Source organism: Mycolicibacterium mageritense, assembly GCF_010727475.1.
Taxonomy (GTDB): Bacteria; Actinomycetota; Actinomycetes; order Mycobacteriales; family Mycobacteriaceae; genus Mycobacterium; species Mycobacterium mageritense.
In genome coordinates, this window is record NZ_AP022567.1 from 572,491 (window position 1) to 628,495 (window position 56,005).

Below are 56,005 nucleotides of genomic sequence, written 5' to 3' on the forward strand. Positions count from 1 at the left end.
CGCACGACCAAGCGCGGCGCCCCGACGCGGACGCGTCCGGCCCGGCCCCGCGTCGACGAATTCGGCGAGCCGCTGCCGGAACGGCCCGAACGTCCACGCCGGCCCCGTCCGCCACGAGCCGCAGGCGAGCCGCCGGTGGTGCCCCCGGCCGAGCCACGCCGTCGCGTCCGCACGCAGCCGCGCGAGCCCCGCAAGCAACCACCCCCGGAACGGCGCTCAGCGGCGAGCAGCGACCGCCCGCAGCGTCGCCGACGCTTCGATGGCTACCAGCCGTTCGAGGAGCCCTTCGAGCCACGGTCGGGCAACGGCCATGGAGCGCCGACGGGCCGCTCGACTCATCATCCGGTGTCGCGCGTGCGTTACCGCGGTGTCGACGACGAGGACGACCGCACCGAGTACCGGACGCGGCCGCGCTCCTCGACGTGGAAGTACGACAGCTAGCAGGTCAGGCCCGCGGCGGGCGAATCTCCCGCGGCAGCGCGAACACCAGGGTTTCGTTGGCGGTGGTCACGGGCTGCACGGTGTCGAAACCGCATTCGGACAGCCGTTCCAGCACACCGCGCACCAGGATCTCGGGCACGGACGCACCCGACGTGACGCCGACGGTGGTCACGCCGTCCAGCCACCCCGGATCGATGTCGTCGGCGTAGTCGACCAGGTGGGCGGCCTTGGATCCGGCGCCGAGCGCCACTTCGACCAACCGCACCGAGTTCGACGAGTTCCGCGAGCCGACCACGATCACCAGCTCGCACTCCGGAGCCATGGCCTTGACGGCAACCTGACGGTTCTGGGTGGCGTAGCAGATGTCGTCGCTCGGCGGATCCTGCAGTTTGGGGAACTTCTCGCGCAGCCGCTGCACGGTCTCCATGGTCTCGTCGACGGACAGCGTGGTCTGCGAGAGCCAGATCACCTTGTCCTCGTCGCGGACCGTCACGTTGTCAACCGAGTCCGGCCCGTCGACGAGCTGCACATGATCGGGCGCCTCGCCTGCCGTGCCGATCACCTCTTCATGGCCTTCGTGGCCGATGAGCAGGATGTCGTAGTCGTCGCGGGCGAACCGTTTGGCCTCGTTGTGCACCTTGGTCACCAGCGGGCACGTGGCGTCGATGACCTTGAGGTCGCGTTCGGCGGCGCTCTCGTGCACTGTCGGGGCCACCCCGTGCGCCGAGAACACGACGATGGAGCCTTCCGGCACCTGGTCGGTCTCGTCGACGAAGATGGCGCCCGCCTTGGCGAGCGTCTGCACGACGTGCACGTTGTGCACGATCTCGTGCCGGACATAGACCGGCGCGCCGTGCTTCTCCAGCGCACGTTCGACGGTCTCGACGGCACGGTCGACCCCTGCGCAGTAACCCCGCGGCTCGGCCAGCAAGACGCGCTTGCCGCCGGTTGCGGTGGCCACCGAGCTGGACGCACCCGGGATACCCATATTCACTGTCGGCGGCATGTCACCAGGGTACGGGGACACCGCACACGGGAGCCAGCCGTAGTCTGTTGGCCATGGGAACTGCACCGTATGGGGTCCGGCTGCTCGTAGGCGCGGCGGTGACCGCGATCGAGGAGACCCGCAGGCTGCCCCACACCATTCTCACGTACCCGATGACCGTGGCCAGCCAGGCCGCCAACATCGTCATGCACGTGCAGCAGAATCTCGCCGAGCTGGTCATCAAGGGTGACGAAGCGCTCGAACAGCTGTTTCCGCCCAAGGACGAACAGCCCGAGTGGGCCACGTTCGACGAGGATCTCGAATCCGACGCAGACGACGACGCACCTGCCGCGCCCCGCAGCACCGAGGGCCGCTTCGCGCTGTACAGCTCGGGCGAACCGGAAAGCTCCAACGGCCAGCCCAAGCCCGCGACCACGTCCGGCGCAGCGCCCGCGATCGCCGATGAGCTGGGTTACGACGCGCTGACCCTCGCGCAGCTGCGGGCCCGGCTGACGTCGCTGCGGGTTGCCGATCTCGAAGCGCTGCTGGCGTACGAGGAGGCCGGCCGGGCCCGCGCCCCGTTCGTGACGCTGATCGCCAACAGGATCACCCGCGCGACCGCCAAGTGACCGAACCGGGTCAGTCGCCGGAGAACCCCTGGCCGGTCCGGGCCGTCGCGACCCGCGTCGCGAAGTGGATCGACCGCCTCGGCACCGTCTGGGTCGAAGGCCAGCTCACCGAGCTCAAGGTGCGCCCGGATTCCAAGACCGTCTTCATGGTGCTGCGCGATCCGGCTGCCGACATGTCGCTCACCCTGACCTGTCCTCGTGATCTCGTGCGCAACGCGCCGGTGCGACTGTCCGAGGGCACGCAGGTGGTCATCTGCGGCAAGCCCAACTTCTACACCGGCCGCGGCACATTCTCGTTGCGGGTCAGCGAGATTCGCGCGGTGGGCATCGGCGAACTGCTCGCACGCATCGAGCGGCTGCGCCGCCTGCTCGACGCCGAAGGACTGTTCGATCCCCGGCTCAAGCGCCCAATCCCGTTTCTGCCCAACACCGTCGGCCTGATCACGGGCCGGGCCTCCGCCGCCGAACGCGACGTCACCACGGTCGCGTCCACGCGATGGCCCGCGGTGCGCTTCGCGATCCGCAACACCATCGTGCAGGGCCCCAACGCGGTGCCCCAGATCGTGGAGGCGCTGGCAGCACTCGATGCCGATCCGGCGGTCGACGTCATCGTGCTCGCGCGCGGCGGCGGCAGCGTCGAGGATCTGCTGCCGTTCTCCGACGAGACGCTGTGCCGGGCCATCGTGGCGTGCCGGACCCCGGTGGTCAGTGCGATCGGCCACGAACCCGACACTCCCCTGTCCGACCTGGTCGCCGACGTACGCGCGGCCACCCCGACCGACGCGGCCAAACGCATCGTGCCCGACGCCGCGGCCGAGCAGGCACTGGTCGACGACCTGCACCGGCGCAGCGCCCGGGCCCTACGCAACTGGGTGCACCGCGAACAGCACCACCTCGACCAGCTGCGCAGCCGGCCAGTCATGGCGCAACCCCTGGCCGTGCTGGCCACCCGCGCCGACGAGATCCACCGGGCTCGCACCACGGCACAGCGCGACATCACGCGGCTGATCAGCGCCGAGGACGAGACGATCCGCCATCTGTCGGCCCGGTTGAGCACACTGGGTCCGGCCGCGACACTGGCCCGCGGATACGCCGTGGTACAGACCGTGCCGACAGCCGGTACACCGGCCGTTCTGCGTTCGGTCGCCGACGCGCCGAGTGGCACCCAGCTGCGGGTGCGGGTGTCCGACGGTGTGGTCGTCGCGGTGAGCGAAGGCCCCGAGAACAGCACGGCAGAAGGATCGGAATGAAGCCCATTAGTGAGCTGGGGTACGAAGAGGCGCGCGATGAACTGATCGCTGTCGTGCAGCAGCTCGAGCAGGGCGGGCTCGACCTTGATGCTTCGCTGAATCTCTGGGAAAGAGGCGAAGCGCTGGCAAAACGGTGCGAAGAACATTTAGCCGGCGCCCGTCAACGCGTCGAGCAGGCACTGGCCGCACGGGAAGGTGACGACGATTGACTCGGCAACCGATTCCACCAGACGTAGTCGAAACTGGAACGTGTTTCAGTTATGCTGCTCCTCATGCGTGACGCATCCCTGACGACTGAACTCGGCCGTGTCCTGGTAACCGGCGGCTCCGGCTTCGTCGGCGCCAACCTGGTGACCGAACTGCTCGACCGCGGATATGCGGTGCGCTCGTTCGACCGCGCACCGTCTCCCCTGCCGGACCACGCGGGCCTGGAGGTACTCGAGGGCGACATCTGCGATCCGGAAACCGTCGCCACGGCGGTCAAAGACGTCGACACCATCTTCCACACCGCGGCCATCATCGACCTCATGGGCGGCGCCTCGGTGACCGAGGAGTACCGGCAGCGCAGCTTCGCCGTCAACGTCGAGGGCACCAAGAACCTGGTACGCGCGGCGCAGACGGCCGGCGTCAAGCGGTTCGTCTACACCGCGTCCAACAGCGTCGTGATGGGCGGGCAGAACATCGTCAGCGGCGACGAGACCATGCCGTACACCCAGCGGTTCAACGACCTTTACACAGAGACCAAGGTGATCGCCGAGAAGTTCGTGCTCGGCCAGAACGGCGAGCATGACATGCTCACGTGCTCCATCCGCCCCAGCGGCATCTGGGGCCGCGGCGATCAGACCATGTTCCGCAAGGTTTTCGAGAACGTGCTGGCCGGACACGTCAAGGTGCTTGTCGGCAACAAGAACATCAAGCTGGACAATTCCTACGTCCACAACCTGATTCACGGGTTCATCCTGGCCGCCGAACACCTGGTTCCCGGTGGGACCGCGCCAGGTCAGGCGTATTTCATCAACGACGGCGAGCCCGTCAACATGTTCGAGTTCGCACGCCCGGTGATCGCGGCGTGTGGCCGCAAGCTGCCCAACGTCCGGGTACCCGGCCGGCTGGTCCACAAGGCCATGACGCTGTGGCAGCGGCTGCACTTCAAGTTCGGCATCCCCGAGCCGTTGATCGAACCCCTTGCCGTGGAACGGCTTTACCTCAACAACTACTTCTCGATCGCCAAGGCCAAGCGCGACCTGGGCTACGTGCCGCTGTTCACCACGCAGCAGGCCTTGGTCGAATGCCTGCCGTACTACGTCGACCTGTTCCACCAGATGGCAGGCAAGTCGGCCACACAGCCGGTTCCCGCGTAGCTCACGGCACCACCGGCAACGGGGTGATCTGCGCTGTCGCGCTGTTGATTAGCGCCGCATGGTCCAGCGTGGCGTGAAGTGGCAACACATCCATCACCGTGGCAACCACCGCGGGCAACTGCGCCAACGTGGCTCGCGGCGCCAGCGAGCAGTGCGGCAACCACGTTCCGGGTCGGTAGTGCTTGTGCAGTTCAGCACCGGTGGCGGTGACGAGATCGACGACATGTTCTTGGCGGGCAACCAGATCCGCGCTCACCCCGGCCACCAGCCAGACCCGGCCGCGCCGAAAGAAGCCCACGCCGTCGAACGTCAGCTGGACCGGCTCTCCGCGCCCGGCGGCTGCGAGTGCATTCGTCACCGCGGCCTGGTCCCAGCGGCGCAGCACCGCATAGGACAGATGCGGCACATGCCTGCCATGGGTGTGCGAACGCAGACTCGCCACCCCCTGCTGTTCGATGCGATCCCACAATGCACGGATCGCCCGATCTGAACGTCGGTCGAACAGCACGCATACCGCCAGCGCCACCTGTCAGCGGTACAGGTGCACCGGATGGTGCGTGGCCTGCTCGATCCGCGCAGACGCCTCGTGCAGGAGCTCGGTGCCCAGCGTGATGAGCGCACGTGCCGCGGCGATCTCCTCACCGATCATGGGCGCACTCGGGTCTCTCGGATTGCGATAGGCGTCGCCCGTCGCGGCCATGGTGTCGTCGCGCAGCTGCGCGCGGGCCGATGCGTGGGTATGGACGTCGTCCTCGGAGAACTCGATCTCGACGATCCATTTGTTGGACAAATCTTTGTCGTACATGTCGATCACCCTCCGCTCTCCAGGGTGCGCCGCGACCGCCCGCAACGCCAGAGTGGACATTCGCATAAATTTCCGCGCCGGACCGCTCAACCCGCACCGCAGCCGACGCAGACCGCATAAAGTCCAACGGACGCAGGTTGATCCGATACGAGGGGGCACTCATGCCTGACGGCAAACCGAACATTCTGGTGATCTGGGGCGACGACATCGGCATCAGCAACCTGAGTTGTTACAGCGACGGCCTGATGGGATACCGCACCCCCAACATCGACCGCATCGCCAACGAGGGCATGCGCTTCACCGACTCCTACGGTGAGCAAAGCTGCACCGCCGGGCGCGCCGCGTTCATCAGTGGGCAGAGCGTGTACCGCACCGGGATGAGCAAAGTGGGCGTGCCCGGCGTCGACATCGGCTGGGCCGCCGAGGATCCCACGATCGCCGAGCTGCTCAAACCACTCGGTTACGCCACCGGTCAGTTCGGCAAAAACCACTTCGGCGACCTCAACAAGTATCTGCCGACCGTGCACGGCTTCGACGAGTTCTACGGCAACCTCTACCACCTCAACGCCGAGGAAGAGCCGGAGAACTTCGACTATCCGCACGAGGACCGGTACCCGAGGCTCTATCAACTGGCCAAACCACGTGGTGTGCTGGACTGCAAGGCCACCGACGAGGTGTCGACCGAGCCCGACGACCCGAAGTTCGGCCCGGTCGGCAAGCAGACCATCACCGACACGGGCCCGCTCAACACCAAGCGCATGGAGACGATCGACGAGGACATCGCCGATCGGACCTTCGACTACATCAAGCGGCAACACGAGGCGGGCAATCCGTTCTTCGTATGGTGCAACTTCACCCATATGCACCTGTACACCCACACCAAGCCGGAAAGCCGCGGCCAGGCCGGGCTGTGGCAATCGCCCTACCACGACACGATGATCGACCACGACCGCAACGTGGGCACGGTGCTCGACGTGCTGGACGAGCTCGGCATCGCCGAGGACACCATCGTCATCTACTCCACCGACAACGGCCCGCACCGCAACACCTGGCCCGACGGCGGCACCACGCCGTTCCGCAGCGAGAAGAACACCAACTGGGAGGGCGCCTTCCGCGTGCCCGAGATGATCCGCTGGCCCGGAAAGATCAAGGCGGGCAGCGTCTCCAACGAGATCATCCAGCACCACGACTGGCTGCCGACCCTGCTGGCCGCCGCGGGTGAACCGGACATCGCCGAGAAGCTCAAGAACGGACACCGGGCCGGCGCCGACGGGCAAACCGAATACAAGGTGCACATCGACGGCTACAACCTGTTGCCGTACCTCACCGGCGAGGTGGATGCCAGCCCCCGGCGCGGCTTCTTCTACTTCTCGGACGACGGCGACCTGGTCGCGCTGCGCTTCGAGAACTGGAAGATCGTGTTCGCCGAACAACGGTGCCAGGGCACCCTGCGGGTCTGGGCGGAACCGTTCACGCCGCTGCGGGTGCCAAAACTGTTCAACCTGCGCACCGACCCGTACGAGTACGCCGACATCACGTCGAACACCTACTACGAGTGGCTGCTGCGGCACGACTTCTTCGTGTTCTATGCGACGGCCATGGCCACGAAGTTCCTGGAGACGTTCAAGGAGTTCCCGCCGCGCCACGCCCCGGCGAGCTTCAGCGTCGACCAGGCCGTCGAGAAGCTGCACGAATTCCTCGCGAAGGACTGAACGATGCCCAATTCACAACCCAACATCCTCGTCATCTGGGGCGACGACATCGGGATCTGGAACCTGAGCTGCTACAGCCGCGGGATGATGGGTTACTCGACGCCCAACATCGACCGGATCGCCGATGAGGGAATGCTTTTCACCGACTCCTACGGTGAGCAGAGCTGCACCGCCGGCCGGGCCTCGTTCATCACGGGTCAGAGCGTGTACCGCACCGGGATGAGCAAGGTGGGCATGCCCGGTGTCGACGTGGGGCTGCAGAAGGAGGATCCGACCATCGCCGAGCTGCTGAAGCCCTTGGGTTACACATGCGGGCAATTCGGCAAGAACCATCTCGGCGATCTGAACAAGTACCTGCCCACGGCGCACGGGTTCGACGAGTTCTTCGGCAACCTCTACCACCTCAATGCCGAGGAGGAGCCCGAACATGACGACTACCCCACCGCGGAGGAAGCGCCCCTGCTGCGGAAGGCCCTGTTGCCGCGTGGAGTGATCCACTCCTGGGCCACCGAGGAGGATTCCGGCGAAGTCGACCCGCGGTACGGCCCGGTTGGCAAGCAACGCATCGAGGACACCGGGCCGCTGACGAAGAAGCGGATGGAGACCATCGACGACGAGACCACGGCGGCCTGCGCGGATTTCATCAGGCGTCAGCACGAGTCCGGAACGCCGTTCTTCGTGTGGATGAACATGACCCACATGCATTTTCGGACCCACACCAAGCCCGAGAGCAAGGGGCAAGCAGGGCGCTGGCAGTCGCCGTATCACGACACGATGATCGACCACGACCGCAATGTCGGCACGCTGCTGGACCTCGTCGACGAGCTCGGCATCTCCGAGGACACCATCGTCATCTACTCCACCGACAACGGCCCGCACGCCAACAGCTGGCCCGACGGTGCGACGACCCCGTTCCGCAGTGAGAAGAACACCAACTGGGAAGGCGCGTTCCGGATTCCCGAGCTGATCCGCTGGCCCGGGAAGATCAAGGCCGGAACGGTCTCGAACGAGATTGTGCAGCATCATGATTGGCTGCCGACCTTCCTCGCGGCCGCGGGGGATCCGGATATCGTCGAGAAGCTCAAGGTCGGGCACGAGGCCGGCGACATGACCTATCGCGTGCACATCGACGGCTACAACCTGCTGCCGTACCTCACCGGCGAGGTCGACAAATCCCCCAGGCGCGGCATGATCTACTTCTCCGACGACGGCGACGTCCTCGGGATCCGGGCGGACAACTGGAAGATCGTGTTCATGGAGCAGCGCTGCCAGGGCACGCTGGAAGTGTGGTTCGAGCCGTTCACCAAACTGCGGGCACCCAAGTTGTTCAACCTCCGCACCGACCCGTTCGAACACGCCGACGTCACGTCGAACACATACTGGGACTGGCTGATCGACCGGCTGTACCTCATGTTCTACGCCAGCGCGATCGTCAATCAGTTCCTGGAGACGTTCAAGGAGTTCCCGCCCCGCCAGAAGCCGGCGTCGTTCACCATCTACAACGCCGTGGAGGAACTGGAGAAGTTCCTGGCCACGCGGGGCGGTTGAGCGTGGCCGGACTGGACTCGTGGAACGACGGGCCCACGAAGGCGGCAATCGTCGACTTCGTGGGCCGCGCGGTCGATCAGGTTCCCGTCGAGGAGCGCGTCGCGGTGTTCGACAACGACGGCACGCTGTGGGTCGAGAAGCCGGCCTACATCCAACTCGACTTCCTGGTGCGGCGATTGGCCGAGCAGGCTGCGGCCGATCCCGACCTGGCTGCCGAGCAGCCCTACCGGGCCGCTGCCCAGGGCGATCTCCAGTGGTTCGGAGACGCCGTCACCAGGCACTACAACGGTGACGACTCTGCACTCAAAATCCTTGCCGGCGGCATACTCTCGGCGTACGCGGGGCTTGCCGTCGAGGACCACGCCGAGCACGTCAAGGCGTTCTTCGCCGGGGCGCGACACCCCCAGCTGAACCGGCCGTACACGGCATGCGGATACGCCCCCATGATCGAACTGCTGCGTTACCTGGAGAGCAACGGCTTCACCAACTACATCGCGTCGGGCGGTGGCCGTGACTTCATGCGGCCCGTGACCACCCAGATGTACGGCATCCCGCCGGAGCGGGTCATCGGCAGCTCGGTCGGTCTCGACTTCGCCGACGGTCATCTCAAGACCACGGCGGTCCCAGAGTTCCTCGACGACGGCCCGGTCAAGCCCGTGCGCATCTGGGGCCGCGTGGGGCGCAGGCCGATCTTCGCCGCGGGCAACTCCAACGGCGACATCGAAATGCTCGAATACACCACGGCAGGCGCCGGGCCGTCGATGAGCATGCTGCTGCGCCATGACGACGCAGAACGCGAATTCGACTACACCGCAGGTGCGGAGAAGGCTTTGGAGCTGGCAGCCAACCGTGGGTGGACGGTCACGAGCATGCGCGGTGACTGGTCGACGGTCTTCTCTGCTGACGCATGAACCTGGTGTGGATCCCGCCCCAGACCACCGTCCTGGGCTCCGATGCGCACTACCCCGAAGAGGCCCCCGCACGTGAGGTCACCGTCGATGGGTTCTGGATCCAGCCGTACCAGGTGACCAACGCGCAGTTCACCGAATTCGTCGATGCGACAGGCTATGTCACGGTCGCCGAGCGACCGGTCGATCCCGACGACTTTCCGGGCGCGCCGCCCGAGAACCTGGTGCCGGGGTCGATGGTGTTCCAGCGCACCGCGGGCCCGGTGGATCTGCGCCACCTGAATCTGTGGTGGACCTGGACTCCGGGTGCGTGCTGGAACCATCCCCGTGGCCCCCGATCGTCACTCAAGGGCCGCGAGCGGCATCCGGTGGTGCACATCGCCTTCGCCGACGCCGAGAACTACGCCGACTGGGCCGGACTGGCTCTGCCCACCGAGGCGCAATGGGAAACCGCCGCGCGCGGCGGCCTCGCCGGTGCGGCCTACACGTGGGGTGACGAACCTGAGCAGGCCGGCGAGCGGTTGGCCAACTATTGGCACGGTGAGTTCCCGTACTTGCCCGAAACCGGCTACGGCACAACCAAACCGGTCGGCAGCTTCGCGCCCAACGGCTACGGCCTTTTCGACATGGCGGGCAACGTCTGGGAGTGGACCACCGACTGGTACGGCGAAGACCGGGCCACCACACCGTGCTGCGCGGCCGACAGCCTGGACCCGAACCAGCCGCAGTTCACGATCCCCCGCAAGGTCATCAAGGGCGGATCGTTCTTGTGCGCGGACAGTTACTGCATGCGCTACCGGCCCGCCGCGCGGCGGCCACAGATGGTGGATACCGGCATGAGCCACATCGGTTTTCGCTGCATCAAGCCGGCCTAGGCGAACGCCGGGACGACGAATCGGCGCAGCAGCTCGAGCTCGGCGGCTTCATCGGCGCCAGGCCAGACCAGAAGCGACAGCACGAGCCGCACGATCCAGCCCGCCGCGGCCGGGTCGTCCGCCGCGAGGCCGCTGAGTTCGGTCGCGAAGGCGGCAGGAACGCGCGATTCGGTCAATCCCGCTCCACCACCGCTCCGCAGCGAGGTCAGCAGCAGATCAGCCATGGGGTCGGAGCGGATGAGCCGCAGCGCCACCGTGACCGCCGTCAGCACGCGGTCCGGGCCGGCCAGGCCGTGCACCTGCCTGCGGACCTCGTCGACGATCCGAGTGGCCAACCGGGACAGCACGGCGTCGCGGATCTCGGCCTTGCCACCCGCGTGCCGGTAGATGGTCGCCCGCGAACAGTGCACGCGCGCGGCGATCGCGTCGATGTCGACATCGAGCCCGTCGCGGGCCGCGAGCTCGGTGGCCGCGGCGTAGATGCGTTCGGCGGCGTGGGCGCGCCGGTCGCCGCCCACCAGCCAGTCTTCGCGACGTGGAGACATCGATGCCAATTTATCGCATATTGAGACAGAATCAGAGGAGATTCTCAATAGCACCGCAGGTCACCGCGTCCGGCTGAGACCACGGTGCGAAACGTGCGCACACACCGCCGTATCAACTTTCGCCCGCGGCGTTGACCAGGCCGAAAGAGCTCGCCAACCTGGGAAAATGCTTCAGGCTCAGGAACTGTTCGCACCGGGGTGTCTTCAGGATCCGTATCCGCTCTACGACCGCCTGCGCGCCGGCGCACCGGTGCAGCAGGTCGATGACGCGCCGTTCTTCGTGGTGTCGACCTTCCAATCCGTCGTCGAGGCGACGGCCCGGCCGGAGGACTTCTCGTCCAATCTCACGGCCACCATGACCTATCAGCCGGGCGGCACCGTGAACACTTTCGCGATGGAGGGCCCCGGGGGATCGACCCACGTGCTCGCCACGGCCGACGACCCGGCCCACGCGGCGCACCGTAAGCTCGTGCTGCCCCGGATGGCGGCCAGGCGGATCTCCGAGCTGGAACCGTTCATCGCCGCCACGGCGCGCGACCTGCTCAACGAGGCGGGCGAGCGGTTCGACTGGATGGATGCGGTCGCCGACCGGTTGCCGATGCTCGTGGTGGCCCGGTTGCTCGGGCTGCCCGCGACAGACGTCGACAAGCTCGTGCGGTGGGCCTATGCCAGCACTCAACTGCTCGACGGGCTCATCGCCGACGACGAGCTCACGGCGGCCGCCATCGCCGCGACCGAGCTCGCGGGATACCTGATCGACCGATTCGAGGAAGCCGCGGAGCACCCTGGCGAAGACCTGCTCGGTGACCTCGCATCGCACTGCGCGGCCCGGCGGCTGCCACGCGACACCGCGGTCTTCATGCTGACCCAGCTGGTCGGTGCGGGTGCCGAATCTACGGCGTCGTTGCTGGGCAGCGCGGCGGGGATTCTGGCCCAGCGGCCGGACATGGTCACGCGGTTACGTGAAGAGCCGGAGCTGATCCCGGCGTTCATCGAGGAGGTGCTGCGCTACGAGTCGCCGTTCCGCGGGCACTACCGGCACGTGCTCGCCGACACCACGCTGGCCGACGTCGCGCTGCCTGCGGGGTCACATCTGCTGTTGCTGTGGGGCGCGGCCAACCGCGACCCGGCGGCTTTCGACGAACCTGACACGTTCCGGCTTGACCGCGTGAACACCAAGAGCCACTTGGCCTTCGGGAAAGGAGCGCACTTCTGCGTCGGCGCGGTACTGGCCCGGCTCGAAGCCCGCATCGTGCTGTCTCAGCTGCTGACGCGCGCGAACGTCATTCAGCCGGCCGGGAGGGCCGAATGGCTTCCCAGCCTGTTGGTGCGCCGGCTACGCCGGCTCCCGCTGACGCTGAAGTAGGTCAGGCGTGCTGCGGGTCGACGGCGATGCTGTCGTCGTCGACGAACACCAGACCACCTTCATCGAGGTTGACCGCCCACCGGCGAGCAGGCCCGACGATCCGTTCACCGGCGATCTCGACGGCGGTTCCGGCCAGGTCTGCGAAGTCCTCGACAACGATGCCGCGCAGTTCGCCTTCTGTGCCCGGATACACCAGCACGTGTGTATCGACAGCTATCTCTCCGGCAATTGCTTCCGCACCGCTGCCGTTAACCCCCGCCACGACATCTTCTGACATTACGCACCTCCCCAATTGTTGACGCGTGCAACCGAGTACATCACAAACGCCCGCAATCGGCTCGTTTTCGTTCGTTCTCCACAATCACAATGCAGCCACACCAAGCAAACCAACAAATCGTGAAATGAATGGTCGTCGGGCAAACCCTCACAATCTTCCGGTGAGCGGGACGGTCACCACAAAAGGCAGACGAATGTGAGGTTCGTCGCAGCGCTGGGTAGGCAACGTCGTGCTGGTTCGCCATAGTTCCCGCTGGCCCAGTACAGGCATCGGCTGCCGGTTGCTGACCGCGGCAGGGCGAACCCCCGGCGTCCGGGAAGTCTTTGCGCCGGCACGGACGGTGACGCACACCACACCGTCGTTCGCTACTGTTGCAACACGTTCTAGCGAGGAGGCCTATGTCGGACGCCGTACTGGTGACAGGTGCTTTCGGGCTGGTCGGCTCGGCCACCGTCAAGCGTTTGAGCGCCGACGGACGACGCGTCGTCGCCACCGACCTGGACGTGCCCGCCAACCGCAAGGCCGCAGCAAAGCTGCCGTCGACCGTCACGGTGCACTGGGCGGATCTGACCGACCCGGCTGCCGTCGACGCACTGGTGGCCGCCGTCTCCCCGCCGCGATCATCCATCTGGCGGCGATCATCCCGCCGTTCTGCTACATGCGCCGCGGCCTGGCGCGCAAGGTCAACGTCGACGCCACAGCCTCACTGCTGCGGGCTGCCGAGGCGCAGACCACATCACCCCGGTTCATCCAGGCGTCCAGCGTCGCGGTGTACGGCGCCCGCAGCCCGCACCACATCGATGACGTGCTGACAGCCGACACCCCCACCAACCCGTCGGACATCTACGGCGCCCACAAGGTCGAGGCCGAAGCCTTGGTCCGGGCCTCGAAGCTGGACTGGTTGATCCTGCGCCTCGGCGGCGTGATGAGTTCCGAGTTCAGCATCGACATCGACGTCGACCTCATCTCGTTCGAGAGCGTGCTGCCCGCCGACGGCCGCCTGCAGACCGTCGACGTGCGCGATGTCGCGGCCGCGTTCGTCGCGGCGACCACCGCCGACACCAACCACGAGGTGCTGCTGATCGGCGGTGACTCCGCGACCCACCGGCACACGCAATCTGCCGTCGGGTCGCAGGCCGCCGCGGCCATGGGTATCAAGGGCGGCCTGCCGATCGGCCGGCCGGGAAATCCTGACGACCCGACCGCATGGTTCGCCACCGACTGGATGGACACCGCCCGATCCCAGCAGGTGCTCGGGTTCCAACAGCATTCGTGGCCGCAGCTGCTGGCCGACACCAGGGCCAACGCCGGGTTGAAGCGCTTCCCGATCGGCCTGGCGGCTCCGCTGATCCGCAGATTCCTGCGGTCGAAGTCGGCGTACCGGGATTACCCGGGACACCTGGCCGACCCGTGGGCGGCGATCGCCAAGAAGTGGGGCGATCCCGCTCCGGACGGGAGCCCGGCATGAGCACGCCACGCGCCGCGCTCGTGATCGGTGCGGCCTCCGGCATCGGATGGGCCAGCGCGCAGGCCCTGGCGGCCGACGGCTGTCGCGTGGTGCTGGCCGACCGCAACACCGAGGGTGCCAGGGCCCGCGCTGCCGACCTGGGCGCACCGCACACCAGCGGCTACGTCGACGTCACCGACGAGGATTCGGTGCAGGCACTCTTCTCCGAAATCGGCCCGATCGACGTGGTGGTCAACTGCGCGGGGTTCAGCAATGTCGGGTTGATCGTCGACATGCCCGTCGACCAGTTCCGCTCGGTGGTCGACGTGTGCCTCAACGGAGCGTTCATCGTCGCCAAGCACGCCGGCCAGCACCTGCGAGAGGGCGGTGTGCTGGTGTCGATCTCGTCGCTCAACGGCCGCCAGCCCGCGGCGGGGATGAGCGCGTACTGCGCGGCCAAGGCCGGCCTGTCGATGCTGACCCAGGTGGCCGCACTCGAGCTGGGACCGCGCGGAATCCGGGTCAACGCGATCGCACCGGGTTTCGTGCACACGCCGTTGACCGAACCCGCGGCGATGATCCCGGGGGTGGTCGAGGAGTACGTCGAGAACACCGCGCTGGGGCGGGCCGGAACCCCCGAGGACATCGCCGCGGCGGTGGTGTTCGTGTGCTCACCGCAGGCGTCGTGGATGACGGGTGAAGTCGTCGACCTCAACGGCGGGGCCCACCTCAAGCGCTACCCGGATGTGCTCGGCCATGTCATGAAGCTCGCCCAGGCCTGACACCGGCGCCACGTTCCCGCTGTCGCGGCGCGGTGACGCTAAGGTCAGCGCAACACCGGGAGGGGCGCAATGAAGAGCGAGTTCACCGTCACCCAGAAACGCGCTCTGGCGGTCATCACCGTCATCGCCCTACTGCTCGGCGCGTACTTCCTGCGCACGTTCTTTGTCCTGATCGTGATGGCCGCGGTCGGCGCATACCTGTTTTCGCCTCTGTACCAACGCTTTCAGCGCCGGTTCGGCACCGGGCTGTCGGCCACGCTCACGGTGTTGACGGCCCTACTGATCGTGATCATCCCGGTGGCACTGATCGTGTTCCTCGCGATCGTGCAGATCAGCCAGATGGTCAACGCCGTCAGCGGTTGGCTCGCGCACACCGATGTCAGCACGTTGGGCGACCGGACGTTGCAGCTCGTCAACTCGACGCTCGGCAGGCTGCCGTTCCTCGACGTCCACCTGACCGCGGACTCGCTGCGCAGCGGCATCGTCTCGGTGTCTCAGCGTCTCGGCGAATGGCTGCTCGGGGTGCTGCAGGGCGCTGTCGGCGGTGTCGTCGGCGCGCTGACCGCGTCGGTCATCTTCCTGTATGTGTTCATCTCGCTGCTGGTCAACAAGGACGAGGTGGCCACGCTCATCCGCAGGCTCAATCCGCTCGGCGAAGAGATCACCGATCTGTACCTCGCCAAGACCGGCGCCATGGTGAAGGGAACGGTCAAGGGCCAGTTCGTGATAGCGCTGTGCCAGGGGGTGGCCGGCGCGATCTCGATCTACATCGGCGGCTTCCACGACGGGTTCTTCATCTTCTCGATCCTGTTGACCGCACTGTCGGTGATCCCGCTCGGCGGCGGGATCGTGACGATCCCGTTCGGCATCGGAATGATGTTCTTTGGCAACATCATCGGCGGCATCTTCGTGGTGGCGTTCCATCTCCTGGTGGTCACCAACATCGACAATCTGCTGCGGCCGTGGCTGGTGCCCAAAGCGGCGCGGCTCGACCCGGCGCTGATGCTGCTAGCGGTGTTCGCGGGCATCTCGATGTTCGGCTTCTTCGGGCTGGTGATCGGGCCCGTGCTGATGATCATCATCGTCACCACGGTCAGCGTCTACCTGGCCGTCTACAAGGGCGTCGAGTTGGAGATGCCCGAGCCCGAAGAACCCCGCAAACACTGGTGGAGCCGCAAGCGCGAACCCGAGAAGGTGTCCGCGCCTGCGGCCGAATCCACCACCGAGACCGAGGAACCGCCGTCCGCTACGCCGCCAAGCGTTCCGTGAGGAACTCCACCACGCGCTTGCGCGCCTCGTAGGCCGGATGCCCGTCGACCTCACGGACCTGGTCGGTCAGCACCGAGTGGGCCGCCTGTGAAAGGCCGTGCTCGTTGCCCTTCGCCGAATCGATCTCGATGACCTCGAACGCGTCACCGAGCCGGGCCTTGAGGGTGCCGAACCGCTCACCGGGCGCGAGCCGGTCCTGACTGAACCGCAGTCCGAGGGCGCACAGCCCGTCGTTGGCAGCGCGCTGCTCGATCACCTTGAGTTCGGCCTCGGACAGGCCCGGGTCGCTCTTGTGCCGCGGCGTGAGGGGAATCGGCAGCGACGGCTGGCTCAACACCGGAGCCAGCACGCTGTCGTCGACCGCGGCGGCCAGCGCGAAACCGCCCGTGAAGCACTGCCCGATGACCCCGACGCCCTTGCCCGGGGTCTTTTCGTTCAGATCGCGCGCGAGCGCGCGCAGATAATGCGCGACGGGTCGGTCGGCATTGGTCGCAAACGCCGCGAATTCCTTTGTCACACAAGCTTTCATCATCACCGGCACGGCGCCGGGACGCACCGCGGGCGCACCCGGCGTCCCGAACAGCGACGGCGCGGCCACCGTGAATCCGTTGTCGACCAGGTGGTTGCCGAGGGCCAGCACCCCGGGATGCAGCCCGGGAATCTCGGGGATCAGCACCACGCCGGGGCCCTCGCCCTTGCGGTACACGTCGTAGGTCTGGCCGGCCGCGGTGAACGGGGCGGCAGTCCATCCGGTGAGGTCAGCTTCTGGCGCAGTCATACCGGGCTCCATCTGTCAGCGCTGCACGGGAAGTGGCGACTGCGTCTGCGTCGCCTTCGCCAGCGTACGGTACTCCTCCGTACCGCCGGCGCCCGTGATCGCCACCTGAGCCGGACCGCTCAACCGCGTCGTCCATACCGGCTCGGGATCAGAGCTCTCGTAGACCACCCAGGTGACGCCGTCGACGTCCTGCGTGCCTGCCGGATACGAATCCGGTTTCATCGACGCCACCAGCGCCGCTTCGTCGGCGTTGCTCTGGGTCAGGCTCAGGTACATGCCGTCGGGCGCGAGGTACCCGATGCGCGACGTCACCGCGCGCCCCCGCGTGCCGTCCGCCAGCGTCGCGCCGCCGTCGATCCCGCCGCGGCCACCCGAATTGGCCTGCCATCCGTCGGGCAGCTGCGGCAGCCGGATCGGGATCTTCAGCGCGTCGGCGTCGGCCTGCAGACCGGCTTTCGCGTCGTACTCGGGCGTCGGGCCGACCCCTGGACCGCCGGCCTGAAAGGAGCACATGCCCAGCAGGCCTGCCAGCACGATGCACGCCACCACCAGCGGCGCCATCGACCAGAACATGTCCCGGCCGTCCTGCAGCAACCGGGACTTCGCCGGTCTGGGGGCCGGGGTGGGCTGGGTGCTCATGGTTGCCAGTATCCCAGCTCCCAAACCCGGACCCCGTTCTGGGAGAATCACCAGCCATGAGCCCCACACGTGGTGAAGCCCCGGATCGCAACCTCGCCCTCGAACTCGTCCGGGTAACCGAGGCGGGAGCCATGGCCGCCGGCCGCTGGGTCGGCCGCGGTGACAAAGAGGGCGGCGACGGCGCCGCCGTCGACGCCATGCGTGAGCTGGTCAACTCGGTCTCGATGCGCGGCGTGGTCGTCATCGGCGAGGGCGAGAAGGACAACGCGCCGATGCTCTACAACGGCGAAGAGGTCGGCAACGGCGACGGGCCGGAGTGCGATTTCGCCGTGGACCCGGTCGACGGCACCACGCTGATGAGCAAGGGCATGCCCAACGCCATCTCGGTGCTCGCAGTCGCCGAACGCGGTGCCATGTTCGATCCGTCGGCCGTGTTCTACATGAACAAGATCGCGGTCGGTCCCGAGGCCGTCGACGCAATCGACATCACCATCCCGATCGGCGAGAACGTCCGCCGGGTCGCGAAGGCCAAGGGGCTCTCGGTCAAGGACATGACGGTATGCATCCTGGACCGCCCGCGCCACGAGCAGCTCATCTCCGACGTCCGCGACACGGGCGCCCGGATCCGGCTGATCTCCGACGGCGACGTCGCAGGCGCGATCTCGGCTTGCCGGCCCAACTCGGGCACCGACCTGCTGGCCGGTATCGGCGGCACCCCCGAGGGCATCATCGCCGCGGCCGCGATTCGCTGTATGGGCGGCGCGATCCAGGCCCAGCTGGCCCCCAAGGACGACGAAGAGCGGCAGAAGGCCGTCGACCGCGGCTACGACGTGGACGCCGTGCTGGTCACCGAGCAGCTGGTGTCCGGCGAGAACGTCTTCTTCTGCGCGACCGGCGTGACCGACGGCGATCTGCTCAAGGGCGTGCGGTACGCGAGCGGCGGCTGCACCACGCAGTCCATCGTCATGCGGTCCAAGTCCGGCACGGTCCGCATGATCGAGGCCTACCACCGGCTGTCCAAGCTCAACGAGTACTCCGCCATCGACTTCACCGGCGACTCGTCCGCCGCCTATCCCCTGCCGTAATCCACCGCACAACCAAAGGGAGCACATGACCACCGACAGCGACGTCGAGTACCGCATCGAGCACGACACCATGGGCGAGGTCCGGGTGCCGGTCAACGCCCTGTGGCGGGCGCAGACGCAACGTGCCGTGGAGAACTTCCCGATCTCGTTCCGCGGCCTGGAGCGCACCCAGATCCGCGCGCTCGGCCTGCTGAAAGCCGCCTGCGCACAGGTCAACAAGGATCTCGGACTGCTCTCCCCGGAGAAGGCCGACGCCATCATCGCCGCCGCGGGCGAGATCGCCGACGGCCTGCACGACGACCAGTTCCCCATCGACGTGTTCCAGACCGGTTCGGGCACCAGCTCGAACATGAACACCAACGAGGTGATCGCGTCGATCGCGGCGCGCAACGGCGTGACGGTGCACCCCAATGACGACGTGAACATGTCGCAGAGCTCCAACGACACGTTCCCCACCGCGACCCACATCGCGGCCACCGAAGCCGCTGTGCGCCATCTCATCCCGGCGCTCGAGGTGCTGCACGCGTCGCTGGCCGCCAAGGCCCGGCAGTGGCGCACCGCGGTGAAGTCGGGCCGCACCCACCTGATGGACGCGGTGCCCGTCACGCTCGGCCAGGAGTTCGGCGGCTACGCCCGCCAGATCGAGGCCGGGATCGAACGGGTCAAGGCCACGCTGCCGCGGCTGGGTGAGCTCGCCATCGGCGGCACCGCTGTCGGCACGGGCCTCAACGCGCCCGACGGCTTCGGCGCCAAGGTGGTCGAGGTGCTGGTGAACGAGACCGGGCTGGCCGAATTGCGTACGGCGGTGGACTCTTTCGAAGCACAGGCGGCCCGCGACGGGCTGGTCGAGGCTTCCGGCGCACTGCGCACCATCGCGGTGTCGCTGACCAAGATCGCCAACGACGTGCGCTGGATGGGCTCAGGTCCGCTCACGGGCCTCGGTGAGATCCAGCTGCCGGACCTGCAGCCGGGCAGCTCGATCATGCCGGGCAAGGTCAATCCCGTGCTGCCCGAGGCGGTCACTCAGGTGGCCTGCCAGGTGGTCGGCAACGACGCGGCCATCGCGATGGGCGGCGCGTCCGGCGCCTTCGAGCTCAACGTCTACATCCCGATGATGGCGCGCAACCTGCTGGAGTCGTTCACGTTGCTGTCCAACGTGTCTCGGCTCTTCGCCGAGCGCTGCATCGACGGCCTGGTGGCCAACGAAGAACGCCTGCGCGAGCTCGCCGAGTCCTCGCCGTCCATCGTGACGCCGCTGAACTCCGCGATCGGCTACGAAGAGGCCGCGGCCGTCGCCAAGGAAGCCCTCAAGGAGAAGAAGACCATCCGTCAGACGGTCATCGACCGCGGCCTGATCGGCGACAAGCTCTCGGAGGCCGAGCTCGACAAGCGCCTCGACGTGCTCGCCATGGCCAAGGTCAAGCCGGGCGAGTAACTCCCCCTCTTTCTTGCGCGAGCAGTCGCGTAGGTACCCCCTTTCACGCGATTTGGGGTACCTATGCGTCTGCTCGTCGAGTTTTGGCGCCCGAATACGGCCCAGGAAGTGACTTTGGTCCTCGGCGAAAAGGACTTTCGGCGTGGGCCCTCGGCCCGTCCGGTTCCGTACGGTTTGACCATGCCGTACGTGATCGGAACAGCATGCGTCGACGTCATGCACAAGGCTTGTGTCCTGCAATGCCCGGTGGACTGCATCTACGAGGGCGCCCGGTCCCTCTACATCAACCCCGACGAGTGCGTGGACTGCGGTGCCTGCCGGCTGGAATGCGACGCGGGCGCCATCTACTACGAAACCGATCTCCCGGACGATCAGTTGCCGCATCTGGCCGACAACGCCGCATTCTTCAGCGAGATCCTGCCGGGCCGCGACGCCCCGCTCGGATCGCCCGGTGGCGCAGGCCGCCTCGGCCGGGTCGGCGCGGACACCCCGCTGGTGAGTGCCCTGCCGCGCCGGACCACCGACGGCCTCGGATAAGGGGACTTTGTGCCCTTATCCGATGCGGCGCGAAGCGCGCACTGTGGAAGGGTGAGCAGCACATTCCCCGACGCCGAGACGGTGCGGGCCGCACTGGCGCTGGCGGTCCGCGCGCCGTCGGTGCACAACTCGCAGCCGTGGCGCTGGGAGGTCGGCACCGACCGGCTGCGGCTGTACGCAGATATGACAAGGCTGGGGGCACCTCCCGCTCGCGGGGGACTCGTTGCCACCGACCCTGACCGTCGCGACCTGCTGCTCAGCTGCGGCGCGACCCTGCATCACTGCGTCATCGCGTTGGCGGCATCCGGCTGGCGGGCCACCGTGCAGCGCCTGCCCGACCCGGCCGATCCGGATCTGCTGGCCACGGTGACCCTGGTGCCGTTCAGCCCGAGCGATGTCGAAACCTCACTGGCTGAGGCGATTCCGCACCGCCGCACCGACCGGCGCCATTACAGCGGACGCGAGGTCTCACCGGCCGACATCGCCCTCATCGGGGCCCGCGCCGCGCGCGTGGGGGTCACGATACGCCGCGTGGAGTCGTTGACCGAACTGAATCTCGTTGTCGAGGAATCGGTTTCGCGGCACGTCAGCGACCACGCCTATCTGACCGAGCTCACCAGGTGGAGTGGACGCTACGGCGCGACGGCCGGGGTACCCGCGCGCAACACGCCGCCGTCGGACCCGGCGGCCGTGGTACCGGGCCGGTTCTTCGCGGGCCCTGTCCTGGCGCAGCCGCCCAGCGCCGGCGCCGTCACCGACCATGCCGTGGTACTGGCGTTGGGTACGCGCGACGACGATGCCATGGCCCGTCTCCGGGCCGGCGAGGCCACGAGCCTCGTGTTGCTCACCGCGACGGCATTAGGCATGGCCACCTGCCCGATCACCGAACCGCTCGAATTCACCGATACCCGAGCCGCATTGCGCGATGAGCTGTTCGACGCACGGGAGTATCCGCAGATGCTGGTCCGGGTCGGCTGGGCCGCCGACGATGCCGCGCCGCTGCCCGCGACACCGCGCCGCTAACCGGGCAGCGGCACCGACCAGCTCAGCGCCGTGCCACCGCCAGGCTGATCGGCGATGGTCAACTCGCCACCGCCCTCCGCCGCCCGGTCGCGCAGGTTGGCCAGCCCGCTCTCGGTGATCGGGCCGACGATCCCGCTTCCGTTGTCGGCCACGTCGATGCGCAGATCGTCGGCCACGGTCACGCGCACCGTGAGTTCGCTTGCGCCAGAATGCCGCACGGCATTGCTCACGGCTTCGCGCAGCACCGCTTCGGCATGGTCGGCCAGGTCCGCGTCGACCACCGAAAGCGGCCCGACGAACTGCGTCGTGGTGTGCAGGCCCGCGCCCGCGAACTGCGCGATGACGGCCTCGAGCCGTTGCCGCAACCGCGTGGCACCGGCCGGTGCCCCGTGCAGATCGAATATGGCCGTGCGGATTTCCTGGATCACGGCCTGCAGGTCGTCGACGCTCTCGACCAAGCGCTGCTGCACCTCGCTGGACCGCGCCCGCGCGATGGTGCCCTGCAACGAGAGGCCCACGGCGAACAAGCGCTGGATCACATGGTCGTGCAGGTCGCGCGCGATGCGGTCACGGTCGGCCAGGATCTCCAGCTCCCGCATCCGGCGTTGCGAACTGGCCAGCTGCCACGCCAAGGCGGCCTGGTCGGCGAAAGACGCGGCCATGTCGAGTTGCTCGGCGGTGAACGCAGGCCCCGCGCCCAGCCGCATGGCCACCAGCACGCCCGCGACGGTGTCGGTGGTACGCAACGGCAGGATCAGCGCCGGGCCCGTGTATCCGCACAGCTCGAAACTGTCCAGCTGCTGCGGTGTGCCCTTACGGAAGACCTCTCCCACCGCCGTCTCCGGAACCGGGATCGACTCGGTGCCGCATCCGTGCACCGCGCCCGCGATCGCGGCGACCGCCAAGGTGCCGACCTCGGCGCTGGGGGCTTCCGGATCGGCGGGTACCGCGACCACGGTGCCGTCGGCCCCGGTGAGTTTGAGCGCTTCGTCGGCGACGAGCCGGAACACCGTGCCCGGATCGGTGCCGGAGAGCAGTTCGGTGCCGATGTCGCGGGTCGCGGCGATCCAGGCCTGCCTGGCCCGGGACTGCTCGTACAGTCGGGCATTGTCGACGGCAATGCCCGCCGCCGCGGCCAGTGCCTGCGCCAGTACCTCGTCGTCCTCACTGAACGGCTGGCCGTTGGTCTTCTCGGTCAGGTAGAGGTTGCCGAAGACCTTGTCCCTGGTGCGGACCGGCACCCCGAGGAACGTGCGCATCGGCGGATGATTCGGCGGGAACCCGACCGACGCGGGGTGCAGCCGAATGTCTTCCAGCCGTATGGGCTTGGGATCATCGATCAACACGCCCAGCACGCCGCGGCCTTCCGGCAGCGACCCGATGGTTTCGCGCTCTTCCTCGCTGATGCCCTCGTAGATGAACTCCGTCAGTTGATGGTCGTCGCCACGAACTCCCAGAGCGCCGTACCGGGCGTCGACGAGGTCGATCGCGGTGTGCACGATGGTGCGCAGTGTGACGTCGAGTTCCAGCCCCGAGGTGACCACCAGCATGGCTTCCACCAGGCCGTCGAGCCGGTCGCGGCCCTCGACGATCTGCTCGACACGGTCTTGGACCTCGGTGAGCAGTTCCCGCAGCCGCAACTGCGACAGTGTGTCGCGCAACGGCGCGATCCGCTGCTCGTCGTCGGGGCGCCGCTTACCTGTCACGCCCACCATGCTGGCACAGCAGCACCCGGGCTACACCCCTGGTTCGGGCCCGAACCGGAATCTGCGGCCCGTGATCCGGGTCGCGGATACCCGGACGAAGTGCGTCTTCGTCGTCGCCGTCCACGGCAACAGCTGGGCCTGTGCGGCTTCGCTCAGTTCGTCATCGGTCCGCAGGGTGCGTGCGACGCCACGAACGATCACACTCCAGCCCTCCACGGCATTGTGGTCGTCGGCCTCGAACAGCACGGCCCGGTTCATGGCAGCACTGATCAGCTTGGTGCCCTCTGCCGTTCGGAACAGGATCGTGTGGTGCTGCACCACGAAGTTCACCGGGAAGATGTGTGCCTCGTTGTCGACGGTGGTGACGAGCCGGCCCAGCGAGACGCTCCCCAACAGTCCCCAGCTCTCACGGTCCGAGAGGATGCTGACCGGTGCGCCCTGCGTCACAACGGTTTCGACGGAGTCGCTCATGGCATCGACGCTATTGGCCCGACACTGCGCCGGCCAAGGGCGCAATGTCCGCTTCGTCAGGGACCAAAGTCCCTGCGGTCTTCGCGATCCAGGCCGGCCCGGGTTCCGCATCGTCACGTCGGCGCATCACGAGTACCGAGCAGTTCGTCTTGTGCAGGATGGCCCGGACCTTGGGGCTCACGACCTGGGCCACGAGTTCCGGGTTCTCCGGTCCGATCACGAGCAACTGGTCGATTCCTGCGCTCTGCGCCAACAGGTTTGCGATGTCCTTGGGCCGCGGAAGGGTGCACATCGCGAACTCGGCGTGCTCCAGTTCGGCGTCGCGGATGTAACTTTCGAGATGAGCCTGTAGCTCCCGCTGACCGACGGGCAGATCCCGACCCGGGGCATGCCACGGGGTGAGAACCAGTACGGGCGCCTGGCGGCGTTGCGCCTCGTCCATCGCGGCCTGCAACGCGCTGTCCGACCCTGGTGAATCGTCAAGCGCCGCAACAACCCACTTGTGTGCCGTCATCGGCCCACGCGGATGCCTGCGCCGGATGATCGCGACCGGGCAGTGCGCGCCGAGCGCCACCCCTGCGGCGGTCGTGCCACGCCCGTGGCCCGGCCGGTGATAGGTCTTGTGCTTGTGCACGCCTCGAGAACCCACACAGATCATCGCGGCCGCGCGCGACGCCTCGATGAGCTCGGGAACGGTGTCACCCTGGCGAATGTCGGATTCGAGCTCGACAGCTATCCCGGTGGCTTCCACTGCAGCCCAGGCTCTGTGGATGATCTTGCGGGCCTCCGCAAAATCCTGGCCCGAGTCGCCGCGCACCACGTGCACCAACCGCAACGGCGCGCCTCTCCGCACCGCTTCGTCGATCGCCCAGATCGACGCCCGGACAGCGTGCTTGGAGCCGTCGACGCCCACCACGACCGGCGCAATTGTCCCGTTTTCGTTCATACCTCGATCGTGCTCGGTGCGCAGGCCTGGCGAACGGGCGCTTGGTCACCTGCCCGTAGGGCACAAATGCCCTAGTTGTGCCGGTCCAGCTTCGAGACGTACACGGCGGCCTGCGTGCGACGTTCCATGCCGAGCTTGGCCAGCAGCCGCGAGACGTAATTCTTGACTGTCTTCTCGGCGAGGAACATCCTGGCCGCGATCTGCTTGTTGGTCAGGCCTTCACCCAGCAGGTCGAGCAGCACGCGTTCCTGCTGGCTGAGCCCGGCGAGTGGATCGGCGCGTTCGGCATCACCGCGCAGCTTGGCCATCAGCGCCGCGGCAGCCCGGTTGTCGAGCAGCGACCGGCCCGCTCCGACATCCTTGATCGCCTTGGCCAGTTCCATGCCCTTGATGTCCTTGACCACATAACCGCTGGCCCCGGCCAGGATGGCGTCGAGCATGGCCTCGTCGGACGTGAACGACGTCAGCATCAGGCACCGCAGATCCGGCATGCGGGACAAAAGATCCCGGCACAGCTCGATGCCGTTGCCGTCGGGCAGGCGAACGTCGAGCACCGCGACATCGGGTGCGGCCGCGGGTATCCGGGCCAGCGCCGAGGCCACCGAATCGGCCTCGCCGATCACGTCGAGTTCCGGATCGGCGCCGAGCAGATCGATCAAGCCCCGGCGCACCACCTCGTGGTCGTCGACCAGGAAAACTTTGATCATCCTCGGATTCTCACAATCACCGCCGCCCGCCGCAAGCGAGTCAGGAGATCGAGAGGATGGCCTCGACGGGGCGGCGCGGCGTAGGCGGCGGAACATCTTCGAGGGCCGGTGCGATGCCGACCCGGACGAGCACCTGCGGGCACGCGTCGCGTCCGATGAGCGCGCCGATGATGTCGCGACTGGCATGCAGTTCGGTCACATGCGTGACGGGGCACGTGGCGAAGCCGGCCAGGGTGCATTCCAGCAGTGTCGCCGAGAGCGCCTCGCCTGCGTCGAGCGCGTCGGCCCGGCTGTACCCGTCGGTGGACAGCACCACGATCTTGGCGGCGTCGTCGTTGAGCGCGGGACGCCGGTCGCTGTGTGCGGTCACCGGGAAGGACCGCGCCATCGCGACGCGTTCGCTTTCGGCAGCGGACACCAGCGCGCTCTGCGGGATACCGTCTTCGGTGGCGAACGGGGTTGTCCACCAGGCGAGTTCGGCGTGGTAGGCAGAGTCGTACAGTCGCAGCGACTCCGTCAGCTCAGCGGCCTCGGTGAGCTGTTGGCGGGCCTCGTCGCCCAGCACGTCCAGGTGCACCGGCCCGTCATCCAGGCGCGCCTGCAGCAGTGCCTCGAAGGACTCCCAGTCTGCCGGCGCTGCCATCGGCAACCGATCGGTCCGGCGCGCCAGGATCGCGTCGGCGCGCCGACGATGCGCGTCGGTGACGAACTCCATGGGGCTGAATTGCAGCGTCGCCAGGTGGTCGAGGTTGTTGGGATTCGGGAACCGCTCGACGCTCGTGCTCCAGCCGGCCGCGGCCATCGCCACCCGAACGTGGTCGAGCATGACGCCGCAGCTCATGACCGCCTCGCGCGCGGACCGGTCCGTGCTCCGCACCACGCGGGTCGGGTCGAGAAACAGCTGCAGCTCCAGACCACGCTCACTCGGGGTGTCCGTGGCACTATTTTCGACCGCCGCGTCCGTGGCACTTCCGGCAACCCACCGCCACGGCTGGGTGTTGTGCAGCGACGGCGCACGTGAAGCCACCTCAACGGCCTTGGTGATGGTCGCGATGTCGAGCAACGTGTCGGGCATGACACCATGCTCGTCGTCAGACCCGCTGTGGGTTAGGGTCTTTGGTCCTCACCTTGCCCGACGAATGGGGATCAGGCGCCATTGTTGGGGCCGCCCGAATTCGCACCAGGGATGTCGGTGATCGGGAAGTTGGGCATGGGCGCGGGCGACGGCGTCGCGGGCAGCGTCGGGATGTCCTCGGGCGGGATGTCTTTGAGCGCATCGGCGGGCGGCACTGGCGGACCGTTCTCGCGGCTGCCGTAGCTGGTGCCCGGCTGCCGCTCACCGAGCATGTGGCTGACCGTCACCAGGTGATAGCCGTTGGCCTTGAGGACCGGGATGAACTGGTACACCAGGTCGACGGTCGATGAGTAGGTGTCGTGGAACAGCACCACCGAGTTCGGCTTGATCTGGGTCATCAGCATGTACCGGGTGGCGCCGATGTTGGCGTCGTTGGCCCAGTCGAACGGAATGACATCCCAGTTGATGTCGGCCAGCCCCTGCTTGCGCGCTTCGGCCAGTACCTGGTCGTTGATCAGCCCGCCTGCGGTCCGGACCAGCTTGGGGCGGGATCCGGTGGCGGATTCGATGGCGTCACTCGCGCGGCTGAACTGCGCAGGGATGTCCTCGGGCGGAATGGTTGTCATGTTGGGGTGTTCCCAGGTGTGACTGCCGACCTCCATGCCTGCGTCGGCGATGCGCTTGGCGCCCTCGGGGTTGGCCGCGACCTTGTTCCCGATCAGGAAGAACGTCGCCTTGGCGTCGTTGTCCTTGAGGATCTGCAGCAACCGGTCCGTGTACGGGCCTGGGCCGTCGTCGAAGGTCAGCGCGATGCACTTCTCCTTCGAGCAGTCGACATCGTCGGGGTCGTCACGACGGATGTGCCCGGTCAGCGCCCCGACGACGAGCACGGCAACGGCGGCGACCAGCCCGATGACGGTCCACCGCCACGACTGACTCCTACGACCGCTCGGCACCCCGGCAGCCTACCGGCTGAGCTTGTGTGCGTTCACCGGCGGTGAGCGCCGGTGAACGCACACAAATCACTCAGCGTCAGGGTCAGGGCAGGGCGCCGGGGCTGATTTCCTCGAGCATCTCGGTGACCAGCGCGGCGATCGGTGACCGCTCGCTGCGCTGCAGCGTGATGTGGGCGAACAGCGGGTGCCCTTTGAGCTTCTCGATCACCGCGGCGACGCCGTCGTGGCGGCCCACCCGCAGGTTGTCGCGCTGGGCGACGTCGTGGGTGAGCACGACGCGCGATCCGGCGCCGAGCCGGGACAGCACCGTCAGCAGCACGTTGCGTTCCAGCGATTGCGCCTCGTCGACGATCACGAAGGAATCGTGCAGCGAGCGGCCACGGATGTGCGTCAGAGGCAGCACCTCGAGCATGCCGCGGGACAGCACCTCTTCGAGGACCGCGGGGCTGGCCAGGCCTTCGAGGGTGTCGAAGACGGCCTGGGCCCACGGCCCCATCTTCTCGCTCTCGCTGCCGGGCAGATACCCGAGATCCTGTCCGCCCACCGCGTACAGCGGCCGGAACACGACCACCTTGCGCTGGGTGCGACGTTCCAGCACGGCCTCCAGGCCCGCGCACAGCGCCAGGGCCGACTTGCCGGTGCCTGCCTTGCCGCCCAGTGACACGATGCCGATGGATTCGTCGAGCAGAACGTCCAGGGCGACGCGTTGTTCGGCTGACCTTCCCCGGAGGCCGAACACTTCGCGATCACCGCGCACCAGTTGCACGCGCTTGGCCGCATTGACCCGGCCCAGTGCATGCGAGTTTCCACCCAGCAGACGAATTCCGGTGTGGCACGGAAGATCCCGCGCGTCGGCCAGATCGATCTCACCTTCAGCGAACAGCGTGTCGATGTCCTCGGCCGCGACGTCCATCTCGGTCATCCCGGTCCAGCCGGACACCACGACATCCTGCGCGTGGTATTCGTCGGCTGCCAGGCCCACCGCGCCAGCCTTGACCCGGAGCGGAATGTCCTTGCTCACCAACGTAACTCGCTTGCCCTCCGCGGCGAGGTTGGCCGCGCAGGTCAGGATGCGGGAGTCGTTGCTCTCGGTGCGAAACCCGGCGGGCAGCACCGACGGGTCACTGTGGTTCAACTCGACGTGCAGGGTGCCGCCCTGGGTTCCCACGGGAACCGGCTGATCAAGCCGGCCGTGCTCGAGCCGCAGATCGTCGAACATCCGCAGTGCCTGCCGGGCGAACCAGCCCAGCTCGTGGTGGTGCCGTTTGGCTTCCAGCTCGCTGATGACGACCAGCGGAACCACCACTTCGTGCTCAGCGAACCGCGTGCATGCCCATGGATCGGACAGCAACACGGAGGTGTCGAGCACATAGGTACGGACAGGCGAATCAGTCACGTGGGCGCTCCTAGAGGCGAAGTCCGTTCAACGCGGCCCCACACGAACTTCTCGGTGGACGCTGCGGCACCAGGACCGGGGCCGGTCCTCTCGTGATCAAAACGATCGGTACCGCCCGGACAGCAGAGCATGTCGCTAGCCATCGATTTCGACGCTACTCCCGCCTCGGCGGGTTTGCTGATCGGCGCGCCGCGTGTTTGGCGCCCAACGTGTTACGCGCTGATGAACTCCTGAAGTCGCGCCTCGCCGGCGAGTCCCCACGCGGTGATGCGGTCGGAGATGACCTGCCGCAGCGCGGCCTTGTCGAAGATGCCGGCCTCGGCCACCAGCGCGACCTTGGCCTGATACGCGTCGATGTCCGCGCCGATCACATCGAGCTCGGCGGCGCGGGCCGCGATCGCCTCGACGGTCTCGTCCCGGTGCTGCCCCAGCAGGAACGACACCAGGTTGGCGAAGAACTCCTCGTGGCGTTCCTCGTCGGTGGCGATCCTGCCGACCAGAGCCTTGAGCACCGGCTCGGTGATCTGTGCTTCCAGATTGCGGCAGAACACGGCGTGCGAGCGCTCGAAGAACGCCATGAACACCAGGGTCTCGATCTGGCTGTAGGTATCGGCGCGGTAGCCCTTCATGACGTGCTCGACGCGCACGTCCTCGTTGGCCGTCGGGTCGATCTCGCGGGTGACCACGAGGTAGTTGCGCAGCGCGACGGCGTGCAGGTGCTCCTCGGCGGTCCACCGGCCCAGGAACCGGCCCCACTTGTCCTCGAGGATGAAGTGCTCGACCAGCTCGCGGTGGTAGCCGCCCAGGTTGTCCTTGGTGATCAGCAGGATCTCCAACGCGTCGGTCACGCTCTTGGGCAGCGTCACCTGCGACGGATCCCAGTCCCTGCCACCGAGGAACGCAAAGTTCTCCCCCTGGTCGAACGGCACGTAATCGTGCGCGTACCAGAGATCCTCGGAGTCGAGGTGACGACGCAGTTCCGCGGTCACGACGGGTTCGAGTTCGAGCGTCAGTGCATTAGCGACAGGTTTCTGTGCCATGAGGTAACTGTAACCCGAGTTCACACATTTCTAAAATTCGGCCCAGGGGTGTGTCACCGATTGTGCAACTGCCAGTCTTCCAACCCGTCGTACAACGGGAACTCGCGGGCCAGCCGCGTCACCCGGCCGCGCAACGCGACCACGTCCGCGGCGGCGCCCTGCGCGAGCGCAGTGCCGATGATATCGGCCACCTCGGCGAACTCGGCATCGCCGAATCCGCGCGTGGCCAGGGCCGACGTGCCGATGCGCACGCCCGAGGTCACCATGGGCGGCCGCGGATCGTCGGGCACCGCGTTGCGGTTGACCGTGATCCCGATCTCGTGCAGCAGATCCTCGGCGGCCTTGCCGTCCAGCGGCGAGTGCCGCAGATCCACCAGCACGAGGTGCACGTCGGTGCCGCCCGTGACGACGGATACGCCCGACGACGCGACGTCGGCCGCGAGCAGCCGGTCGGCCAGGATGCGGGCGCCCGACAGCGTGCGCTGCTGCCGGTCGGCGAATTCCGGCGTGCCTGCGATCTTGAACGTGATCGCCTTGCCCGCCACCACCTGCATGGCCGGCCCACCCTGGGTGCCGGGGAACATCGCCGAGTTCAGCTGCTTGGCGAATGCCTTCTTGCCCAGGATCAGACCGGACCGGGCCCCACCGAGCGTCTTGTGAACGGTCGTGGACACCAGGTCGGCGTGCGGGACCGGGTTGGGGTGCAGTCCGGCGGCCACGAGGCCCGCGAAGTGGGCCATGTCGACCCACAGGTGCGCGCCGACCTCGTCGGCGATCGAGCGGAACGCCGCGAAGTCCAAGGTCCGCGGGTAGGCCGACCAGCCGGCGACGAGCACCTTGGGCCGGAATTCCAGCGCCCGCGCCCGCACCGCGTCCATGTCGATCAGACCGGTCGCGGGATCGACGCCGTAGAACCCGGATTGGTAGACCTTGCCGGAGAAGTTGAGCTTCATACCGTGCGTCAGATGACCGCCGTTGGCCAGGTCAAGACCCAGCAGCCGTTCCCCCGGCGCCATCAGCGCCGCCAGCACCGCGGCGTTGGCCTGCGCGCCGGAATGTGGTTGCACGTTGGCGAATTCGGCGCCGAAGAGCGCTTTGGCCCGGTCGCGGGCGATGTTCTCGATGGCATCGACGTACTCACACCCGCCGTAGTAGCGGCGGCCCGGCAACCCCTCGGCGTACTTGTTGGTCAGGATGCTGCCCTGGGCCTGCAGCACCGAGCGGGGCGCGAAATTCTCCGACGCGATCATCTCCAGCGTGTCGCGCTGGCGGCCGAGCTCCTTGTCGAGCAACTCGGCGATGTCGGGGTCGACATCGGCGAGCGAGGCGGACATCACGGACGTGGCGAGGCTCGTTGGGGCTGTCACAGTGCGCGAGTCTGGCATACCTCGCCGGGGTATTGGGGCCTACCCTGTCAGGTCGCTGTGAATTTGCTGAGAACGATGCTCAGAGCGTGAGACCCGGGTAGAGCGGGTTGGCGGAGAGCAGCTCTTGCGATGCCGCGTGCACCCGTTCGGCGGTGCCGTCGGCCATCGTGTACTTGGCCTTGGAACTGCCGTCGGGCTGCGTGTTGGACAGCACGTCGACGATCAACTCCGCGACCCGGTCGAAGTCGTCGGCACCGAATCCGCGACTTGTGAGCGCCGGGGTTCCGAGCCGCACGCCGCTCGTGTACCACGCGCCGTTGGGATCCGCGGGGATCGAGTTGCGGTTGGTCACGATGCCCGCGTCCAGCAGTGCGGACTCGGCCTGCCGGCCGGTCAGCCCGAACGACCGCACGTCGAGCAGCACGATGTGGTTGTCGGTGCCGCCGGTGACCAGGCCCGCGTCACGCTTGACGAAACCGTCGGCCAAAGCCTGGGCATTGTCGGCGACCTGCTGCGCGTAGGCCTGGAACGCGGGCTGGCGCGCCTCGGCCAGCGCGACGGCCTTGGCCGCCATCACGTGCGACAGCGGACCGCCGAGCACCATCGGGCAGCCCTTGTCGACCGCGGGCGCGAACTCCTCGGTGGCCAGCACCATGCCGCCGCGCGGGCCGCGCAGCGATTTGTGCGTCGTCGTGGTGGTGACGTGCGCGTGCGGCACCGGATCCTCGTCGCCCGTGAACACCTTGCCTGCCACCAGACCGGCGAAGTGCGCCATGTCGACCATGAGCGTCGCGCCCACCTCGTCGGCGATCTCGCGCATCTTGGCGAAGTTCACGCGGCGCGGGTACGCCGAGTAGCCGGCGACCAGGATCAGCGGCTTGAACTCGCGGGCCGCCGCGGCGACGGCGTCGTAATCCAGGAAGCCGGTCTCCGGATTGGTGCCGTAGCTGTGCTGGTGGAACATCTTGCCCGAGATGTTGGGCCGGAAGCCGTGGGTCAGGTGCCCGCCCGCGTCGAGCGACATGCCGAGCAGCCGCTGATTGCCCAGCTTGTTGCGCAGCGTCTCCCAGTCCGCCTCGGACAGGTCGTTGACGTGTTTGGCGCCGAAGTTCGCGAGCTCGGGGGCTTCCACGCGGGTGGCCAGAATCGCCCAGAACGCAACGAGATTGGCGTCGATACCCGAGTGCGGCTGCACGTAGGCGTAGGGCGCGCCGAACAGTTCGCGCGCGTGCTCGGCGGCCAGCGCCTCCACGGTGTCGACGTTCTGGCAGCCCGCGTAGAAGCGGTGCCCCACAGTGCCCTCGGCGTACTTGTCGGAGAACCAGGTGCCCATGGTCAGCAGCACGGCCGGCGAAGCGTAGTTCTCGCTCGCGATCAGCTTGAGTGAATCCCGTTGATCGGCAAGCTCTTTGCGCGTCGCAGCGGCGACCCGGGGCTCGACGGACTCGATGACCTGCAGCGCGGCCTGATAGGCGGCGCTTGCGGTCTCTGCGTAGTCGGCGCCCGAAGACGCGGGCAAGGAGGATGACGGGTCAGCTGCCATGGCATTCAGCCTAGTCGGCGCTCATCCCCGCAGCGTCGACGGGATCAGCGGCTCGTCGAGCAGCCGGCCGAAGCGTGCGGTCAACGACACGTCGGCAGGCCGGGCATCGAGCCAGCCGCGCAGCAGCCGGTAACCCTCGATGTACGTGCTGGTGTAGGCCCGCCACAGCGGCGAGGACAGGAAGCGCAGCATCTGTCGCGCGCGCTCGTCGTTGACCAGCAGCCAGCGTTTGAGGAATTCGACGACGTCGTCGACGTCTCGATGTTCGTCGTGCAGCATCAGCGCGGCGTCCTGGCGCACATCGGCCAGCCCGGCGACCGCCTCCGACACGGCTTCAGCGCGCTCACCGTCGAACCGCAGGCCCAGGTCGGCGTAGATCTCCGACGCCCAGGCTCCCCAGCCCGGACCGATGGCCGCATACAACGCCAGGTCGGCGAGGCCTTCGGCCATGAGGCACTGCGGGGTGTTGACCAGGAAGATGGTCTGTTCCAGCTGGCCGTCGCGCGCCACCAGGCCGGCCTCTTTGCGGCAATGTTCGGTGTGATGGCCCGGATAGGACTCGTGCGCCACCAGCCGCGGCAGGTTGGCCATCTGCTGCTTGAGGTCCGCGTTGACCGCGACCGTCGAGCGGTAATCCCCCAGGTAGTAGTTGAACCCCGACCACGGCTTGTCGGTCACCACCTCGTATGTGATGGTCTCGGCCTCGGGCAGCGGATATTCGGCGCGGACCTTGTCGCGCAGCGCCGACGAGAACGCGTGGATGCACTCTTCGAGGCGTTCCGGCGCGATCTCGTCTCCGGTGCGGTGAGCCTGGATGCGTTCGGCGAGCGGACCGCTGCCGCCCAGCGCCTCGTCGAGTTTGGCGTGCGCGGCCCGGTACTTGTCCGGATCACCCTTGCTGATGCTGACGTCGAAATACGCCTGCACCTCATCGACGAAGCCGACGTCCTCGCCCGCGAACTTGCGCCCGGCACAGTTCAGGGCACGTAGGTGCGCGGCGATGTAGTCGGCCCGGTCACGATCCAGGTCGTCGGGAATCTGGGTCAGCAACCGCTCGGCCTGCCGGGCCAGGTCTGCCGGGTCGGGTGCCGGTTCGTCGGCGACCTGACGGCGCAGCGCCGGGTCGCCCGTGAAGGAGTCGACATAGCCCTCCTCGACCCGGTCGAACCGCAAACCGAGCAGCAGATATTCGCGGATGAAGCCCGTTGAGTCGATCCCGTTAGCCATGCCATCAACCGTAAATGCAAGACTGACCGAATGCCGCGACCGAGCGAGCCGAGCCCCTACGTGGAGTTCGACCGAAGTCAATGGCGATCACTGCGCATGTCGACGCCGCTGAAACTCACCGAGGACGAGTTGCTGCGACTGCGCGGTATGGGCGAGAAACTCGACCTCCTCGAGGTCGAAGAGGTGTACCTGCCGCTCGCCCGGTTGATCCACCTCCAGGTCGCCGCGCGCCAGCGGCTGTTCGCGGCCACCGCGGAGTTCCTCGGTGAGCCGCAGCAGAACCCGGATCGGCCGGTGCCGTTCATCATCGGGGTCGCGGGCAGCGTGGCGGTCGGCAAATCCACCACAGCCCGTGTGCTGCAGGCCCTGCTGGCCCGGTGGGGACACCACCCGCGGGTCGACCTGGTAACCACCGACGGGTTCCTCTATCCCAACCGGGAACTCAACCGTCGGAACCTGATGCACCGCAAGGGTTTCCCGGAGAGCTACAACCGCCGTGCGCTCATGCGCTTTGTCACGGCGGTGAAATCCGGCTCAGACGAGGTGTGGGCACCGGTGTACTCGCACCTGCTCTACGACATCGTTCCGGGCGAGAAGCAGATCGTGCGGCACCCCGACATCCTCATTCTCGAGGGTCTCAACGTGCTGCAGACCGGCCCGGCGCTGATGGTCTCGGACCTCTTCGACTTCTCGGTGTACGTCGACGCCCGCATCGAGGACATCGAACAGTGGTACATCTCCCGGTTCCTGACGATGCGGTCGACGGCGTTCGCCGACCCGGCGTCACACTTCCACCACTACTCGACGCTGACCGACGAGCAGGCCGTGTTCGCCGCACGCGACATCTGGCATTCCATCAACCGGCCCAACCTGATCGAGAACATCCTGCCCACCAGGCCGCGCGCGACCCTGGTGCTGCGCAAGGACGCCGACCACGCCATCAATCGGCTGCGGCTGCGGAAGCTGTAGTTTTCCTTCGCCGCGCAGGCGTGGGGTGGACCAGCGGACCGCAGCGGACATCGAACCGTTCTCCGATGGCGTCGAGCGAGCGCCGCAGGTGCGCGCGTTCCCTGCGGTGGGTCAGCATGAAGCGCGCGGTGCCGATCATGCGGCGCGGCAACGGGTACCAGCGGTCGAAGTCCAGCCCGCAGTCCGTGAACACCTTGGCAGGCACGTGGTCGGCGATGAGGCCGATGTTGTACTGCGCCAGGCTGAACATCGCGAACGGCAGGACGGGCTTCGACCGGTGCCACAACTCCTGCAGGTCGAGCTCGTAGAGCGGGATCTCGCGCATCTTGTCGAGGAGCAACAGATGCGTCAGGAAGTAGCCCATGAACGACGGTAGATGCATTGTGGCGGAACGCATCTGAATCGACACCACCGATCCGCTCCCAGACACGTACGGTTCGTAGGGGTAGTCGTTCTTGGTGAGGTATCCGGTGCAGTTGACGATCCAGCTGCCCGGTTGGATCTCCTTCGTCGCCCCGCTGCGGAACACCAGGTCGGTCGAACCGTTGCGGTCGACCGCGTCGACGAGGTGGTCCATCACGACGTCCTTGAGGCCCGCCGCGATGGTCTGGTTCTCCCCCTCCGACAGCATCCCGAGCATGAAATTGCCGGTCTCGGGCGTGAGCCAGGTGCCGTAGAGCTCCCGGAACCAGTTCTTCACGTCCTGCTCGTTGGTGCCGTCGAACCGCCGCACCGTCTCGAGCGCGAAGCTGCTGGGCAAGCCACCGGCCCACCACCTGCGCGCCCCGACGGGGTAGATCCGGTCCCGGCTCATGAAGAACGTGCCCGAACCCGCCACCAGGTTCACCTCGCGGTCCGGACACGTCGTGATGATGGCGTACGCGGTGTCCATAGCGGTCTTGCCGCCGCCGATGATCCAGACCGGGGCGTCGCTCTCGCCCATCTCGCCGTTGCGGACATCGCAATAGTCGGGTGACACCGAGTGCACGCGCGCGCTGGACACATCGAGCGCCTCGTTGGGCGTCACCCGCAAGCCGTAGGCCTTGACGAGCCGTTTGGCGGTGATCACCCGGCGTTCACCGCCTGCGGTCCGGCAAGTGACCCGGACATTGCCGTCGATCTCCTCGTCGGATTCGAGCGACCAGCCGAACCGTTCCTCGACGGTGATGCGGCGTTTGATCTCGTCGAGGCAGTGCTCGAAGTGGTCGACCACCTCGGGTTTGGTGGCCAGGTACGACGGCTCGCGCCCCAGTGTCCACTCGATGTTGCCCGCGGTGAACATCGGATGTGGTTGATGCAGGCGGACATACGGGTAGGTGTCGAGCCACATGCCCCCGACGCCGCTGCGGCGGTCGACGAGGATCACCTTCTGATCGCGGCTCAGGTAGCGGCTCGCGGCGAACAGCGCATTGATCCCGGCGATGCCGGCTCCGACGATGCACAGTTCACAGTTCTCCACGGTTTCTGAATTCGCTGACGTCGTCACGGCAACCTCCTCGGACCGGCTCTCACCAGTGTGGTCGCGCGCGCCGGCGAAGACGTGGGTAGTCGACTACCTGATTTTCGACAGCGGTATCGCCCGGCCCCGTCGGGTGCCGGGCGATCCCGCAGGTGGTGTCAGGCCTTGATGCGCCGGACACCGACGTACTGCAGCTCGGCCATCACGGCCGTGTAGATGCCCGTCGCGATCACGGCGACCGTGCCCGCGGTGGTGAGCGACATCGCGAACACGGCGATCAGCGCGATCACGGTGCATGCCGCATTGGCGATCACGGTGCCGACCCCGGCGGGACGCACCCGGTCGATCGCGGCGAGTGCGAACACGACGACGCCGTAGACGACGGAGAAGATGCCGACGCCGTACTCGACGGATTTCGGCAGACCCGTGAGGTCCGAGAACCAGCCCGCCGCAGCGAGCAGGGCGATGCCGCTGATGCCGACGCAGATGGCGTCGAGCCGCATGGCCAGCCTCAGCAGGGCATCGGCGGCGGTGGCGGTGCCGGTGGCGGTGATGGCGGTCATGATTCTCCTTCTGTTGGTTTCCTGCGAATGGTTTCCTGCGAACACCTGATGGGAAGCGCGGTGCGGGAATCCCGGCCGCAACCTCTTTCGGCCGCGACGCCCGCACCGCGCGGGAGGGAGTCACACCAGACGGCGCACTCCGCGGTATTGCAGCCAGGCCAGGCCCAGCGTGGCGGCGACGAACCCCAGCAAGAGGTCGGTGCCTGCCGCCGTAACCGGCAGCCAGCCGCCCGCAACGGCGACGACGGCCGCCACGGCAAACAGCATGTTGCCGCTGAGGACGCTGACGCCGACCCGCCTGATGTCAGGGATCCGGGCGAGGCCGTACAGCAGCACGCCGTAACCGACCAGGGCCGCGCCGATGAGCCAGCCCGCCGTCGCCGACAGGCCCGCGATCCGGGCGAGTGCGTCGGCGGTCATCGCGGTCAGCAGCCCGACCCCGGCGCACACCGTGGCGTCGGCGCGCAGCGCGAACCTCAGCAGGGCGTCGGCCGGGCCTGCGACGACATCGGGTTGGGGATCGGATCGGGTGACGAAGGCGGTCATGGTGGGCTCCTCGACGATGAGGCGATCAGTGCTTGTCGAACACCTCCGACACTGCTCAGGATCCGCTGCCAGATCGACGCCAGACGCTGCCAACCACTGCCAAGCCCAGGTCAGGAGGGGTGCGCCCGCCCAGCAGGCTCAGGCTTGGGCGCTCACCAGACTGCCGCGGAGATCCGCGGCGATGACCTTCGCGGCGGCGTTCTGCCAGTTGTGCAGCGACCGCTGCGGCACCTCGGTGACAAACCACTGCCAGGCTTGCCGGGCCACCGGGTCCAGACCGGCCGCGGTGGCGTTCTGCGCGTAGGCCCGCACACCGACGACGTACGGGAAGTACAGGGAGTTGTAGTGCCGCCACTGTTCGGTGGTGCCGAAGTCAGCTCCGTCGCGGGGTTTGAGCGCCGCGATCCGGTCGGCCAGCAGAGCCTTGAGCTCGTTGGCCCGCTCCAGGGGTTGATCGGGGGCGCCGCGCTGCGCGAGCCTCGCATCGATGATGGGCAATGCCGTCAACGGGCTCGCGACGAGTTTGGACAAATCGCCGTAGTGGCCCAGCGCGCGCCGCGTCAAGCGCGCGAACGCATCCTCGTCGACGCCGTCGAGCGGGCTGCCCGAGCGCAGCGGCAGCGCGGCCTCGGTCTGGCGCAGCGCTTCACGGTCGGCGCGCAGTCCCGGGGAACGCGAGAACGCCATCCGGTCCAGCACGCCGGCCAGCGGATCGGCCAGCACCTCGACGGCCACCGCGACTGCCAGGCTGGTGAACAGCAGCACCGTCATCGCCACGCGGCCGTCCCCGGCCAGCACGGCCGCCCCGATCAGGGCCTGCGCCCCGAACGGCACCGCGATCACGAGCATGCCGATGAACGACCGCCGCATGTCGGCGCGCAGCGCCTGCCCTTCGTCGAACGCGTCCCAGATCGCCACCGCGACGCCCAGCAGCGCGACGTCGAATCCCGTGGACGCCAGCGCCAGCCAGCTGGGCACCAGGCCGAGCGGGATGACCAGGATGGCGTTGCCGAGAGCGAAAAACAGCGTCGCGACGATGATGAAGCCGACGACCGAGCGGGGCTTGGCACCACCGAGCACGGCCTTGACCATCGCGCCGAGCGCCGACAGCGAGATCACCCCGAACATCACCCAGTGCCCGGCGCGCAACGGGCCCTCGACGCTGCCGGCGAGTGCGGCCCCGGCGAACGCCAACACCGCGACCGCGAAGATCGCCGCGATCTCGCCTGCCCTGGCCCGCCAGGTGTCGCCGGGCCGGGCCAGCTCGACCATCACCGCGAACCACGCGATCCCCGGCACGGCGACCAGATAGATCTCGATGCGGCTGAGCAGATCCGATCCGCTGACGATGCGGACGGCGTCGAGTGCGACGACGACTGCGAAGCTGGTCAAACCGAGCGCCGCGCACACCAGAACGGGTTTGCGCGGGTCACGGGCAAGCAGATAGAGCCCCAGCCACCAGCTGAGCGTGAAGACCACTGCCGACAGCGCAGCCATATGCCCAGTGTGGCACGGTCTTACTTGCCGAAGCGGCGGTGCCTCGCGGTGTAGTCACGCAGCGCACGCAGGAAGTCGACCCGGCGGAAGGCGGGCCAGTACGCCTCGGTGAACCACATCTCCGAATACGCGCTCTGCCACAACAGGAATCCGGACAGCCGCTGCTCCCCCGAGGTCCGGATGACCAGATCGGGATCGGGCTGGCCCGACGTGTAGAGGTTCTCCGAGATGCCTTCGGCGGTAACGGCTTCCACGAGCTGCTCGGCCGTCGCGCCGTTGGCCAGCTCTTTGGACAGCAGGGAGCGGACCGCGTCGACGATCTCCTGGCGGCCGCCGTAGGCCACGGCGACGTTGACGTGAAAGCCACCGCCGTTGCCGTTGGTGGACTCGACCGCCTCCCGCAGCCGGCGGGCCGGTTCCTCGCCGAGCAGCTCCAGATCGCCCACCGTGCGCACGCTCCACTTGTTGGACGGCGCGCAGATCTCCTCGACCACGTCGGTGATGATCTCGATCAGCCCCGACAGCTCCTCGGGGTCGCGCTGCAGGTTCTCGGTGGACAACAGGTACACCGTCGCCATCTCGATACCTGCGGCCTGACACCAGCGCAGCATCTCCGCGATCTTGGCCGCCCCCATGCGGTAGCCGATGCTGACGTCGTCGTGACCTGCCTCACGTGCCCAGCGGCGGTTTCCGTCACACAGCACCGCGATGTGCCGGGGCAGTTCGGCTTTGGACTGCGCCAACTCCTGACGCAACCGCATCTCGTAGAGCCGATAGGCCGGTTCCTTGAGGCGCGGGGGAATGATGTCCACGAGAATCCAGACTACTGTCATAGACGGGCAACCCCACGGCTGTTATGGAGGTGACATGACCGCGCCGATCGATGCCACCAAGCCCTACCGCTCAGCGGCGGCGATGAACCGCCAGGCCGAAGATCTGCCAGAGGCCGTTGCCGAGGGCGTCGCACAGTTCCTCGGCAAGCCGCGCGCCCGTGGCTGGATCCACGTGTACTCGGCCGTCGTCGCGTTCATCGCAGGCGCTGCGCTGGTGTCGGTTTCGTGGTCGGTGGAGTCCACGCGCGCCGGTCTGGCCACGCTGCTCTACACCTTCACGATCGTGGCGATGTTCGCCGTCAGCGGCACCTATCACCGCGTCAACTGGAAATCCGCGAACGCCCGCAAATGGATGAAGCGCGCCGATCACTCGATGATCTTCATCTTCATCGCGGGCAGCTACACCCCGTTCGCGCTACTGGCCCTGCCGGAATCCAAAGGCATGGTGCTGTTCTGGATCGTCTGGGGTGGCGCGATCGCGGGCGTGCTGCTCAAGATGTTCTGGCCGTCCGCCCCGCGCTGGCTGGGTGTGCCGCTCTACATCCTGCTGGGCTGGGTGGCGGCCTGGTTCATCGGGCCGATCATGAACGGCGCCGGCGTCGCGGCCGTGGTGCTGCTGATCGTCGGCGGTGCGCTCTACAGCATCGGTGGCGTGCTCTACGCACTCAAGTGGCCCAACCCGTGGCCGACCACGTTCGGCCACCACGAGTTCTTCCACGCGTGCACGGCGGTGGCCGCGATCTGCCACTACATCGCCATGTGGTTCGCGGTGTTCTGAGCCGGTCTCGGCGTGACCGTTCTCAGCCCACCGCGCCGCAGCTGTGCTCGACCACGCGGGTGAGATTGGTCGCTGCGTCGAGCAGATGGCGGTCGTCGGGCGCGTACGTCGGCAGCGCCTGCACGAAGGCCCGCAGGTACTGCGCGGACAACACCGCGAAATCCTCCACGACCGCGTTACCACTACGTCGGCCCAGCCGGTCCGATTCGTCCGCGTACTGCGTCAGCACGGGTGCGACGGCGTCGGCGGCATACTGTTGCGCGGCCGCCCATTCGGCGGCGGGCAGCTGCAGATCGGTTGCGCTCCATTCGCTGGTCGCCTGACGCAGGTCGGCCGACATCGGCACCCATTCCACGCAGACGCCGGTCGTGTCGGCACCCAATGCCATCACGTCGACGTCTGTCACGACCAGTTGCGTCGGCGGCGGTGCGCCCGCAGTCAACGGTGCTCGCACGGCTGCAGCACCGGAGGTGGCCGCACCGCAGATGCTCGACACCGCACGGATGAGCCCATCCACGGTTCGGGCGAGGAAGATGTCGGTCGCCTGATACTCGGGTATGCGATTGACGAACGCCTGGATGTGGGTGACGACCTGCCGATAGGCCTCCCGCATGACGCGATGCGGCGTGGCCGGTACCAGCCGCGCCGTCTGCACCGCCACACTGCCCATGGCACGACTCACCGTCGCGTACATCGCCCGCAGTTCGGGTGTCCATTCGGCTACCGACACCGATCCGTCCCGGTCGAACCAGTTGACCCCGGTCTGTACATCGACCAATCCCGCACCGATCGGAGCCCAGGTCACGCAGGTCGGATCGGCGGTGATGACCGACACCGGCCCCGTGTCACCGGCACTGGCCAACGCAGAGCGAGCCTCGGCAGCGGCCGGCGCCGCGGTGTGCCGGGGTTGATCGACGAAGATCGCCACCACCAGCAGGGCGATAGCCACCGCAACCGACGTGCCACCGAGGATCCAGCTGAGCCTGCCGGCCCCTGGTTTCGCTGACGCTACTTTTGGCAAAGCATCGACGTGACCGGCCTCGCCGTCGCTGTCCAGATCAGGCAAACTCATCACTGCACCTTCGCCTCAGAAACGAGCACGGACACAACGCTTCTGGCGGCAGCCCGGCAAAAGCGGACACCCATCGAACAGCGCAGCAAGATGTTAGCGCAACAAACTTCACCTAGAAAGCTGAACGGCCCCCGCTGTTCAGCGGGGGCCGTTTCGGATCCTGCGACCTACACCGGGGTGACGTCGGCCTGCGACCAGTAGGCCTTCATCGACGCGATCTTGCCCTCGCTGTCGAACACCATGACGTCGATCGGCTCGATGACCATGCCGCTGCCGTCGAAATCCAGCGTGAGCCGGAAATGGAACGCCGCCTCGTGCCCGGCCACCCGCAGCGTCACCAGCTCTGCCTTGGCCTTGACGTTCTCGACGTTGGCATAGAAACCCCGGATCGCGCTGCGGCCGATGTGCACCTCGCCGCCCACCGGATCCTCCACGGTGGCGTCGTCGGCGTACAGCGCGGCGATGTCGTCGGCACTACCCGTCGCGACCAGGTCGAGGTAGCGGTGGACGGTCTGGGTGATGTGCTCAGCGTTGGGCATGGCCGCGAGGCTACACGGCCCGCCCCAAGGCGGCAGCGAGTTCCCCGGCCGTCGTCACGGGCAGATCGCAGACCCTGCCGCGGCACACGTACGCGGCGTCGGCACCTGCCACGCGGTCACGCCCGGTCAGCAGTTCTGACGAGTCCACCGCACCGCCGATCACCACGGCCCCGCCGGGCGCGAGTGCCCGTGCGGCAGTGAGCAGTTCCGAGGAAGACGGATCGCAGGCCACGGCGATCTGGATGGGCCCGCGCACCGCGGCTTCGGCCACTGCGAGCCAGTGCCCACCCGAGCGCGGGGCCCTCGCCAGAATCGGCGTGGCCGCCGCCAAGGTGGCCTCCGCGGCCGCCGAGTACCGGTCCGACGCGGTCAGATACGCGGCCAGTTGCAGCGCCTCGGCGATCGTCGACGCCCCCGACGGGGTGGCCCCGTCGATCGGATCGGACGGCCGGACCATGAGCTGCTCGGCATCGTCGGCGGTGTCGAACCACCGCCCGGGCCGCTCGGGGTCGGCGAAGTGGTCAAGGGCGACGTCGAGCAGTCGCGTCGCTTCGGGCAGCCACGATCCGGTCAGCTGATAGAGGGTCAGCAGGCCGGTGGCCAGACACGCGTAGTCCTCCAGGATCGCCACACTGTCGCCCACCCGGCCACCGAGGCCGGCCCGGCGCAGGCGGCCGTCCACGAGGTGCAACTCCACCAATCTGCGCGCGCATGCACTTGCCGCCGTGAGAAATTCGGGTGCATCAAGCGCTACGGACGCTTCCGCCATGGCCGTGATGGCCAGCCCGTTCCACGCGGTCACCACCTTGTCGTCGCGGCCGGGTTGCGGCCGCAAAGCACGGGCCGCCAAGAGCTTTGACCGCACCGCGGCAAACCGCGCGGCGTCGTCCGGATCGGCGGGCAACTGCAGCACCGACGCACCGTGCTCGAATGTCCCACCCGCGGTAACCCCGAAAAGCGATGCGGCCCAATCTCCGTCGCCGTCGCCGAGAACTGTGCGCAATTCCGCAGGGGTCCACACGTACGTCAAGCCTTCGCGCCCGGCCGCATCGGCGTCGAGCGACGACGTGAACATCGCGCCGGCACCCAGGTCGGCGATGATGAACCGCGCTGTTTCGTCGGCAACCTTGCGCGCCAACGGGTTCCCGGTGCGCCGCGCCCAGTGCGCGTAGGCGCGCAACAGCAGCGCGTTGTCGTAGAGCATCTTCTCGAAGTGCGGCACCACCCAGTAGGGGTCGACGCTGTAGCGCGCGAACCCGCCGGCCAGCTGGTCGTAGATGCCGCCGCGGGCCATCGCCGTCCCGGTCCGTTCGACGGCTTGCAACGCAGCGGCCGAACCGGTGCGTTCGTAGTGCCGCAGCAAGCCCTCCAGCAATGCCGACGGCGGGAACTTGGGTGCGCCGCCGAATCCGCCGTGCTTGGCATCCTCGTCGCGCAGCACCGCGGCCACCGCGTGGTCGCACAGCACGGGCTGCACAGGGGCACCTCCGCCGGGCAACCCGGCCGCCATCGAGCGCAGTTCGTTCGCGATCTGGTCCGACGCCCGCTCGACTTCGTCGCGGCGGTCGCGCCAGGTTTCGGCCACGGCCGCCAGCAGCTGCAGGAAACCCAGCTTCGGGTAGTACGTGCCGCAGAAGAACGGCCGCCCGTCAGGCGTGAGGAAGCACGTCATGGGCCAGCCGCCCTGGCCGGTCAACGCCACGGTGGCGTTCATGTAGACCGCATCCAGGTCCGGCCGCTCCTCGCGGTCGACCTTGATGCACACGAAACCGTCGTTGAGCACCGCGGCCACGTCGGCGTCGTCGAACGACTCGTGCGCCATCACATGGCACCAGTGGCACGCGGCGTAGCCGATGGACAACAGGATCGGGACATCGCGCTCGGCCGCCTCGGCCAAGGCTTCCGGCGACCACTGCCGCCAGTGCACCGGATTGTCGGCGTGCTGGCGCAGATAGGGGCTCGTCGCCCCCGCGAGGGTGTTACCCGCCGGACTCACCTGGTCGGCTTTCGCGGCCGTTGCCGTTGGCGGCTTCGGCCTGGGCGTCGGGTTCTTCGGCCGGGGCAGTGCCCTCGTCGGCGGCCTGATCAGGTTCGGGATGAGCGCGGTCGAACGATTCGGGCAGCTTGCGCAGGTGCCGGTTCATCGACCAGACCAGGGCGAACGTCCCGATCAGCAGGACCAGCACGATCAGCAGCCCGAACGGGCTGGCCTTGCCGAAGTCCGGGCCCGTGTTGCGGGGCTCGTCGGCCATCAGCGTCATCACGGCCGTCACGGTGTCGATCACGGCTCGACCCCGGCGAACAGATCGTCCTCAGGCAGCTTCACGGGCACACGCGACCGGGCCAGTTCGAACTCCTCGGTCGGCCACAGCCGTTGCTGCCATTCGATGGGTGCATGGAAGAAGTCGCCCTTCGGGTCGATCTGGGTGGCATGTGCACGCAGCGCATCATCCCGCTGGCTGAAGTACTCCGCGCAATGGACCCGGGTGGTCACCCGGTTGGCGAACACGTCGTGCTCGGGATCCCAGTGCTCCAGCCATTTGCCGAAAGGCCCCTGCTGGCCGTGCTTGGCGAACTCGTCCTGCAGCATCTGCATGCGCTGGCGCAGGAAGCCGTGGTTGTAGTACAGCTTCGACACACTCCAGGGTTCCCCCGCGTCGGGAAAGCTCATGTAGTCCGCGGCCGCCTCATAGGCCGCGACCGACACCTGGTGGCAGCGGATGTGATCGGGGTGCGGGTAGCCGCCGTTCTCGTCGTAGGTGGTCAGCACGTGCGGACGGAACTCGCGGATCACCCGGACGAGGCGCTCGACCGGCTCTTCCAAAGGGGTCAGTGCGAAGCAGCCCTCGGGCAGCGGAGGCAGCGGGTCGCCCTCGGGCAGCCCCGAGTCGACGAAACCCAGCCAGTGGTGTTCGACGCCGAGGATCTCGGCGGCCTTGGCCATCTCGTCGCGACGCACCTCGGTGATCCGGCCGTGCACCTCGGGCAGGTCCATCGCCGGATTCAGGATGTCGCCGCGCTCACCGCCGGTCAGCGTCACCACCATGACGCGGGCACCTTCAGCCGCATAGCGCGCTGTGGTCGCCGCCCCCTTGCTGGACTCGTCGTCCGGGTGGGCGTGCACAGCCATCAACCGCAGTTCACTCATTTCGTCTCATCTAACTACGGCGTCCTCTTACCTAATCCCATACCCGATACACCTGAGCCGGGTGACTGTGCTGTCCCCCTATAGTTCCAGTTCTGATGATCGAACGTCCCGCCGCCCGCTACGGATCCCAGCAGCTGTCCCGCCGGACCCGGCGCTGGATCCTCTTCGCGGTCGCCGCGCTGGTCGTGGTCGCAGGCGTGATCGTCGCGGTCGTGGCGTGGCAGCGACTGGGCAGCAGCGACGTAAAAGGCGAGCTCACGGCGTACGAACTGATCGACTCGCAGACTGTTTCGGTGACCATCGGGGTGACCCGCGACGATCCGTCACGACCTGTGGTGTGCATCGTGCGGGCACGGTCGATCGACGGCAGCGAAACCGGCAGACGCGAGATTCTGGTGGGCCCGTCCGACCAGGCGACGGTTCAGGTCACCGCGCCCGTCAAGACCAGCAAGCCACCCGTGCGAGGCGACGTGTACGGGTGCGGCACCGACGTGCCGTCATACCTGGTGGCGCCCTGATTTCGGGGCGTACGCAGGCGCGATGCGGCGGAGCGCAACAAACTGCCAACAGCCAATACGTGAAGATCCGCTGACCGCGCGGTGGTAAACTGATCGAATACACGGTTCCGCGCTGGGGCCGTGTATTGCTGCATTAGCGCTCAGAAATGCGCTTGCGCTCGCAGCAATACACGTGTACGCCCAGCCCGAAGCCCAGGCAATTTTTACGCGAAGAGAAGCGCGCGAGCGCCGCAAGACCCAATGGACAGGAGCGCGACATGACCGACACTCAGGTCACCTGGCTGACCCAGGAGGCATTCGACCGGTTGAAGGCCGAGCTGGATCAGCTCATCGCCAACCGGCCGGTCATCGCTGCCGAGATCAACGACCGTCGCGAAGAGGGCGACCTGCGGGAGAACGGCGGCTACCACGCTGCCCGCGAGGAGCAGGGCCAGCAGGAGGCCCGCATCCGCCAGCTGCAGGAGCTGCTCAACAACGCCAAGGTCGGCGAGGCCCCCAAGCAGTCCGGCGTGGCCCTGCCGGGCTCGGTGGTCAAGGTCTACTACGACGACGACAAGAACGACACCGAGACGTTCCTGATCGCCACCCGCCAGGAGGGCATCAGCGACGGCAAGCTCGAGGTCTACTCCCCCAACTCACCGCTGGGCGGCGCTCTCATCGACGCCAAGGTCGGCGAATCGCGCACCTACACCGTGCCCAACGGCAACACCGTGAAGGTGACGCTGGTCAGCGCGGAGCCCTACCACTCCTAGCGCGACCGCTCGGGAGGTAGCACTACAGTCGGGGAAATGGCGCAAATCGCCGAGGATCTGTTTCTGCTGTTGCTGGACAATGCGTCCGCGCAGCCGGGTCTGGATCGACGCCGCCGGGAACGGGTGCTGGCGGCAGCCGTATTGCTCGATCTGGCATACGCCTGCCGCATCAGACCCGCCATGGCCGACGAACCTATCGCAGCCGGTTTGCTGGTGGCACTCTCCGGGGACTGGCCGCCGGACCCGGTTGCCGACCCGGCGTTCGAGCTCCTCCGGCGCCGCCCCCTGCCCGCCGAATCGGCATTGGGCAAGCTGAGCAAACACACCCAGGCCACCCTCGAGTTCCACCTCGAACACACCGGGCAGATCCACCGGGTTCAGGTGCCGGGCAAGAGGTTCCACAAGACCTACTGCTGGCCGCTGGCCGACCGGGAACGGGTCAGCCAGGCCCGGGCTGCCCTGCTGGCCGCGCTGTTCGACGGCGACACCCCCGTGCCGTCCATCGCCGCGATCATCTGCCTGCTGCACTCGATCGACGGGCTTGGCGCGGTGCTGAGCCTCAACGAGCGCGGCTGGCGCTGGGTGCACGCGCGAGCCACCGAGATCGCCACCGGCAGCTGGGTCGACGACAATGCCACGGCCCTGCCGGAGATGAACCTGGCGGTCACCACGTCGGCGCTGCGCCCCGTCTTGATGGCCTGACCCGACTTTCTCGGCGCGAGACTTCTCTGCGCGAGCAGACGCGTAGGTACCCGAAAACGCGCATTTCCGGGTACCTAGCTGTCTGCTCGGCGTCAGGACTTGAGGGCCTGCTCCAGGTCGGCCAGCAGGTCGGCCGCGTGCTCGATACCGACCGACAGGCGCACCAGGTCGTCCGGCACCTCGAGCTGCGAGCCCGCCGTCGACGCATGCGTCATCGCACCGGGGTACTCGATCAGCGACTCGACGCCGCCCAGCGACTCGGCGAGGATGAAAACCTCGGTACGAGCGCACAATTCGCGCGCAGCCTGCGGGCCACCCCGCAGCCGCACCGACACCATGCCACCGAACGCGCTCATCTGCCGCGCCGCCACGTCGTGATTGGGATGGTCGGGCAGGCCCGGGTACAGCACGGTCTCCACCGCGGGATGGCCGTCGAGGAACTCGGCGACCAGCATCGCGTTCTCACTGTGCTGCCGCATCCGCAGCACCAGGGTCTTGAGCCCGCGCATGGTGAGGTAGGCATCGAACGGCCCGGGCACGCCACCTGCGCCGTTCTGCAGGAATGCGAAGGCCGTGTCGAGTTCCTCACTGTTGGTCAGCAGCGCCCCACCCACGACGTCGGAGTGCCCGCCGATGTACTTGGTGGTCGAATGCAAGACGATGTCCGCACCGAGCAGCAACGGCTGCTGCAGGGCCGGCGACGCAAAGGTGTTGTCCACCAACACCTTCACGCCTGATGTGGAGGCGATCTGCACGATCGCCGAGATGTCGGCGATCGACAGCAGCGGGTTGGTGGGCGTCTCCACCCAGATGAGCTTGGTCTGCGGCGTGATCGCCGAGCGCACCGCGTCGAGGTCGGTCAGCGGCGCTGGCGTGTGGGTGATGCCCCATTGCGTGAACACCTTGTCGATGAGGCGGAACGTGCCGCCGTAGGCGTCGTCGGGAATCACGACGTGATCGCCCGGACGCAGCACCGCACGCAACGCACAGTCGGTGGCTGCCATGCCGGAGCTGAACGCCCGCCCGTAGGTCGCCTCCTCCACCGCGGCGAGCGACGCTTCCAGCGCGGCACGGGTCGGATTACCGGTGCGGGCGTATTCGAACCCGCCGCGCAGCCCACCGACACCGTCCTGGGCGAAGGTCGAGCTCGCGTAGATGGGGGTGTTGACGGCACCTGTGCCCGGATCGGGACGGTAACCGGCATGGATGGCTTTTGTGGCCAGGCCTTGCCACTTGCGGTGTTCACTCATAACGCCCTGAGCCTATCGGGATCGACTCTGGCTCGGGGGCGGGGACAGCCTCAGCCCGTCCGGCGGTACTGCCTCAGCTGCGCAATTTTCGCCCGTACCGGTCGGGAATCGAGCGGGAGAACATCATGATGGCGTCCACCAGGGCCCAGATGCCGACGGCGAACAACAAAAAGAAACCGACGATCAGAATTGACGTCAGAATGCCGAGCACTCCCAGTGTCAGCTGGATCGCTCCGATGGTGGTGGAGCCGATGTAGAAACGCCCGATGCCGAAACCACCGAGGAACAACTGCAGTAGCCCGGCCACGACAGCCGACTTGTCGGAGAGCGGCTGGCCGGTGGCAGGGTCACGACCGAAGGGCGCCTGCGGATCAACCGCATGGGCGCCGTAGGGCTGCGGCTGGCCCGGATATCCGGAGGGTGGCGGCGGATAGCCACCGTAGGAAGGAAAGCCTTGTGGGGGTACCCCGGGCACATCTCCAGGTTGATTCGGCATCGACATCGTGACCCCCAACTTCCTTGAACCGCACCGATTTCGACTGGAATCGGTGTCGGAACAGTAGCGTAGACCGAAACCGAACACGTACTGGGCCTGACGCGAAAACGTCAGGCCCAGTAATTGCGTGGCGCGGTTTTACGGTGTCAACGGCGCGACCTGGCCGCCGGTCAGGCGACGGTAGGTGTACACGAGGAACAGCATCGCGACAGGGATCGCCACGATGACGCCGATGCCGCAGGCGAGCTCGCCGACCAGGATGATCGCGAACATCACGACGTACGCGAGGATTGCGTTCGCGAAGTTGTTCTTCACCAGTTCGAAGCTGGCCTTGATCGCATCGATCGGCGAGAGGTTGCGCTCGATCAGTATCACCGCGGTGAACATTGTGAACAGCGCGACCACGATGGAGCCGATGATGATGATGCCGCCGATCGCAGACGCGATGCCGATCAGCAGGTGGGCGACGATGAACGCGCCGACGTTGCGCGGCTTGAAGAACGAGCCGACGGTGACGGGCTGACCGTTGGCGATGTCGAGGACACCGCCGATGAACGCCGACGAGATGACCGCGGCCACAACCAGCAGCACGATGGCGCCGACGATGAGCAGCACGAAGGTCAGGGCCACCGAGCCGCCGCCGATGTCCGCGGAACCGGTGACATTGCCGTATTCGTCAACCTCGTAGCTGCCGCTTGCCGCCGACGCGAACAGCGGCGCCAGGGCGAGGAAATAGACGATCAGACCGAGGATGCCGAGGATCGCACCGTAGACCAGCGATGCGACCAGAAGCGGTGCCGCGTTCTTGGTGAACTTGTTCCACGCCCACGAGAATCCATCGCCGACGCTGTACGCCGCGCCTCCCGGACCATAGCCCGGAGCGGCCGGCGGGTATCCCGGGCCACCGCCCTGATAGCCGCCTGCGGGCGGAGGCGGCGGGTACGCGCCCCCACCCGGAGGAGGCGGGGGTGGATAGCCTCCCGGCGGGGGCGGCGGATGCCCTCCGGGTGACGGGTGAGGTGGGTAGGCACCGCCCGGAGGTGGCGGCGGAAAACCACCCTGTGGCGGGGGATATCCCCCGGGAGGGGGCGGATAGCCGCCAGGAGGCGGTGGTGGATTCGTCATGCGTACTTTTTTACAGGTACGTACGCACGATGAACAGGATTTCTACAGTGAACGTTCGGCTGTGCCTCGTTATTTGCCCGAAAGGTCAAGGCAAAGCCCGCAATCAGCGTCTATGTTCGACGCGCCGGGCAGGTCATACGCGCAGTGAGACGAACGGCTCGAACGGCAGGTTTCGGACGACGAACCAAATCGACACCACCACCAACGTGATGACTGCCGACCATCGCCAGTGTTGCCAGCTGCGCACCCGGCGGTTGGCAAGACGCCCGTACGTCCACGCCGCGTAGGCCCACGCCAAAAACATCAGCGCGATCAAGCCGACCGCGTTAAACCTAAGCGCTGCAAGGACATCGCCGTGCAGAAGGGAATAGATCATGCGCAGGCTGCCGCATCCGGGGCAGTCGATGCCCAAGAGGAGTTTCGTCGGGCACACCGGCAAAGGGCCGCCGGGGGTGGTCGGATCACCGACCCACACAGCCACACAGGCACACCCCGCCAGTGCGGCCACGCCCAGTGGCGCGCCCAGGCGGGGTGTGACGGCGAGGGTGAACATGACCGGTCAGTACGAGCTCGGTACCGAACTCACCGCCGCGGCAATGACGATGATGTAGAAGACGACGGCCGCGACCGATACGACGACACCGGCGATCGCGCCCCAGATGGCGAACTTCTTGGCATCGTCAGCGGCCTGCTGCGCCTCGGCGTAACGACCCTGCGCCCACAAACCGGACACCTGGGTCGACTTGACGATCGCAACGATGCCCAACGGCAGACAACACAGCACTGTCGACAGGATCGCCCACACCAGATTGTTGTCAGGAGGGAAACCACCTGGCCCTGGCTGAAATCCGCCATACGGCGGCGGGGGCGGCGGGTAACCGCCAGGAGGTGGCGGCGGGTAGTAGGACATCAACACCTTCCAGGAGTGGAATCGATCCGGCACCCCGCCGCGGCAGCATGTGCACAGAGGCTGCCACGGCGGTTGCCGCGCTGAGACTCACTACCGACCGGACGAGTCGCCGGTCAGTACGAAGTCACCGAAGCCGAGAACGCACCAGTCGCAACGAGGAAGATGATCCAGATCACCGAAAAGGCGACGCCTGCGATGGCGCCCCAGATGGCGAACTTCTTGGCATCGTCGGCAGCCTGCTGCGCCTCGGCGAACCGGCCCTGCGCCCACAGTCCGGATACCTGGGTGGACTTGTAGATCGCGAACGCCCCGACGGGAATGCAGCACAGGATGGTCGACAAGATCGCCCACACCAGATTGTTGTCCGGCGGCGCACCCTGCGGTCCGGGTGGTCCATACCCGCCCTGCGGCGGCGGAGGAGGCGGATAACCGCCGGGAGGAGGAGGTGGGTACTCGGTCATGGGTGCCTTCCGCTAAGAGTTTGCTAGCAACAAGCGAGCTCACACTACCTGAGAAGTCGCTGACAGCAACGGTTCTGCAGTACCTCAGCTCCGACGTGCACCCTCGGACAAGAAACCGAGCAGATCGTGCCGGGTCAGCACGCCGACCGGCTTGCCCTCCTCGACCACCATCACTGCGTCGGATTCGCGCAGATTCTTCGCCGCGGTGCTGACCAGTTCGCCGGCCCCGATCAGCGGCAGCGGGGGGCTCATGTGGTCAGCGACCGCATCGGCCAGTTTGGCGCGGCCCTCGAACACCGCCGACAGGAGTTCGCGCTCCGACACGCTGCCCGCCACTTCGCCGGCCATCACGGGCGGTTCGGCACCGACCACCGGCATCTGGGATACACCGTATTCGCGCAGGATGCCGATGGCGTCGCGCACGGTTTCCGACGGGTGGGTGTGCACCAGGTCCGGCAGCGCACCGGATTTGCCGCGCAGCACGTCTCCGACGGTCGACTGTTCGACGGAGCCGTCCAGCCGGCTGCGCAGGAACCCGTACGACGACATCCACGCGTCGTTGAAAATCTTTGAGAGATAACCACGCCCGCCGTCGGGCAGCAGTACCACCACGAGCGAGTCGGGCCCGGCCTTGCGGGCCACTTCGAGCGCGGCGACCACGGCCATGCCGCACGAACCGCCGACCAGCAGGGCTTCCTCACGCGCCAGGCGACGTGTCATATCGAACGAATCGGCGTCGGAAACCGCGATGATCTCGTCGGGCACCGTCGGGTCGTAGGCGCTGGGCCAGAAGTCCTCGCCGACACCCTCCACCAGGTACGGCCGCCCGGTGCCGCCGGAGTACACCGACCCCTCGGGGTCGGCCCCGATGATCTGCACCTTTCCGCCGGACGCCTCCTTGAGGTAGCGCCCGGTGCCGGTGATGGTGCCGCCGGTGCCGACGCCCGCGACGAAGTGCGTGACCTTGCCGTCGGTGTCGGCCCAGATCTCCGGGCCCGTCGTCTCGTAGTGCGACTCCGGCCCCATCGGGTTGGAGTACTGGTCAGGCTTCCACGCGCCGTCGATCTCGGTGACCAGGCGGTTGGACACGCTGTAGTAGCTGTCCGGGTGGTCGGGCGGCACCGCCGTCGGGCACACCACGACCTCGGCACCGTACGCGCGCAACACATTCCGCTTGTCTTCGCTGACCTTGTCGGGGCATACGAAGATGCACTTGTAACCCCGTTGCTGGGCCACGAGCGCCAGCCCGACGCCGGTGTTGCCCGAGGTCGGCTCGACGATGGTGCCGCCCGGTTTGAGTTCGCCGCTGGCCTCGGCCGCGTCGATCATCTTGATCGCGATGCGGTCCTTGGCGCTGCCACCCGGGTTGAGGTACTCGATTTTCGCGGCCACCACGCCCGCGCCTTCTGGGACAACCGAGTTCAGCTGTACCAGAGGGGTATTGCCGATGAGCTCACTGACGTGCTTGGCGATGCGCATATGCACATCGTCTCAGGCCCGCAAAAGGCTCACCAGGTGGCCTCGCGAATGTACTCGCCGATCTGGCGCAACGAGCGCGTCGCTTCGGACACGAAGGGCGTCGCGAGCTGGAATACGTGCATCTGACCGGGCCAAACGCGGACCTCCACCGGAACGCCGGCGGCGGCGAGCATGTGGGCGGCTTTCCGTGCATCGCTGATCAGAACCTCGGAACCCGACACGTGGATGAGCGTGCGCGGCAGCCCCGGCTCGATGTGGTCGAGCGGCTCGTAGACATCCTCGCCCTTGCGGCCGGCCGCGCGCTCGACGAGCGCGACGAGAGCGCCGAACGCCGAGGCCGGGAACATCGCGTCGCGGTGAATGTTCGGGTGGTTGGCGCGCGCGGTGTTGTCGATCTCGAACAGCGGTGACATCGTGACCAGGGCCGCGGGTTCTTCGCCCTCGGCCAGCAGCCGCTCGGCCAGCGCCAGCCCCAGGTATCCGCCCGCGGAATCGCCCGCCAGGACGATCTGCTCGGGCTCGTAGCCCGTGAGCCGCAGCCAGTGGTAGGCGTCGTAACAGTCGTCGACCGCGGTGCCCACAGAGTGCTTGGGAACCATCCGGTAGTCCACGACTAGCACCGGGCTGTCGGCGTACTGCGACAGCGACGTCACGATGCCCGAGTGCGTGTTCGCGCCGCACGTCAGGAAGGCGCCACCGTGCAGGTACAGGATGACGCTGCGCTTGCCGTCGGCAGGCAGCACGCCGTCAGCCCGCACGAGTCGAGCGGTGCAGTTGGGCAGGCCGATCGTGGCCTTGATGGTGCCTGGAGCGGGGCGCATGAGCCGCGCCGCGAAGTTCACGACTCCGAATGGCCACGGCAAATGCGGAGCATGGCTACCAATTGCCAGGACCGGTCGGATTGTCAGCATCGCCGCCAGCGAAGCCAGTCGGCCCCCGAGGCTCGGGCCGTCTTCCACGACCTCTACGGGCGCCCAGTCACTGACCGGATACTTCCGCGCGCGGTGCACTCTAGCTGGACTTATGCCAGCACGATGGGACCGCGAGACCTTACTCGGTGCAGTCATCGCCACCACTTCCTACGTCTTTGTAGTGCTCGGTGTGCTACGTCACTCAGACAACCCGGGTAACTTAGCTTGACATCACTAATCTGTTCAACAATCAAAGAATCTGAATTGATACCGCACTTGATACCGCACTGTGATCGCTGAACCGGCTCGCCACGCGGAGAACCCGGCGGTTCACACCTAAACTGAATTTCGTGGGCTCAAGAAGTCGTGCTCCTCGCGTCCGCAGATCGACCGTCGCCGTCGCGGCGGCAGCGACGCTCGCGTCGACCGGCACCGCATATTTCGGGGCCCGCAACCTACTGACCGGGCAGGCGGCCAAAGCCCGCCGCGTCATCCCGAAATCCTGGGATGTGCCGCCCCGCGCCGACGGCGTGTACACCGCAGGCGGCGGACCGGTGCAGCGCTGGGAACGCGGAGTCCCGTTCGACCTGCACCTGATGATCTTCGGCGATTCAACCGCCACCGGCTACGGCTGCCATGTGGCCGACGAAGTTCCCGGCGTGCTCATCGCGCGGGGTGTCGCCGAGCAGACCGGCAAGCGAATCCGGTTGAGCACCAAGGCGATTGTGGGAGCCACATCGAAGGGCCTGTCGGGGCAGATCGACGCCATGTTCGTGGCCGGACCGCCACCGGATGCCGCCGTGATCATGATCGGCGCCAACGACATCACCAAGCCCAACGGCATCGGGGCGTCGGCGCGCAGGCTGGGCGCCGCGGTGCGCCGGTTACGGTCGGCCGGTGCGGTCGTCGTGGTCGGCACGTGCCCGGACTTCGGCGTGATCACCGCCATCCCTCAGCCGCTGCGCTGGTACGCGCGCAACCGCGGCCTGCGGCTCGCGCGCGCCCAGGCCGGCGTCGTACGCGCGGCCGGTGGTGTCCCGGTGCCGTTCTCCGATCTGCTGGCGCCCGAGTTCTACAAGGCGCCCGAGCTGCTGTTCTCCGAGGACATGTTCCATCCGTCGGCGGCCGGCTACGCACTGGCGGCCAAGCAGCTTTTGCCCGCACTGTGTAATGCCTTGGGCGAGTGGGATGGTGACGCGGCGCTGGAGACCGGCGCCGCCGATACCAGCACATTGCTGACCCGGCTCGGCAGCATGAGCAGGCTATGGCGGCGTTCCACCGGGGTGCCCGCGCCCATCGTGGTACCCGCGGGTTAAGTTCCTTTCTAGAACACGATCTAGGGAGCCTGTCATGCCTGAAGCCGTCATCGTTGCCACTGCCCGCTCGCCGATCGGCCGCGCAGGCAAGGGCTCACTCGTCAACATGCGTCCCGACGACCTGGCCGCCCAGATGGTCAAGGCCGTGCTGGACAAAGTGCCTGCACTGGATCCCCGTGACATCGACGACCTGATCATGGGCTGCGGCCAGCCCGGCGGTGAGGCCGGCTTCAACATCGGCCGGGCCGTCGCGGTGCAGCTGGGCTACGACTTCCTGCCCGGCACCACCGTCAACCGCTACTGTTCGTCGTCTCTGCAGACCACCCGGATGGCCTTCCACGCGATCAAGGCCGGTGAGGGCCACGCCTTCATCTCCGCGGGCGTCGAGACCGTCTCGCGGTTCGCGAAGGGCAACGCCGACGGCTGGCCCGACACCAAGAACCCGCTGTACGCCGATGCCATGGCGCGCTCCGATCAGGCCGCCGCCGGCGCCACCGAATGGCACGACCCGCGCGAAGACGGCCTGGTGCCCGATGTCTACATCGCCATG

Annotated in this window: 59 protein-coding genes and 1 pseudogene (2 of these 60 running past the window's edge); 24 read left to right on the plus strand and 36 right to left on the minus strand. The window is 67.2% G+C overall.

Going from position 1 to position 56,005, the window contains the following annotated elements:
• Positions 1-441: the 3' portion of a DUF6542 domain-containing protein gene (locus tag G6N67_RS02735; protein WP_036437784.1), read on the plus strand. 681 nt of this gene lie to the left of the window's left edge; only the last 441 of its 1,122 coding nucleotides appear in the window; its start codon lies off the left edge, out of view; its stop codon occupies positions 439-441.
• A 4-nt stretch (positions 442-445) separates the two neighbouring features.
• On the opposite strand, the gene G6N67_RS02740 is transcribed toward G6N67_RS02735, so the two are convergent.
• Complete coding sequence (locus G6N67_RS02740) at positions 446-1,447, minus strand: 4-hydroxy-3-methylbut-2-enyl diphosphate reductase (protein WP_036437785.1); 1,002 nt, start codon at positions 1,445-1,447, stop codon at positions 446-448.
• Positions 1,448-1,500: 53 nt separating this feature from the next.
• Between G6N67_RS02740 and G6N67_RS02745 the strand changes: the two genes are divergently transcribed.
• The 4 genes from G6N67_RS02745 (at position 1,501) to G6N67_RS02760 (ending at position 4,666) form a co-directional block, all read left to right on the plus strand.
• Entirely contained in the window at positions 1,501-2,055 is a 555-nt protein-coding gene (locus G6N67_RS02745) for a lipid droplet-associated protein (protein WP_036437787.1), read from the plus strand.
• Entirely contained in the window at positions 2,052-3,305 is a 1,254-nt protein-coding gene (gene xseA / locus G6N67_RS02750) for an exodeoxyribonuclease VII large subunit (protein ID WP_036437789.1), read from the plus strand. Before G6N67_RS02745 ends, xseA begins: the two co-directional genes overlap by 4 nt.
• The gene (locus G6N67_RS02755) at positions 3,302-3,514 is read left to right on the plus strand and encodes an exodeoxyribonuclease VII small subunit (RefSeq protein WP_036437792.1); all 213 of its coding nucleotides are present in this window, start codon (positions 3,302-3,304) and stop codon (positions 3,512-3,514) included. The genes xseA and G6N67_RS02755 overlap by 4 nt, the downstream gene beginning before the upstream one ends.
• A gap of 63 nt (positions 3,515-3,577) precedes the next feature.
• Complete coding sequence (locus tag G6N67_RS02760; protein WP_036438685.1) at positions 3,578-4,666, plus strand: 3-beta-hydroxysteroid dehydrogenase; 1,089 nt, start codon at positions 3,578-3,580, stop codon at positions 4,664-4,666.
• Between the two features lies 1 nt (position 4,667).
• On the opposite strand, the gene G6N67_RS02765 is transcribed toward G6N67_RS02760, so the two are convergent.
• Positions 4,668-5,192 carry a 2'-5' RNA ligase family protein gene (locus G6N67_RS02765; RefSeq protein ID WP_036437795.1) on the minus strand — a complete coding sequence of 175 codons (525 nt, stop codon included), beginning with the start codon at positions 5,190-5,192 and terminating at the stop codon, positions 4,668-4,670.
• 3 nt (positions 5,193-5,195) lie between these two features.
• On the minus strand, positions 5,196-5,471 hold the full coding sequence (locus tag G6N67_RS02770) for a DUF1876 domain-containing protein (RefSeq protein ID WP_036437798.1): 276 nt from the start codon (positions 5,469-5,471) through the stop codon (positions 5,196-5,198).
• A gap of 161 nt (positions 5,472-5,632) precedes the next feature.
• On the opposite strand from G6N67_RS02770, the gene G6N67_RS02775 reads away from it, so the two are divergent.
• From G6N67_RS02775 to G6N67_RS02790, 4 genes are read left to right on the plus strand one after another with little or no spacing between them, the layout of a single operon-like run.
• Positions 5,633-7,183, plus strand: coding sequence for an arylsulfatase (locus G6N67_RS02775; RefSeq protein WP_036437801.1), 1,551 nt, complete (start codon positions 5,633-5,635; stop codon positions 7,181-7,183).
• A gap of 3 nt (positions 7,184-7,186) precedes the next feature.
• A complete protein-coding gene (locus G6N67_RS02780; RefSeq protein WP_036437803.1) occupies positions 7,187-8,731 on the plus strand; it encodes an arylsulfatase in 1,545 nt (514 codons plus the stop codon).
• The gene (locus G6N67_RS02785) at positions 8,728-9,642 is read left to right on the plus strand and encodes an HAD family hydrolase (protein ID WP_051579050.1); all 915 of its coding nucleotides are present in this window, start codon (positions 8,728-8,730) and stop codon (positions 9,640-9,642) included. Before G6N67_RS02780 ends, G6N67_RS02785 begins: the two co-directional genes overlap by 4 nt.
• Positions 9,639-10,514: a formylglycine-generating enzyme family protein gene (locus G6N67_RS02790; RefSeq protein ID WP_036437804.1), complete on the plus strand. Its 876-nt coding sequence runs from the start codon at positions 9,639-9,641 to the stop codon at positions 10,512-10,514. Before G6N67_RS02785 ends, G6N67_RS02790 begins: the two co-directional genes overlap by 4 nt.
• Here the strand turns inward: G6N67_RS02790 and G6N67_RS02795 are convergent.
• On the minus strand, positions 10,511-11,059 hold the full coding sequence (locus G6N67_RS02795) for a TetR/AcrR family transcriptional regulator (RefSeq protein ID WP_036437807.1): 549 nt from the start codon (positions 11,057-11,059) through the stop codon (positions 10,511-10,513). The two genes, G6N67_RS02790 and G6N67_RS02795, sit on opposite strands and share 4 nt — an antisense overlap.
• A gap of 166 nt (positions 11,060-11,225) precedes the next feature.
• Here G6N67_RS02795 and G6N67_RS02800 point away from each other — a divergent pair, with 166 nt between their 5' ends.
• Complete coding sequence (locus tag G6N67_RS02800) at positions 11,226-12,425, plus strand: cytochrome P450 (RefSeq protein WP_051579051.1); 1,200 nt, start codon at positions 11,226-11,228, stop codon at positions 12,423-12,425.
• 1 nt (position 12,426) lies between these two features.
• Here G6N67_RS02800 and G6N67_RS02805 read toward each other — a convergent pair whose 3' ends face one another.
• Positions 12,427-12,702 (minus strand): hypothetical protein, encoded by a 276-nt coding sequence (locus G6N67_RS02805; protein ID WP_179976798.1) that lies wholly within the window; start codon positions 12,700-12,702, stop codon positions 12,427-12,429.
• Positions 12,703-13,100: 398 nt separating this feature from the next.
• Between G6N67_RS02805 and G6N67_RS02810 the strand changes: the two are divergent.
• The 3 genes and pseudogenes from G6N67_RS02810 to G6N67_RS02820 all read left to right on the plus strand — a co-directional run bounded on the left by G6N67_RS02810 (position 13,101) and on the right by G6N67_RS02820 (position 16,200).
• Positions 13,101-14,170 (plus strand): annotated as a pseudogene (locus tag G6N67_RS02810) (NAD-dependent epimerase/dehydratase family protein).
• A complete protein-coding gene (locus G6N67_RS02815; protein WP_036437812.1) occupies positions 14,167-14,931 on the plus strand; it encodes an SDR family NAD(P)-dependent oxidoreductase in 765 nt (254 codons plus the stop codon). The pseudogene G6N67_RS02810 and the gene G6N67_RS02815 overlap by 4 nt, the downstream one beginning before the upstream one ends.
• A gap of 69 nt (positions 14,932-15,000) precedes the next feature.
• Positions 15,001-16,200: an AI-2E family transporter gene (locus G6N67_RS02820; protein ID WP_036437815.1), complete on the plus strand. Its 1,200-nt coding sequence runs from the start codon at positions 15,001-15,003 to the stop codon at positions 16,198-16,200.
• Here G6N67_RS02820 and G6N67_RS02825 read toward each other — a convergent pair.
• Both G6N67_RS02825 and G6N67_RS02830 read right to left on the minus strand, forming a co-directional pair.
• Complete coding sequence (locus G6N67_RS02825; protein ID WP_036437818.1) at positions 16,178-16,978, minus strand: dienelactone hydrolase family protein; 801 nt, start codon at positions 16,976-16,978, stop codon at positions 16,178-16,180. The genes G6N67_RS02820 and G6N67_RS02825 overlap by 23 nt on opposite strands.
• Positions 16,979-16,993: 15 nt before the next feature.
• On the minus strand, positions 16,994-17,617 hold the full coding sequence (locus tag G6N67_RS02830) for a DUF4245 domain-containing protein (RefSeq protein ID WP_036437819.1): 624 nt from the start codon (positions 17,615-17,617) through the stop codon (positions 16,994-16,996).
• A gap of 56 nt (positions 17,618-17,673) precedes the next feature.
• Here G6N67_RS02830 and glpX point away from each other — a divergent pair, with 56 nt between their 5' ends.
• From glpX to G6N67_RS02850, 4 genes are all read left to right on the plus strand, one after another.
• Entirely contained in the window at positions 17,674-18,702 is a 1,029-nt protein-coding gene (glpX, locus tag G6N67_RS02835; protein WP_036437822.1) for a class II fructose-bisphosphatase, read from the plus strand.
• 25 nt (positions 18,703-18,727) lie between these two features.
• The gene (locus G6N67_RS02840) at positions 18,728-20,137 is read left to right on the plus strand and encodes a class II fumarate hydratase (protein ID WP_036437825.1); all 1,410 of its coding nucleotides are present in this window, start codon (positions 18,728-18,730) and stop codon (positions 20,135-20,137) included.
• A gap of 180 nt (positions 20,138-20,317) precedes the next feature.
• Entirely contained in the window at positions 20,318-20,674 is a 357-nt protein-coding gene (fdxA, locus tag G6N67_RS02845) for a ferredoxin (protein ID WP_036437828.1), read from the plus strand.
• A 51-nt stretch (positions 20,675-20,725) separates the two neighbouring features.
• Positions 20,726-21,697, plus strand: coding sequence for an Acg family FMN-binding oxidoreductase (locus G6N67_RS02850; RefSeq protein WP_036437831.1), 972 nt, complete (start codon positions 20,726-20,728; stop codon positions 21,695-21,697).
• On the opposite strand, the gene G6N67_RS02855 is transcribed toward G6N67_RS02850, so the two are convergent.
• The 11 genes from G6N67_RS02855 to G6N67_RS02905 form a co-directional block, all read right to left on the minus strand.
• Positions 21,694-23,412, minus strand: coding sequence for a sensor histidine kinase (locus tag G6N67_RS02855; RefSeq protein WP_036437833.1), 1,719 nt, complete (start codon positions 23,410-23,412; stop codon positions 21,694-21,696). The genes G6N67_RS02850 and G6N67_RS02855 overlap by 4 nt on opposite strands.
• Before the next feature lie 21 nt (positions 23,413-23,433).
• Positions 23,434-23,874, minus strand: coding sequence for a pyridoxamine 5'-phosphate oxidase family protein (locus G6N67_RS02860; protein ID WP_051579052.1), 441 nt, complete (start codon positions 23,872-23,874; stop codon positions 23,434-23,436).
• A gap of 10 nt (positions 23,875-23,884) precedes the next feature.
• The gene (locus G6N67_RS02865) at positions 23,885-24,820 is read right to left on the minus strand and encodes a universal stress protein (protein WP_051579053.1); all 936 of its coding nucleotides are present in this window, start codon (positions 24,818-24,820) and stop codon (positions 23,885-23,887) included.
• 71 nt (positions 24,821-24,891) lie between these two features.
• Complete coding sequence (gene dosR / locus G6N67_RS02870) at positions 24,892-25,527, minus strand: hypoxia response regulator transcription factor DosR/DevR (protein ID WP_036437836.1); 636 nt, start codon at positions 25,525-25,527, stop codon at positions 24,892-24,894.
• A 40-nt stretch (positions 25,528-25,567) separates the two neighbouring features.
• Positions 25,568-26,602 (minus strand): Acg family FMN-binding oxidoreductase, encoded by a 1,035-nt coding sequence (locus G6N67_RS02875; protein WP_036437837.1) that lies wholly within the window; start codon positions 26,600-26,602, stop codon positions 25,568-25,570.
• A gap of 71 nt (positions 26,603-26,673) precedes the next feature.
• A complete protein-coding gene (locus G6N67_RS02880; RefSeq protein ID WP_036437839.1) occupies positions 26,674-27,558 on the minus strand; it encodes a polysaccharide deacetylase family protein in 885 nt (294 codons plus the stop codon).
• An 82-nt stretch (positions 27,559-27,640) separates the two neighbouring features.
• A complete protein-coding gene (locus tag G6N67_RS02885) occupies positions 27,641-28,954 on the minus strand; it encodes an RNA 5'-3' helicase PhoH2 (protein ID WP_036437841.1) in 1,314 nt (437 codons plus the stop codon).
• A gap of 212 nt (positions 28,955-29,166) precedes the next feature.
• Positions 29,167-29,994, minus strand: coding sequence for an acyl-ACP desaturase (locus tag G6N67_RS02890; protein ID WP_036438704.1), 828 nt, complete (start codon positions 29,992-29,994; stop codon positions 29,167-29,169).
• Between the two features lie 53 nt (positions 29,995-30,047).
• Positions 30,048-31,328 carry a serine hydroxymethyltransferase gene (glyA, locus tag G6N67_RS02895; protein WP_036437844.1) on the minus strand — a complete coding sequence of 427 codons (1,281 nt, stop codon included), beginning with the start codon at positions 31,326-31,328 and terminating at the stop codon, positions 30,048-30,050.
• Positions 31,329-31,440: 112 nt separating this feature from the next.
• Positions 31,441-32,904, minus strand: coding sequence for a glycine hydroxymethyltransferase (locus G6N67_RS02900; protein WP_036437847.1), 1,464 nt, complete (start codon positions 32,902-32,904; stop codon positions 31,441-31,443).
• Positions 32,905-32,925: 21 nt separating this feature from the next.
• Entirely contained in the window at positions 32,926-34,131 is a 1,206-nt protein-coding gene (locus tag G6N67_RS02905) for a hypothetical protein (RefSeq protein ID WP_036437849.1), read from the minus strand.
• A 30-nt stretch (positions 34,132-34,161) separates the two neighbouring features.
• On the opposite strand from G6N67_RS02905, the gene coaA reads away from it, so the two are divergent.
• Positions 34,162-35,100 (plus strand): type I pantothenate kinase, encoded by a 939-nt coding sequence (gene coaA / locus G6N67_RS02910; protein ID WP_036437852.1) that lies wholly within the window; start codon positions 34,162-34,164, stop codon positions 35,098-35,100.
• Here coaA and G6N67_RS02915 read toward each other — a convergent pair.
• From G6N67_RS02915 to G6N67_RS02935, 5 genes are all read right to left on the minus strand, one after another.
• A complete protein-coding gene (locus G6N67_RS02915; protein ID WP_036437854.1) occupies positions 35,072-36,586 on the minus strand; it encodes an FAD-dependent oxidoreductase in 1,515 nt (504 codons plus the stop codon). The two genes, coaA and G6N67_RS02915, sit on opposite strands and share 29 nt — an antisense overlap.
• A gap of 131 nt (positions 36,587-36,717) precedes the next feature.
• Complete coding sequence (locus tag G6N67_RS02920) at positions 36,718-37,122, minus strand: hypothetical protein (RefSeq protein WP_036437857.1); 405 nt, start codon at positions 37,120-37,122, stop codon at positions 36,718-36,720.
• Positions 37,123-37,242: 120 nt separating this feature from the next.
• Positions 37,243-37,668 carry a hypothetical protein gene (locus G6N67_RS02925; RefSeq protein WP_036437860.1) on the minus strand — a complete coding sequence of 142 codons (426 nt, stop codon included), beginning with the start codon at positions 37,666-37,668 and terminating at the stop codon, positions 37,243-37,245.
• A 138-nt stretch (positions 37,669-37,806) separates the two neighbouring features.
• Complete coding sequence (locus G6N67_RS02930; protein WP_036437862.1) at positions 37,807-39,165, minus strand: hypothetical protein; 1,359 nt, start codon at positions 39,163-39,165, stop codon at positions 37,807-37,809.
• Between the two features lie 20 nt (positions 39,166-39,185).
• Entirely contained in the window at positions 39,186-39,977 is a 792-nt protein-coding gene (locus G6N67_RS02935; protein ID WP_036437865.1) for a (2Z,6E)-farnesyl diphosphate synthase, read from the minus strand.
• Positions 39,978-40,032: 55 nt separating this feature from the next.
• Between G6N67_RS02935 and trhA the strand changes: the two genes are divergently transcribed.
• Positions 40,033-40,776 (plus strand): PAQR family membrane homeostasis protein TrhA, encoded by a 744-nt coding sequence (gene trhA / locus G6N67_RS02940; RefSeq protein WP_036437867.1) that lies wholly within the window; start codon positions 40,033-40,035, stop codon positions 40,774-40,776.
• A 22-nt stretch (positions 40,777-40,798) separates the two neighbouring features.
• Here the strand turns inward: trhA and G6N67_RS02945 are convergent, their stop codons facing one another.
• The 5 genes from G6N67_RS02945 to mca form a co-directional block, all read right to left on the minus strand.
• Complete coding sequence (locus tag G6N67_RS02945; protein WP_051579054.1) at positions 40,799-41,848, minus strand: ESX-1 system-associated protein; 1,050 nt, start codon at positions 41,846-41,848, stop codon at positions 40,799-40,801.
• A gap of 167 nt (positions 41,849-42,015) precedes the next feature.
• Positions 42,016-42,387, minus strand: coding sequence for a nuclear transport factor 2 family protein (locus tag G6N67_RS02950; protein ID WP_036437870.1), 372 nt, complete (start codon positions 42,385-42,387; stop codon positions 42,016-42,018).
• 10 nt (positions 42,388-42,397) lie between these two features.
• The gene (locus G6N67_RS02955; RefSeq protein ID WP_036437872.1) at positions 42,398-44,383 is read right to left on the minus strand and encodes a thioredoxin domain-containing protein; all 1,986 of its coding nucleotides are present in this window, start codon (positions 44,381-44,383) and stop codon (positions 42,398-42,400) included.
• A complete protein-coding gene (locus G6N67_RS02960) occupies positions 44,367-44,648 on the minus strand; it encodes a hypothetical protein (protein WP_110798635.1) in 282 nt (93 codons plus the stop codon). The genes G6N67_RS02955 and G6N67_RS02960 overlap by 17 nt, the downstream gene beginning before the upstream one ends.
• Before the next feature lie 20 nt (positions 44,649-44,668).
• Positions 44,669-45,535, minus strand: a complete 867-nt coding sequence (gene mca, locus G6N67_RS02965; protein ID WP_036437878.1) for a mycothiol conjugate amidase Mca — start codon at positions 45,533-45,535, stop codon at positions 44,669-44,671.
• A gap of 95 nt (positions 45,536-45,630) precedes the next feature.
• Here mca and G6N67_RS02970 point away from each other — a divergent pair, with 95 nt between their 5' ends.
• The 3 genes from G6N67_RS02970 to G6N67_RS02980 all read left to right on the plus strand — a co-directional run bounded on the left by G6N67_RS02970 (position 45,631) and on the right by G6N67_RS02980 (position 47,507).
• Complete coding sequence (locus tag G6N67_RS02970; protein ID WP_036437880.1) at positions 45,631-46,053, plus strand: DUF4307 domain-containing protein; 423 nt, start codon at positions 45,631-45,633, stop codon at positions 46,051-46,053.
• Positions 46,054-46,310: 257 nt separating this feature from the next.
• Positions 46,311-46,805, plus strand: coding sequence for a transcription elongation factor GreA (greA, locus tag G6N67_RS02975; RefSeq protein WP_036437882.1), 495 nt, complete (start codon positions 46,311-46,313; stop codon positions 46,803-46,805).
• A 36-nt stretch (positions 46,806-46,841) separates the two neighbouring features.
• Positions 46,842-47,507: a GOLPH3/VPS74 family protein gene (locus G6N67_RS02980; protein WP_036437884.1), complete on the plus strand. Its 666-nt coding sequence runs from the start codon at positions 46,842-46,844 to the stop codon at positions 47,505-47,507.
• Positions 47,508-47,599: 92 nt separating this feature from the next.
• Here G6N67_RS02980 and G6N67_RS02985 read toward each other — a convergent pair whose 3' ends face one another.
• The 8 genes from G6N67_RS02985 to G6N67_RS03020 form a co-directional block, all read right to left on the minus strand.
• Positions 47,600-48,757, minus strand: a complete 1,158-nt coding sequence (locus tag G6N67_RS02985) for a cystathionine gamma-synthase (RefSeq protein WP_036437885.1) — start codon at positions 48,755-48,757, stop codon at positions 47,600-47,602.
• A gap of 73 nt (positions 48,758-48,830) precedes the next feature.
• The gene (locus G6N67_RS02990; protein ID WP_235684104.1) at positions 48,831-49,232 is read right to left on the minus strand and encodes a TM2 domain-containing protein; all 402 of its coding nucleotides are present in this window, start codon (positions 49,230-49,232) and stop codon (positions 48,831-48,833) included.
• A 159-nt stretch (positions 49,233-49,391) separates the two neighbouring features.
• Positions 49,392-50,378, minus strand: a complete 987-nt coding sequence (locus G6N67_RS02995) for a DUF2189 domain-containing protein (protein WP_163642098.1) — start codon at positions 50,376-50,378, stop codon at positions 49,392-49,394.
• 133 nt (positions 50,379-50,511) lie between these two features.
• The gene (locus G6N67_RS03000) at positions 50,512-50,931 is read right to left on the minus strand and encodes a DUF2752 domain-containing protein (RefSeq protein ID WP_036437888.1); all 420 of its coding nucleotides are present in this window, start codon (positions 50,929-50,931) and stop codon (positions 50,512-50,514) included.
• A 6-nt stretch (positions 50,932-50,937) separates the two neighbouring features.
• Positions 50,938-51,288 carry a CD225/dispanin family protein gene (locus G6N67_RS03005; protein ID WP_163642100.1) on the minus strand — a complete coding sequence of 117 codons (351 nt, stop codon included), beginning with the start codon at positions 51,286-51,288 and terminating at the stop codon, positions 50,938-50,940.
• 113 nt (positions 51,289-51,401) lie between these two features.
• Positions 51,402-51,749, minus strand: a complete 348-nt coding sequence (locus G6N67_RS03010) for a CD225/dispanin family protein (protein WP_036437889.1) — start codon at positions 51,747-51,749, stop codon at positions 51,402-51,404.
• Between the two features lie 84 nt (positions 51,750-51,833).
• On the minus strand, positions 51,834-53,228 hold the full coding sequence (locus G6N67_RS03015; protein ID WP_036437890.1) for a cystathionine beta-synthase: 1,395 nt from the start codon (positions 53,226-53,228) through the stop codon (positions 51,834-51,836).
• Between the two features lie 29 nt (positions 53,229-53,257).
• Complete coding sequence (locus G6N67_RS03020; protein WP_036438713.1) at positions 53,258-54,295, minus strand: alpha/beta hydrolase fold domain-containing protein; 1,038 nt, start codon at positions 54,293-54,295, stop codon at positions 53,258-53,260.
• 194 nt (positions 54,296-54,489) lie between these two features.
• Here G6N67_RS03020 and G6N67_RS03025 point away from each other — a divergent pair, with 194 nt between their 5' ends.
• A complete protein-coding gene (locus G6N67_RS03025; RefSeq protein ID WP_036437891.1) occupies positions 54,490-55,455 on the plus strand; it encodes an SGNH/GDSL hydrolase family protein in 966 nt (321 codons plus the stop codon).
• A gap of 34 nt (positions 55,456-55,489) precedes the next feature.
• Positions 55,490-56,005, plus strand: partial view of an acetyl-CoA C-acetyltransferase gene (locus G6N67_RS03030; RefSeq protein WP_036437892.1) — the 5' end (the start) only. It continues 702 nt past the right edge of the window; 516 of the gene's 1,218 nt are visible here — the first part of the coding sequence; it begins with the start codon at positions 55,490-55,492; its stop codon lies off the right edge, out of view.

Bases quoted from the DNA above. Each gene is read 5' to 3' on its own strand.
- G6N67_RS02875 (WP_036437837.1), bottom strand. From the start codon at position 26,602: ATGCCCGACACGTTGCTCGACATCGCGACCATCACCAAGGCCGTTGAG.
- G6N67_RS02780 (WP_036437803.1), top strand. From the start codon at position 7,187: ATGCCCAATTCACAACCCAACATCCTCGTCATCTGGGGCGACGACATC.
- G6N67_RS02795 (WP_036437807.1), bottom strand. From the start codon at position 11,059: ATGTCTCCACGTCGCGAAGACTGGCTGGTGGGCGGCGACCGGCGCGCC.
- G6N67_RS02825 (WP_036437818.1), bottom strand. From the start codon at position 16,978: ATGACTGCGCCAGAAGCTGACCTCACCGGATGGACTGCCGCCCCGTTC.
- G6N67_RS02740 (WP_036437785.1), bottom strand. From the start codon at position 1,447: ATGCCGCCGACAGTGAATATGGGTATCCCGGGTGCGTCCAGCTCGGTG.
- G6N67_RS02860 (WP_051579052.1), bottom strand. From the start codon at position 23,874: ATGAGCGACTCCGTCGAAACCGTTGTGACGCAGGGCGCACCGGTCAGC.
- G6N67_RS02995 (WP_163642098.1), bottom strand. From the start codon at position 50,378: ATGACGAATCCACCACCGCCTCCTGGCGGCTATCCGCCCCCTCCCGGG.
- G6N67_RS02960 (WP_110798635.1), bottom strand. From the start codon at position 44,648: ATGACGCTGATGGCCGACGAGCCCCGCAACACGGGCCCGGACTTCGGC.
- G6N67_RS02745 (WP_036437787.1), top strand. From the start codon at position 1,501: ATGGGAACTGCACCGTATGGGGTCCGGCTGCTCGTAGGCGCGGCGGTG.
- G6N67_RS02815 (WP_036437812.1), top strand. From the start codon at position 14,167: ATGAGCACGCCACGCGCCGCGCTCGTGATCGGTGCGGCCTCCGGCATC.
- dosR (WP_036437836.1), bottom strand. From the start codon at position 25,527: ATGATCAAAGTTTTCCTGGTCGACGACCACGAGGTGGTGCGCCGGGGC.
- G6N67_RS02980 (WP_036437884.1), top strand. From the start codon at position 46,842: ATGGCGCAAATCGCCGAGGATCTGTTTCTGCTGTTGCTGGACAATGCG.
- G6N67_RS02950 (WP_036437870.1), bottom strand. From the start codon at position 42,387: ATGCCCAACGCTGAGCACATCACCCAGACCGTCCACCGCTACCTCGAC.
- mca (WP_036437878.1), bottom strand. From the start codon at position 45,535: ATGAGTGAACTGCGGTTGATGGCTGTGCACGCCCACCCGGACGACGAG.
- G6N67_RS02925 (WP_036437860.1), bottom strand. From the start codon at position 37,668: ATGACCGCCTTCGTCACCCGATCCGATCCCCAACCCGATGTCGTCGCA.
- G6N67_RS02970 (WP_036437880.1), top strand. From the start codon at position 45,631: ATGATCGAACGTCCCGCCGCCCGCTACGGATCCCAGCAGCTGTCCCGC.
- G6N67_RS02800 (WP_051579051.1), top strand. From the start codon at position 11,226: ATGCTTCAGGCTCAGGAACTGTTCGCACCGGGGTGTCTTCAGGATCCG.
- G6N67_RS02790 (WP_036437804.1), top strand. From the start codon at position 9,639: ATGAACCTGGTGTGGATCCCGCCCCAGACCACCGTCCTGGGCTCCGAT.
- fdxA (WP_036437828.1), top strand. From the start codon at position 20,318: ATGCCGTACGTGATCGGAACAGCATGCGTCGACGTCATGCACAAGGCT.
- G6N67_RS02900 (WP_036437847.1), bottom strand. From the start codon at position 32,904: ATGGCAGCTGACCCGTCATCCTCCTTGCCCGCGTCTTCGGGCGCCGAC.
- G6N67_RS02905 (WP_036437849.1), bottom strand. From the start codon at position 34,131: ATGGCTAACGGGATCGACTCAACGGGCTTCATCCGCGAATATCTGCTG.
- glpX (WP_036437822.1), top strand. From the start codon at position 17,674: ATGAGCCCCACACGTGGTGAAGCCCCGGATCGCAACCTCGCCCTCGAA.
- G6N67_RS02770 (WP_036437798.1), bottom strand. From the start codon at position 5,471: ATGTACGACAAAGATTTGTCCAACAAATGGATCGTCGAGATCGAGTTC.
- trhA (WP_036437867.1), top strand. From the start codon at position 40,033: ATGACCGCGCCGATCGATGCCACCAAGCCCTACCGCTCAGCGGCGGCG.
- G6N67_RS02820 (WP_036437815.1), top strand. From the start codon at position 15,001: ATGAAGAGCGAGTTCACCGTCACCCAGAAACGCGCTCTGGCGGTCATC.
- G6N67_RS03000 (WP_036437888.1), bottom strand. From the start codon at position 50,931: ATGTTCACCCTCGCCGTCACACCCCGCCTGGGCGCGCCACTGGGCGTG.
- greA (WP_036437882.1), top strand. From the start codon at position 46,311: ATGACCGACACTCAGGTCACCTGGCTGACCCAGGAGGCATTCGACCGG.
- G6N67_RS03005 (WP_163642100.1), bottom strand. From the start codon at position 51,288: ATGTCCTACTACCCGCCGCCACCTCCTGGCGGTTACCCGCCGCCCCCG.
- G6N67_RS03015 (WP_036437890.1), bottom strand. From the start codon at position 53,228: ATGCGCATCGCCAAGCACGTCAGTGAGCTCATCGGCAATACCCCTCTG.
- G6N67_RS03010 (WP_036437889.1), bottom strand. From the start codon at position 51,749: ATGACCGAGTACCCACCTCCTCCTCCCGGCGGTTATCCGCCTCCTCCG.
- glyA (WP_036437844.1), bottom strand. From the start codon at position 31,328: ATGTCCGCCTCGCTCGCCGATGTCGACCCCGACATCGCCGAGTTGCTC.
- G6N67_RS02760 (WP_036438685.1), top strand. From the start codon at position 3,578: ATGCGTGACGCATCCCTGACGACTGAACTCGGCCGTGTCCTGGTAACC.
- G6N67_RS02985 (WP_036437885.1), bottom strand. From the start codon at position 48,757: ATGAGTGAACACCGCAAGTGGCAAGGCCTGGCCACAAAAGCCATCCAT.
- G6N67_RS02805 (WP_179976798.1), bottom strand. From the start codon at position 12,702: ATGTCAGAAGATGTCGTGGCGGGGGTTAACGGCAGCGGTGCGGAAGCA.
- G6N67_RS02865 (WP_051579053.1), bottom strand. From the start codon at position 24,820: ATGAACGAAAACGGGACAATTGCGCCGGTCGTGGTGGGCGTCGACGGC.
- G6N67_RS02855 (WP_036437833.1), bottom strand. From the start codon at position 23,412: ATGGTGGGCGTGACAGGTAAGCGGCGCCCCGACGACGAGCAGCGGATC.
- G6N67_RS02830 (WP_036437819.1), bottom strand. From the start codon at position 17,617: ATGAGCACCCAGCCCACCCCGGCCCCCAGACCGGCGAAGTCCCGGTTG.
- G6N67_RS02945 (WP_051579054.1), bottom strand. From the start codon at position 41,848: ATGAGTTTGCCTGATCTGGACAGCGACGGCGAGGCCGGTCACGTCGAT.
- G6N67_RS03020 (WP_036438713.1), bottom strand. From the start codon at position 54,295: ATGACTGCACCGAGTAAGGTCTCGCGGTCCCATCGTGCTGGCATAAGT.
- G6N67_RS02840 (WP_036437825.1), top strand. From the start codon at position 18,728: ATGACCACCGACAGCGACGTCGAGTACCGCATCGAGCACGACACCATG.
- G6N67_RS02755 (WP_036437792.1), top strand. From the start codon at position 3,302: ATGAAGCCCATTAGTGAGCTGGGGTACGAAGAGGCGCGCGATGAACTG.
- coaA (WP_036437852.1), top strand. From the start codon at position 34,162: ATGCCGCGACCGAGCGAGCCGAGCCCCTACGTGGAGTTCGACCGAAGT.
- G6N67_RS02920 (WP_036437857.1), bottom strand. From the start codon at position 37,122: ATGACCGCCATCACCGCCACCGGCACCGCCACCGCCGCCGATGCCCTG.
- G6N67_RS02930 (WP_036437862.1), bottom strand. From the start codon at position 39,165: ATGGCTGCGCTGTCGGCAGTGGTCTTCACGCTCAGCTGGTGGCTGGGG.
- G6N67_RS02775 (WP_036437801.1), top strand. From the start codon at position 5,633: ATGCCTGACGGCAAACCGAACATTCTGGTGATCTGGGGCGACGACATC.
- G6N67_RS02890 (WP_036438704.1), bottom strand. From the start codon at position 29,994: ATGGCACAGAAACCTGTCGCTAATGCACTGACGCTCGAACTCGAACCC.